The organism is Cypionkella sp. TWP1-2-1b2, assembly GCF_049896245.1.
Classification (GTDB): domain Bacteria; phylum Pseudomonadota; class Alphaproteobacteria; order Rhodobacterales; family Rhodobacteraceae; genus Cypionkella.
In genome coordinates this window covers 56,784-111,835 of the sequence record NZ_JAFCTX010000012.1, presented here as the reverse complement: position 1 = coordinate 111,835, position 55,052 = coordinate 56,784, and the positions used below count along the sequence as shown (strand labels likewise).

The 55,052-nt window shown below is 60.8% G+C and carries 54 protein-coding genes and 1 other RNA gene (2 of these 55 cut by a window edge); 32 read left to right on the top strand and 23 right to left on the bottom strand.

Annotated elements, in window-relative coordinates; translation table 11 throughout:
• The 5 genes from hisD to ACP7AP_RS10250 form a co-directional block, all read right to left on the bottom strand.
• A protein-coding gene (hisD, locus tag ACP7AP_RS10270; RefSeq protein WP_426034116.1) for a histidinol dehydrogenase crosses the window boundary here: on the bottom strand, positions 1-733 show its 5' portion. The gene continues 578 nt to the left of window position 1, outside the view; 733 of the gene's 1,311 nt are visible here — the first part of the coding sequence; it begins with the start codon at positions 731-733; its stop codon lies off the left edge, out of view.
• Positions 734-989: 256 nt separating this feature from the next.
• Positions 990-1,997: a GlxA family transcriptional regulator gene (locus tag ACP7AP_RS10265; protein WP_426034115.1), complete on the bottom strand. Its 1,008-nt coding sequence runs from the start codon at positions 1,995-1,997 to the stop codon at positions 990-992.
• 47 nt (positions 1,998-2,044) lie between these two features.
• The gene (gene metG, locus ACP7AP_RS10260; protein ID WP_426034114.1) at positions 2,045-3,763 is read right to left on the bottom strand and encodes a methionine--tRNA ligase; all 1,719 of its coding nucleotides are present in this window, start codon (positions 3,761-3,763) and stop codon (positions 2,045-2,047) included.
• 82 nt (positions 3,764-3,845) lie between these two features.
• A complete protein-coding gene (locus ACP7AP_RS10255; protein ID WP_426034113.1) occupies positions 3,846-4,385 on the bottom strand; it encodes a cytochrome b in 540 nt (179 codons plus the stop codon).
• A complete protein-coding gene (locus tag ACP7AP_RS10250; protein ID WP_426034112.1) occupies positions 4,386-4,940 on the bottom strand; it encodes a YceI family protein in 555 nt (184 codons plus the stop codon).
• A gap of 157 nt (positions 4,941-5,097) precedes the next feature.
• Between ACP7AP_RS10250 and ACP7AP_RS10245 the strand changes: the two genes are divergently transcribed.
• The 3 genes from ACP7AP_RS10245 to ACP7AP_RS10235 are packed head-to-tail and all read left to right on the top strand — an operon-like array spanning position 5,098 to position 7,154.
• Positions 5,098-6,141 carry an aldo/keto reductase gene (locus tag ACP7AP_RS10245; protein ID WP_426034111.1) on the top strand — a complete coding sequence of 348 codons (1,044 nt, stop codon included), beginning with the start codon at positions 5,098-5,100 and terminating at the stop codon, positions 6,139-6,141.
• Positions 6,142-6,150: 9 nt separating this feature from the next.
• Positions 6,151-6,675 (top strand): hypothetical protein, encoded by a 525-nt coding sequence (locus ACP7AP_RS10240; protein WP_426034110.1) that lies wholly within the window; start codon positions 6,151-6,153, stop codon positions 6,673-6,675.
• Entirely contained in the window at positions 6,663-7,154 is a 492-nt protein-coding gene (locus tag ACP7AP_RS10235; protein ID WP_426034109.1) for a lipocalin family protein, read from the top strand. Before ACP7AP_RS10240 ends, ACP7AP_RS10235 begins: the two co-directional genes overlap by 13 nt.
• Here ACP7AP_RS10235 and ACP7AP_RS10230 read toward each other — a convergent pair.
• Positions 7,148-8,008 (bottom strand): helix-turn-helix domain-containing protein, encoded by an 861-nt coding sequence (locus tag ACP7AP_RS10230; protein ID WP_426034108.1) that lies wholly within the window; start codon positions 8,006-8,008, stop codon positions 7,148-7,150. The two genes, ACP7AP_RS10235 and ACP7AP_RS10230, sit on opposite strands and share 7 nt — an antisense overlap.
• 107 nt (positions 8,009-8,115) lie before the next feature.
• On the opposite strand from ACP7AP_RS10230, the gene ACP7AP_RS10225 reads away from it, so the two are divergent.
• From ACP7AP_RS10225 to recN, 14 genes are all read left to right on the top strand, one after another.
• Positions 8,116-9,033, top strand: coding sequence for a fatty acid desaturase (locus ACP7AP_RS10225; RefSeq protein WP_426034107.1), 918 nt, complete (start codon positions 8,116-8,118; stop codon positions 9,031-9,033).
• 174 nt (positions 9,034-9,207) lie between these two features.
• Positions 9,208-10,371, top strand: coding sequence for a peptidoglycan glycosyltransferase FtsW (locus ACP7AP_RS10220; RefSeq protein WP_426034106.1), 1,164 nt, complete (start codon positions 9,208-9,210; stop codon positions 10,369-10,371).
• A complete protein-coding gene (gene murG / locus ACP7AP_RS10215; protein WP_426034105.1) occupies positions 10,371-11,450 on the top strand; it encodes an undecaprenyldiphospho-muramoylpentapeptide beta-N-acetylglucosaminyltransferase in 1,080 nt (359 codons plus the stop codon). Before ACP7AP_RS10220 ends, murG begins: the two co-directional genes overlap by 1 nt.
• A 9-nt stretch (positions 11,451-11,459) precedes the next feature.
• Positions 11,460-12,884 (top strand): UDP-N-acetylmuramate--L-alanine ligase, encoded by a 1,425-nt coding sequence (gene murC / locus ACP7AP_RS10210; protein WP_426034104.1) that lies wholly within the window; start codon positions 11,460-11,462, stop codon positions 12,882-12,884.
• Complete coding sequence (locus tag ACP7AP_RS10205) at positions 12,881-13,147, top strand: DUF2484 family protein (RefSeq protein ID WP_426034103.1); 267 nt, start codon at positions 12,881-12,883, stop codon at positions 13,145-13,147. The genes murC and ACP7AP_RS10205 overlap by 4 nt, the downstream gene beginning before the upstream one ends.
• Positions 13,144-13,389, top strand: a complete 246-nt coding sequence (locus ACP7AP_RS10200) for a DUF2484 family protein (RefSeq protein ID WP_426034102.1) — start codon at positions 13,144-13,146, stop codon at positions 13,387-13,389. The genes ACP7AP_RS10205 and ACP7AP_RS10200 overlap by 4 nt, the downstream gene beginning before the upstream one ends.
• Positions 13,390-13,436: 47 nt before the next feature.
• Complete coding sequence (murB, locus tag ACP7AP_RS10195; protein ID WP_426034101.1) at positions 13,437-14,360, top strand: UDP-N-acetylmuramate dehydrogenase; 924 nt, start codon at positions 13,437-13,439, stop codon at positions 14,358-14,360.
• A gap of 43 nt (positions 14,361-14,403) precedes the next feature.
• The gene (locus tag ACP7AP_RS10190; protein WP_426034100.1) at positions 14,404-15,324 is read left to right on the top strand and encodes a D-alanine--D-alanine ligase; all 921 of its coding nucleotides are present in this window, start codon (positions 14,404-14,406) and stop codon (positions 15,322-15,324) included.
• A complete protein-coding gene (locus tag ACP7AP_RS10185; RefSeq protein WP_426034099.1) occupies positions 15,312-16,217 on the top strand; it encodes a cell division protein FtsQ/DivIB in 906 nt (301 codons plus the stop codon). Before ACP7AP_RS10190 ends, ACP7AP_RS10185 begins: the two co-directional genes overlap by 13 nt.
• Entirely contained in the window at positions 16,214-17,548 is a 1,335-nt protein-coding gene (gene ftsA, locus ACP7AP_RS10180) for a cell division protein FtsA (protein ID WP_426034098.1), read from the top strand. The genes ACP7AP_RS10185 and ftsA overlap by 4 nt, the downstream gene beginning before the upstream one ends.
• Positions 17,549-17,761: 213 nt before the next feature.
• Entirely contained in the window at positions 17,762-19,384 is a 1,623-nt protein-coding gene (gene ftsZ, locus ACP7AP_RS10175; RefSeq protein ID WP_426034097.1) for a cell division protein FtsZ, read from the top strand.
• A 369-nt stretch (positions 19,385-19,753) separates the two neighbouring features.
• The gene (gene lpxC / locus ACP7AP_RS10170) at positions 19,754-20,671 is read left to right on the top strand and encodes a UDP-3-O-acyl-N-acetylglucosamine deacetylase (RefSeq protein WP_426034096.1); all 918 of its coding nucleotides are present in this window, start codon (positions 19,754-19,756) and stop codon (positions 20,669-20,671) included.
• 126 nt (positions 20,672-20,797) lie between these two features.
• The gene (locus tag ACP7AP_RS10165; protein WP_426034095.1) at positions 20,798-21,652 is read left to right on the top strand and encodes an outer membrane protein assembly factor BamD; all 855 of its coding nucleotides are present in this window, start codon (positions 20,798-20,800) and stop codon (positions 21,650-21,652) included.
• A 50-nt stretch (positions 21,653-21,702) separates the two neighbouring features.
• Positions 21,703-23,340, top strand: coding sequence for a DNA repair protein RecN (gene recN, locus ACP7AP_RS10160; protein ID WP_426034094.1), 1,638 nt, complete (start codon positions 21,703-21,705; stop codon positions 23,338-23,340).
• Positions 23,341-23,441: 101 nt separating this feature from the next.
• Here recN and ACP7AP_RS10155 read toward each other — a convergent pair whose 3' ends face one another.
• The 3 genes from ACP7AP_RS10155 to ACP7AP_RS10145 all read right to left on the bottom strand — a co-directional run bounded on the left by ACP7AP_RS10155 (position 23,442) and on the right by ACP7AP_RS10145 (position 25,010).
• A complete protein-coding gene (locus ACP7AP_RS10155; protein WP_426034093.1) occupies positions 23,442-24,080 on the bottom strand; it encodes a DUF1638 domain-containing protein in 639 nt (212 codons plus the stop codon).
• Positions 24,071-24,226 carry a hypothetical protein gene (locus tag ACP7AP_RS10150; protein ID WP_426034092.1) on the bottom strand — a complete coding sequence of 52 codons (156 nt, stop codon included), beginning with the start codon at positions 24,224-24,226 and terminating at the stop codon, positions 24,071-24,073. The genes ACP7AP_RS10155 and ACP7AP_RS10150 overlap by 10 nt, the downstream gene beginning before the upstream one ends.
• 88 nt (positions 24,227-24,314) lie before the next feature.
• Positions 24,315-25,010 carry a corrinoid protein gene (locus tag ACP7AP_RS10145; RefSeq protein WP_304925809.1) on the bottom strand — a complete coding sequence of 232 codons (696 nt, stop codon included), beginning with the start codon at positions 25,008-25,010 and terminating at the stop codon, positions 24,315-24,317.
• Positions 25,011-25,187: 177 nt separating this feature from the next.
• Between ACP7AP_RS10145 and ACP7AP_RS10140 the strand changes: the two genes are divergently transcribed.
• Positions 25,188-26,249: a PA0069 family radical SAM protein gene (locus ACP7AP_RS10140; protein ID WP_426034091.1), complete on the top strand. Its 1,062-nt coding sequence runs from the start codon at positions 25,188-25,190 to the stop codon at positions 26,247-26,249.
• A 93-nt stretch (positions 26,250-26,342) separates the two neighbouring features.
• Here the strand turns inward: ACP7AP_RS10140 and bmt are convergent, their stop codons facing one another.
• Positions 26,343-27,359: a betaine--homocysteine S-methyltransferase gene (bmt, locus tag ACP7AP_RS10135; protein WP_426034090.1), complete on the bottom strand. Its 1,017-nt coding sequence runs from the start codon at positions 27,357-27,359 to the stop codon at positions 26,343-26,345.
• 220 nt (positions 27,360-27,579) lie between these two features.
• Complete coding sequence (locus tag ACP7AP_RS10130; protein ID WP_426034089.1) at positions 27,580-27,894, bottom strand: DUF1476 domain-containing protein; 315 nt, start codon at positions 27,892-27,894, stop codon at positions 27,580-27,582.
• A 216-nt stretch (positions 27,895-28,110) separates the two neighbouring features.
• Between ACP7AP_RS10130 and ACP7AP_RS10125 the strand changes: the two genes are divergently transcribed.
• The 6 genes from ACP7AP_RS10125 to ACP7AP_RS10100 all read left to right on the top strand — a co-directional run bounded on the left by ACP7AP_RS10125 (position 28,111) and on the right by ACP7AP_RS10100 (position 36,383).
• Complete coding sequence (locus ACP7AP_RS10125; RefSeq protein ID WP_054005076.1) at positions 28,111-28,875, top strand: phosphoribosylaminoimidazolesuccinocarboxamide synthase; 765 nt, start codon at positions 28,111-28,113, stop codon at positions 28,873-28,875.
• Between the two features lie 63 nt (positions 28,876-28,938).
• Positions 28,939-29,178, top strand: a complete 240-nt coding sequence (gene purS, locus ACP7AP_RS10120; protein ID WP_426034088.1) for a phosphoribosylformylglycinamidine synthase subunit PurS — start codon at positions 28,939-28,941, stop codon at positions 29,176-29,178.
• A 147-nt stretch (positions 29,179-29,325) separates the two neighbouring features.
• Positions 29,326-29,994 carry a phosphoribosylformylglycinamidine synthase subunit PurQ gene (gene purQ, locus ACP7AP_RS10115; protein WP_426034087.1) on the top strand — a complete coding sequence of 223 codons (669 nt, stop codon included), beginning with the start codon at positions 29,326-29,328 and terminating at the stop codon, positions 29,992-29,994.
• A 46-nt stretch (positions 29,995-30,040) separates the two neighbouring features.
• Positions 30,041-31,804, top strand: a complete 1,764-nt coding sequence (locus ACP7AP_RS10110) for a sensor histidine kinase (protein ID WP_426034086.1) — start codon at positions 30,041-30,043, stop codon at positions 31,802-31,804.
• 7 nt (positions 31,805-31,811) lie between these two features.
• On the top strand, positions 31,812-33,140 hold the full coding sequence (locus tag ACP7AP_RS10105) for a sigma-54-dependent transcriptional regulator (RefSeq protein ID WP_426034085.1): 1,329 nt from the start codon (positions 31,812-31,814) through the stop codon (positions 33,138-33,140).
• 495 nt (positions 33,141-33,635) lie between these two features.
• Positions 33,636-36,383: an Rne/Rng family ribonuclease gene (locus ACP7AP_RS10100; protein WP_426034084.1), complete on the top strand. Its 2,748-nt coding sequence runs from the start codon at positions 33,636-33,638 to the stop codon at positions 36,381-36,383.
• 47 nt (positions 36,384-36,430) lie between these two features.
• On the opposite strand, the gene ACP7AP_RS10095 is transcribed toward ACP7AP_RS10100, so the two are convergent.
• Positions 36,431-36,658 carry a sulfurtransferase TusA family protein gene (locus ACP7AP_RS10095; protein WP_426034083.1) on the bottom strand — a complete coding sequence of 76 codons (228 nt, stop codon included), beginning with the start codon at positions 36,656-36,658 and terminating at the stop codon, positions 36,431-36,433.
• A gap of 136 nt (positions 36,659-36,794) precedes the next feature.
• Between ACP7AP_RS10095 and ACP7AP_RS10090 the strand changes: the two genes are divergently transcribed.
• From ACP7AP_RS10090 to ACP7AP_RS10080, 3 genes are all read left to right on the top strand, one after another.
• The gene (locus ACP7AP_RS10090; protein ID WP_426034082.1) at positions 36,795-37,535 is read left to right on the top strand and encodes a cytochrome c biogenesis CcdA family protein; all 741 of its coding nucleotides are present in this window, start codon (positions 36,795-36,797) and stop codon (positions 37,533-37,535) included.
• Between the two features lie 63 nt (positions 37,536-37,598).
• Positions 37,599-38,819: a hypothetical protein gene (locus ACP7AP_RS10085; RefSeq protein WP_426034129.1), complete on the top strand. Its 1,221-nt coding sequence runs from the start codon at positions 37,599-37,601 to the stop codon at positions 38,817-38,819.
• Positions 38,816-40,156 (top strand): cytochrome P450, encoded by a 1,341-nt coding sequence (locus tag ACP7AP_RS10080; protein ID WP_426034081.1) that lies wholly within the window; start codon positions 38,816-38,818, stop codon positions 40,154-40,156. The genes ACP7AP_RS10085 and ACP7AP_RS10080 overlap by 4 nt, the downstream gene beginning before the upstream one ends.
• Here the strand turns inward: ACP7AP_RS10080 and ACP7AP_RS10075 are convergent.
• The 9 genes from ACP7AP_RS10075 to ACP7AP_RS10035 form a co-directional block, all read right to left on the bottom strand.
• Complete coding sequence (locus tag ACP7AP_RS10075) at positions 40,153-40,368, bottom strand: ribbon-helix-helix domain-containing protein (protein WP_426034080.1); 216 nt, start codon at positions 40,366-40,368, stop codon at positions 40,153-40,155. The genes ACP7AP_RS10080 and ACP7AP_RS10075 overlap by 4 nt on opposite strands.
• On the bottom strand, positions 40,365-40,553 hold the full coding sequence (locus ACP7AP_RS10070) for a DUF4169 family protein (RefSeq protein WP_426034079.1): 189 nt from the start codon (positions 40,551-40,553) through the stop codon (positions 40,365-40,367). The genes ACP7AP_RS10075 and ACP7AP_RS10070 overlap by 4 nt, the downstream gene beginning before the upstream one ends.
• Positions 40,553-41,947 (bottom strand): class II fumarate hydratase, encoded by a 1,395-nt coding sequence (gene fumC, locus ACP7AP_RS10065; protein ID WP_426034078.1) that lies wholly within the window; start codon positions 41,945-41,947, stop codon positions 40,553-40,555. Before fumC ends, ACP7AP_RS10070 begins: the two co-directional genes overlap by 1 nt.
• 91 nt (positions 41,948-42,038) lie before the next feature.
• Complete coding sequence (locus tag ACP7AP_RS10060) at positions 42,039-42,593, bottom strand: class I SAM-dependent methyltransferase (protein WP_426034077.1); 555 nt, start codon at positions 42,591-42,593, stop codon at positions 42,039-42,041.
• A gap of 26 nt (positions 42,594-42,619) precedes the next feature.
• A complete protein-coding gene (locus tag ACP7AP_RS10055) occupies positions 42,620-43,075 on the bottom strand; it encodes an SspB family protein (RefSeq protein WP_426034076.1) in 456 nt (151 codons plus the stop codon).
• Between the two features lie 62 nt (positions 43,076-43,137).
• A complete protein-coding gene (gene chrA / locus ACP7AP_RS10050; protein WP_426034075.1) occupies positions 43,138-44,379 on the bottom strand; it encodes a chromate efflux transporter in 1,242 nt (413 codons plus the stop codon).
• On the bottom strand, positions 44,376-45,176 hold the full coding sequence (locus ACP7AP_RS10045) for a chromate resistance protein ChrB domain-containing protein (protein WP_426034074.1): 801 nt from the start codon (positions 45,174-45,176) through the stop codon (positions 44,376-44,378). Before ACP7AP_RS10045 ends, chrA begins: the two co-directional genes overlap by 4 nt.
• A gap of 189 nt (positions 45,177-45,365) precedes the next feature.
• Positions 45,366-45,723, bottom strand: a transfer-messenger RNA (tmRNA) gene (ssrA, locus tag ACP7AP_RS10040).
• 165 nt (positions 45,724-45,888) lie between these two features.
• Complete coding sequence (locus ACP7AP_RS10035; RefSeq protein ID WP_426034073.1) at positions 45,889-46,938, bottom strand: extracellular solute-binding protein; 1,050 nt, start codon at positions 46,936-46,938, stop codon at positions 45,889-45,891.
• 425 nt (positions 46,939-47,363) lie between these two features.
• Between ACP7AP_RS10035 and ACP7AP_RS10030 the strand changes: the two genes are divergently transcribed.
• From ACP7AP_RS10030 to ACP7AP_RS10010, 5 genes are all read left to right on the top strand, one after another.
• Positions 47,364-48,596, top strand: a complete 1,233-nt coding sequence (locus tag ACP7AP_RS10030; RefSeq protein ID WP_426034072.1) for an aminotransferase class V-fold PLP-dependent enzyme — start codon at positions 47,364-47,366, stop codon at positions 48,594-48,596.
• A 159-nt stretch (positions 48,597-48,755) separates the two neighbouring features.
• Positions 48,756-50,201: a cryptochrome/photolyase family protein gene (locus ACP7AP_RS10025; protein WP_426034071.1), complete on the top strand. Its 1,446-nt coding sequence runs from the start codon at positions 48,756-48,758 to the stop codon at positions 50,199-50,201.
• Complete coding sequence (locus ACP7AP_RS10020) at positions 50,201-51,415, top strand: class I SAM-dependent methyltransferase (protein WP_426034070.1); 1,215 nt, start codon at positions 50,201-50,203, stop codon at positions 51,413-51,415. Before ACP7AP_RS10025 ends, ACP7AP_RS10020 begins: the two co-directional genes overlap by 1 nt.
• Positions 51,416-51,456: 41 nt before the next feature.
• The gene (locus ACP7AP_RS10015; RefSeq protein ID WP_426034069.1) at positions 51,457-51,897 is read left to right on the top strand and encodes a TrgA family protein; all 441 of its coding nucleotides are present in this window, start codon (positions 51,457-51,459) and stop codon (positions 51,895-51,897) included.
• Positions 51,894-53,018 carry an NUDIX domain-containing protein gene (locus ACP7AP_RS10010; RefSeq protein ID WP_426034068.1) on the top strand — a complete coding sequence of 375 codons (1,125 nt, stop codon included), beginning with the start codon at positions 51,894-51,896 and terminating at the stop codon, positions 53,016-53,018. The genes ACP7AP_RS10015 and ACP7AP_RS10010 overlap by 4 nt, the downstream gene beginning before the upstream one ends.
• Positions 53,019-53,094: 76 nt before the next feature.
• On the opposite strand, the gene ACP7AP_RS10005 is transcribed toward ACP7AP_RS10010, so the two are convergent.
• Together ACP7AP_RS10005 and ACP7AP_RS10000 are read right to left on the bottom strand one after the other, a co-directional pair.
• On the bottom strand, positions 53,095-54,255 hold the full coding sequence (locus ACP7AP_RS10005) for a Gfo/Idh/MocA family protein (RefSeq protein ID WP_426034067.1): 1,161 nt from the start codon (positions 54,253-54,255) through the stop codon (positions 53,095-53,097).
• Positions 54,256-54,258: 3 nt separating this feature from the next.
• A protein-coding gene (locus ACP7AP_RS10000) for a sugar phosphate isomerase/epimerase family protein (RefSeq protein ID WP_426034066.1) crosses the window boundary here: on the bottom strand, positions 54,259-55,052 show its 3' portion. 262 nt of this gene lie beyond the right edge of the window; 794 of the gene's 1,056 nt are visible here — the last part of the coding sequence; its start codon lies off the right edge, out of view; it ends in the stop codon at positions 54,259-54,261.

Below are 55,052 nucleotides of genomic sequence, written 5' to 3'. Positions count from 1 at the left end.
GATCTGCTATCACCAGAATTTCCGATGGCCCGGCGATCATGTCGATGCCAACCCGGCCAAACACCCGGCGCTTGGCGGCGGCCACATAGGCATTGCCCGGACCAGTGATTTTATCAACCGGCGCAATGGTTTGGGTGCCATAGGCCAGCGCCGCCACCGCCTGCGCGCCGCCGATGCGGTAGATGGTGTCAACGCCTGCGATCCGCGCCGCGAGCAGCACCAAAGGATTCACAATACCGCCGGGGGTCGGGCAGGTGATCACCAAGCGCGCAACACCTGCTACTTTGGCGGGGATGGCGTTCATCAGCACCGAGGAAGGATAAGACGCCGTGCCACCGGGGACGTAGAGGCCCGCGGCGGATACCGGGGTCCAGCGCCAGCCCAAAGTTGCCCCTGCGCTGTCGGTCCACATCTCATCTTTCGGCATTTGGCGGGAGTGGTAGGCGCGGATGCGGTCCGCCGCGAGTTCCAACGCGGCGCGATCCTCGGGAGAGACTTTGGCACATTCTGCTTCGATCTCCGAAGGGCTGAAGGCGAGGGTCTGCGCTGTCAGCGTCAGACGGTCGAATTTGGTGGTCAGATCCAGCACCGCAGCATCGCCACGGGCGCGGACATCGGCGATGATGGCGGCTACGGCCTGATCGACATCCTCGGCTTCTTCGCGCTTCATGCCCAGAAGGGCTGTGAAGCGGGCCTCAAAATCGGTGTCATCGGTCGACAGAAAGCTGGGCATGGCGGCCTCCGGGAATTGCTGCGCTTGCATAGCGGCTGGGGCAGGGTGCTGCAAGAAAAACGCTGGGGGCAGGCGTCGATGCCGCATCCCAACCGCGCGTCAGCGCTGAAGAGGCTTGCGGCGTAAGCCGCGCCATCAGATCAGGCCAACAGCCGTGCAGAGCGGTTCAGGTTTACAAGGTATCGGACATCGCTGCCTTTCGTTTCACTCGAACGCGTTTTGCGGTAGGCTAGCTTCCCTGAAAACCTGAATCGCCTTAGCCGCCGAAATGCGAAAAGCGATAGGGCGAGGTGCCGTATTTCTTCCGAAACGACTTCGAGAAATGCGAGGTGGATGCATAGCCGCAGGCCACCGCCACCTCTGTCACCTTCATATCAGTTTCCGCGAGCAAAGACCGCCCGCGCGCCAGCCGCAAATCGTTCATATAGCGCACCGGAGTGATGTTGAGATAGCGGTTGAACAGCCGCTCAATCTGGCGGCGCGACAGCATGAGGTGGGCGGCGCAAGCGTCAAGGTCGAAGTCTTCCTCGATATGCGCCTCAAGATAAGCCGCCGCTTGCAGAAGTTTGTCGTGGCGGGTGCCGAGGCGGGCGGCAAGCGAGGTGGTTTGCAGATCTTCTTCCTGTCTGCGCTGGGTCAGCAGGCACATGTTCATCACCTCTTGCCCCAAAACCGGGCCGAAGCGGTCGTTGATCAGCTTGAGCATTAGATCGGCGGCAGCGACACCGCCGGCGCAGGTCATCACCCGGTCGTCAATGCAGAACACTTGCCGGGCGGGCAAAAGGTCTGGGTGGTTTTCGGCGAAAGCGTCGATATTGTCCCAATGCATCGTGAAACGGTGGCCCTTCAGGATGCCCGCCTGCGCCAGCGCATAAGCCCCTGTACACAACCCGCCGACCACGCGCCCCCGTCGCCATAACCCGCGCAACCAATCGCCCAAGGCTTGGCTGGCTTTGCCTTCGGGCTCCACCCCCGAACAGACCAGCACGATGCCTTCGGGTTTGGCCTGCGCCCAAGCGCCATCGACCATGATCGGCACACCGTTTGAACAAGTCACCGGGCCGCCATCATCCGACAATACCTGCCAGCGAAACAGCACCTGTTGCGTCAGTTGATTGGCCATCCGCAAAGGTTCAATCGCCGAGGAAAACGCCAGCATGGTGAATTTCGGCAGCAGCACAAAGGCCACATCCAGCGGCTCTACCTGCCCCGGCAGAGTGACATGCGCCGAACCTTTGGCGACGTATTTTTGCGCATCGCTCATAACGGCCCCCTCCGGTGCAAGCATAGCAGAACCGCCTGCAGGCTGCATCAGGTGCGGATACCAGCAAATCGTTGCTGCCAATCGGCGCGTTCTTCGTCGGTGATCTTGCGGAACAGGTTTTCCGGCACGCTGAAGGCGTGGCCTGCTGGCAGGGCTGTCATCGCAGCTGCCACGTCATCGGGCCAAGTCCAATCCTGCGATCCCATTGCGGCCATCATGGTGGCAGCCGCATCCGGGATGAAGGGCGCGGATAAGATCGCATAAACCCGGATCAGGTTCAGGCTGAGGCGGATCATCGCTTGCGCGCGCTCGGGGTCGGTTTTCACCACCGTCCAGGGTGCTGCGGCTTGCAGATATTCGTTGCCGATCACCCAGATCGCGCGCAACTCGGCGCTGGCCTTGCGGACCTCCATCGATTCCATACAGGCGGCGTAGTCTTTGATGCGGGTGCCGAGTTCTTCGATCAGCCGGGCCTCTTGTTCGCCAAATTCCCCGGCGCTGGGCACTTCTGTGCCGAATTTCGCGACGCAGAATTTGGTGACGCGGGACACAAGGTTGCCCAGCACATCGGCGAGGTCTTTGTTCACCGAGACCTGGAAATTCTCCCATGTGAACTCGCTGTCCGCCGATTCAGGGGCGTGGCTTAGCAGCCACCAGCGCCAGTAATCCGAGGGCAGGATCGACAAAGCCTGATCCATAAACACGCCGCGCCCACGCGAGGTGCTGAACTGGCCGCCATCATAATTCAGGTAGTTGAACGATTTCAGGTAATCGACCAGCTTCCAAGGCTCACCCGACCCCAAGATCGTGGCAGGGAAGCTAAGGGTATGGAATGGTACGTTATCTTTGCCCATGAACTGATAGTAGGTGACATCCTGCGCACCCATATCAGTGCGCCACCAGCGTTGCCACGCGGCATCTGGCAGGCCTTGCGCGTCGGCCCATTCAGCGGTGCAGGCGATATATTCGATGGGTGCGTCGAACCAGACGTAGAACACCTTGCCCTCCATCCCCGGCCAGATTTGATCGCCTTTTTTGACCGGGATGCCCCAGTGCAAATCGCGTGTGATGCCACGGTCCTGCAAGCCATCGCCGTCGTTCAGCCATTTCTTCGCAATCGAGGTCGTCAGGATTGGCCAGTCTTTTTTGCTGTCAATCCAAGCCTCTAGCTTGTCACGCAACGACCGCTGGCGCAGATAAAGGTGCTTGGTTTTGCGGACCTCAAGATTGGTTGATCCCGAAATCGTCGAATGTGGGTTGATCAGATCGGTGGGGTCCAACTGCTTGGTGCAGTTGTCGCATTGATCGCCACGCGCGCTCTCGTAGCCACAGTTCGGGCAGGTGCCCTCGATATAGCGGTCAGGCAGAAAGCGGTGATCGTCGATGGAATAGATCTGGCTTTCCTCGACCTCGCGGATCAGTCCAGCCTCGGCCAGTTTGCCCGCGAAATGCTGGGTCAGCAGATGGTTACGCTCGCTGGATGAGCGCCCGAAATGGTCAAACGACAACCGAAAGCCGCGCGCAATCTCGGCCTGCACATCATGCATTTCGGCGCAATATGCGGCGACAGGCTTGCCCGCTTTGGCCGCCGCCAGTTCGGCCGGGGTGCCGTGTTCATCGGTGGCGCAGATGAACATCACCTCATGGCCGCGCGCGCGATTGTAGCGCGCGAACAGATCGGCCGGAAGCTGAGAGCCCACCAGATTGCCCAAGTGCTTGATGCCATTGATATAAGGAATGGCGGAGGTGATCAGAATCCGTGCCATGCGATGCCCTTTCCCGTCAGTTGCGCCTCGTTTACCCGATGCGAGGGCCAAGGACCAGACGAGGTTAAAGCCTAGATCGGGATTATGAGCCCTTTGTGATGCGCCGCAGCGTGCCGTCGCCTTTCAAGCCCCGCAGAACTGCGCCTGTGATGTGGGCAAGCAGCAGCGCCATCAGCAGCTTGGTCAGGATGCCATGTATGGCAAAGCCTGCGTTTTCAATCGCTTGCGAAGTGGGGGCGATGGGTGGCAAAGTGATCTGGCCAAAGATCACCACATCCAGACCCGTCGCGGAACTGGCGACCCAACCGGACAGCGGGATCGCCAGCATCAGCAGATATAGCGCCAGATGGGTGGCCCGCGCCGCGCGGTTTTGCCATTGGCTGGGTGGCCCCAGTGGGCGCGGCGGCGGGCTGATCCGGTGCCAGATCAGCCGGATCACGGCGAGGCTAAGGGCTGTCAGCCCTAGCGTCTTGTGCAGCCCGTAAAGCCAAAGCGTTGAAAGATTGGGCTTAATCCAGCCAAGCGCCGTGCCAAGCACCAGTAAAGCCAAGATCAGTCCCGCCATGGTCCAATGCAGCAAGCGCGAAGCCAAGCCAAAACCTGTGGGAGAATTCCGCCACATCTATTCACTGCGCGCAATGCGGGCCAGAATATCCAAGCGCACCTGATCGCCGACCATATCCGACCAGCCCACAGCGCCAAAATCCGAGCGGTTGACTGCCCCTGTCAGCCGAATGGTCAGATGCGACAGATCGCCGGCCTCATGGCCCTTCTGCCGCCAGATCATCGCCTGCATCACCATCGGTTTGGTGACGCCGCGAATGGTCACGCGACCCTTGACCTCGGCACCTTCGCCGTTGGCAGTCACCGAGGTACTCTCAAAACTGATCTGCGGAAAATCAGCCGAATCCAGCACCTTAGGGCCTTTCATCGCCTGCGCCGCAAACGGAAATGACGCCTCGGCATGGGCGGAGTCCAGCGTCACGGCAACATGGCTGGCGCTGACATTTTTGAAATCGAGCGTGAGATCGGCGCGGGTGATCGGCATTTGCCCGGTGATTTTATCGCTGCCAAAATCGGTTTCAAACCCGATCAGCGAGGCATCGGGTTGCAGGGTATATTTGGCAGGGGCCGCGAAGGCGGGGCTGGCGCTAAGCGCCAAAATCAACAGCAGCATGCGCAAGGAAACCTCCTTATCTTAAGGTAATGTAACATTAAACTGGTCAAGGCCGCGCAAATTCGCGTGAGGTCAGACTTCAGTCTGATCTGGCCATGCGCAAGGGCTTTCCTTGTAAGGGCGCGCCGCCTAGTCTGCGCTGAAACAGGAGGGCGCGATGCGGCAAGTGCGATTGGGGCAGACGGGGCTTTCAGTATCGGCGCTCTCGCTGGGCACGATGACTTGGGGCAGCCAAAACTCCGAGGCCGAGGGCCATGCTCAGATGGATGTGGCGTTGGGCCACGGCGTGAATTTCTGGGACACCGCCGAGATGTATCCGGTCAATCCGGTGCGGGCTGAAACCGTGGGGCGTACGGAAGAAATCATCGGCAGTTGGCTTGCGGCGCGCGGCGGGCGCGATCAACTGGTGCTGGCGACCAAAGTGACCGGAGAGGGTCAGGACGCGGTTCGCGGTGGTGCGCCATTGACGGGTGCTGCGATGCGGGCGGCGGTCGAGGCCTCCTTGCTGCGGCTGAAAACCGACTACATTGATCTCTATCAACTGCACTGGCCCAACCGCGCCGCCTATCACTTTCGCGACATTTGGCACTTTGATCCGAGGGGTGGGGATAAGGCAGCTATTGAAGCGCATATGCTTGAAATGCTTCAGCTATCAGCTGATCTGATTGCAGAGGGCAAAATCCGCCATATTGCACTTTCCAATGAATCGGTGTGGGGCGCAGGGCGCTGGCTCGCACTGGCAGACAAACATGGTTTGCCGCGGATGGCGACGGTACAGAATGAATATTCGCTGCTGTGTCGGCAGTTTGACAGCGACTGGGCTGAACTTTCCACGCTGGAAGATATGCCGCTGCTGGCGTTCTCGCCTTTATCCACCGGGCTGCTGACGGGTAAATATGCGGGCGACGTGATCCCGGAGGGCACGCGGCGGGCGCTTAATCCGACGCTGTCGGGGCGGGTGACGCCGCAGGTGTTTCCGGCGGTGGCGGCCTATTTGGGCATCGCCGCGCGGCACGGGTTGAACCCGGCACAGATGGCGATTGCGTTCTGTATGGCGCGGCCATTTCCGTGTATTCCGATCATCGGTGCCACCGATCTGGCGCAGCTTGAGATCGCTTTGGGGGCGGCGGATGTCGCATTGGACGCCGAGGTTTTGGCCGAAATTGATGCAGCACACCGCGCGCATCCGATGCCATATTAGGGGCGCGCGATGCGGTTTTGTATGGTTTTGGCGGTTGTGGTGGCGGGCTGCACCTTGGGTGGTGGCAAGCTGGCGAAGCCCAGCGATAGCGCCAATCCGATCACTGGCGATGCCATTGCGGTGACCTCTCTGGACGCACCTACGGTGGCGGGTGCGGCTGATCCTGCCAAGCCAGCGGCGGAAATCGCAAAGCCTGACCCGGCGGCGCAGGCGGTAGCGCCCCAGCCCAACCCCGCCGCCGTTGATCCCGCCAAGGCCACTTCGCCGCCCGTTGCCGAAGAACCGGCGCGGGTGCTGGGGCCGGAAGAACTGGCTTGCGTTAAAAAGGGCGGGCAGTGGTCTGTCGCAGGCAAAGCGGGCGGGATGAGTTGCGTGCGCAGGATGCGCGACGCGGGCAAATCTTGCCACAAGGAAAGCGATTGCGAGGGCGATTGCCTTGCCAGATCAAATACTTGTGCGCCAATCGCGCCTTTGTTTGGCTGTAATGAAATTTTGCAGGATAATGGCGCGATGGTGACCCTTTGTATCGATTGATTGCGCTTTTGCTGCTGAGCGCTTGCGCAATAGCCCCGAAAACTGTGGCGGTGGGTCGCTACCGCGCGCCTGATGCGCCGATGTATTCCAATGCGGTGATGGACCAAAACCGTCTGGTCGGCACATGGAGTCAGGTGGCAGCTTTCGGCGGGGAAGCTTGCAAACCCGGCGGTGCCGAGATTTCCCAAGGCGCGGGCGAGCTGCAAATCCGCTACCGTTTGTGCGAATCTGGCGTGCAGATGGCGGCGGCAGGGCCGATGGCCTCGGATATTGTGGGGCGGTTTGCGGTGCCGGGGCAGCCGGGGCCGTGGTGGATTTTGTGGGCCGATGGCGATTATCGCACCTTGGTGGTCGGCAGCCCGAATGGGCGGCTGGGCTTCATCCTGAACCGAGGGGCCTTCCCGCCGGATCGGCTGAAAGCGGCGCGGGATATCTTTGAATGGAACGGCTATGATCTTAGGCGGTTGACCGTCTACTGATCCATAACCCGTTGTAATCGTGCCAGATGATCGCGCACGCCGCGCGCACCGAACGGGGCAGCACGGATCAAGCCATCAAAATGTTGCAGAATGGATTGCACCCGGTCAGGGTCGCGAAACACGATGTATTGGCGGCCCAGATAGACGACGGCAAGGTGCGGGCCGAACACCGTGACCGGGCTGGAATAGACCCGATGCGCGTCAAACAGATACAGCCGCAGCGCGGGATAAAGCGTGTCACAGATCGCAATCAAATGATCCATCTGCGCATGGCGGGCGCCAAGGGGCAGGCCAGACCAATAGCCTAAGCCTCGGGCAAAGTTCGATATTTCATGCAGTGGCATAGCGATTTCATAATCGGAATGCGCGGATTTCATCCAATCCAGCTGGTCTTTAAACGCCGCAATCGCCTGATCAGCGGCGCGGCCAAGGTCGTCGGCGTATTCCCAAGCCACCACTTCTGGCGTCTTTAACATATCGGGCAGGCTGGCGGGGACATGGCGGATTTTATAGCCCGCAGCGGCGCGGTGCCAGCCGATCAGCTCTTGGTCAAACAGCGCACGCGGCGCTTCGGAAAAGGTTACGGAACTGGCCAGCAGCGCGTCCACCGGCTCGGGCCGATCGGTCAGGCCCAAAAGCCAGTCGCAAGACACCCCCAAAGCCGTGGCGCAATCGGCGGTCAGTTGCGCATTGGGCAGCCGGATGCCGGGGGCGAGCAGGGCCGATACCGTCGAGCGATCCGCCCCGGTGGCGCGGGCCAAGGCGGCTTGGCTGGTGCCCTGCTGCGCCATCGCCTCGGCCAGACGGATGCGAAACAGGGGGGCGCGGTGGCGTTTGTCGATAAAATCCTGCATCTGTTTTATATTATCCACAATGGTGATGGGATGTTGCATATCCTCTGAGTTCCGCAGCGGTTTGGCAAGTGTTAGCGTACGACGATAACCCCTTGATGAGGAAAGATATGCCGCAGACTCGCGTTATGGAGTGGCCGACTGTGGGGATGTTGCTGGTGACTTATGCCGTCTTTGCGCTGGGCGGTTGGGTTTGGGTTAGCACGGGCGCGGTGTCGATCCTTCTCACCGGGATCGCCTTGGCGCAGTTTTCTTCCTTGCAGCATGAGGTGCTGCATCGGCATCCGTTCCGCGCGCAATGGTTGAACGAGGCGCTGGTGTTTCCGGCATTGATGCCCTTCGCGCCCTATCTGCGCTTCAAGGACTTGCATTTGCAGCACCATTTCGACCCGGCGCTGACAGACCCTTATGATGACCCCGAGTCAAACTATATAGAGCCTGCTGTCTGGGCCAAAACCGCACCGCTGATGCGGGTTTTGTTGCGTTGGAACAACACCTTGGCTGGACGGATGCTGCTTGGCCCCGCATTGGGCACCTGTATATTCCTGCGCGATGAGCTGGCCTTGCTGCGCACCGGCGAGGGCCGGGTTTTGCTGGCCTGGGGGCTGCATCTGATCGGGTTGGTGCCGCTGTTCTTGTGGCTGCAATGGGTGGGTATGCCGATCTGGGCCTATCTGCTGGCGGTCTATCTTGGCACGGCTTTGTTGAAGATCCGCACCTATCTGGAGCACCGCGCGCATGAGGCGTTCCGCGCCCGCACCGTGGTGATCGAGGATCGTGGCCCGCTGAGCTATTTGTTTTTAAACAACAATTTCCACGTCGTGCATCACATGCATCCGGCTGTGCCGTGGTATGAGTTGCCGGCACTTTATACCAGTCGGCGCGAGCATTACCTGCGGCGCAACCAGGCTTACGTCTATCGCAGCTATGGCCAGATCTTCCGGCAGTATTTCTGGCGCGCGAAAGACCCGGTGCCGCATCCGGTCTGGCCGGTTCGGCACGATGCCGCCGGGCAGGATCAGTTGTAGGGGCGGCGCGCGGCTTTTGCGGCGGAGAATCGCCACAGAAGTGATTCGCGACCCCTTGTTTCTGCTGGCCTTTGTGATTCGTTTTAGCTAGTCTTACGGTCAGACCGGGTAAACCCGGCGTGACCGGAGAAACCCGGTATCGGCAGAGCAGACGAAAATACAGGCGGATTTTCCATGACTGAGATGGTCTATGGCTCGATGCCCAGCAGGGTGTCGGAACCGGTGATTCCCCGCTGGTGGCGGACGATTGACAAATGGACGCTGACAGCGGTGTTGGTGCTGTTTGCGATTGGTCTGCTGCTGGGGCTTGCGGCCTCGGTGCCACTGGCCGAGCGCAACGGGCTTGACCCCTATTACTATGTCACGCGGCAGGCGTTTTTCGGCGGCATGGCGCTGGTTGCGATCTTTGGCGTGTCGATGATGTCGCCTGCGATGGTGCGCCGGCTGGGTGTGCTGGGCTTTGCTGTGTCGATGCTGGCGCTGATGCTGTTGCCGATGTTTGGCACCGATTTTGGCAAGGGTGCTATCCGCTGGTTCAGCTTTGGCTTTGCCTCGGTGCAGCCGTCCGAGTTTCTGAAGCCCGGTTTCATGATCGTGATTGCCTGGCTGATGGCGTCTAGCCAAGACCTGAACGGCCCGCCCGGCAGGCTGATTTCCCTCGCTTTGACCGTCACGGTGGTGCTGTTTTTGGCGTTTCAACCGGATTTCGGTCAAGCCATGTTGGTGTTGTTTGGCTGGGGCGTGATCTATTTCGTTTCGGGCGCGCCGATGATCCTGATCGTGACGGCCGTGGGCTTGACAGGGATTGGTGGCTTTAGCGCTTATCATTCGTCGGAACACTTTGCGCGGCGGATTGACGGGTTTTTAGCTTCGGATGTCGATCCGCGCAGCCAGATGGGCTATGCGACCAGCGCCATTCAAGAGGGTGGCTTCTTTGGCGTCGGCGTCGGCGAGGGGCAGGTGAAATGGACCCTGCCCGATGCGCATACTGATTTTATCATCGCTGTCGCGGCAGAGGAATATGGCCTTGTGCTGGTGCTGGTGATCATCGCGCTTTACGCGACGGTGGTGGTGCGCAGTCTGGTGCGGCTGACGCGCGAGCGTGATCCGTTCACCCGTTTGGCGGGCACGGGGCTGGCTTGTATCTTCGGGGTGCAGGCGATGATCAACATGGGGGTGGCGGTGCGATTGCTGCCTGCCAAGGGGATGACTCTGCCCTTCGTGTCCTATGGCGGCAGTTCGGTGATTGCGGCGGGCATCACGGTGGGGATGCTTTTGGCGATGACGCGTAGCCGTCCGCAGGGCCAGATGTCTGATATTTTCAAGCGGGGGCGCTGATGGCTTTGCTGTTGATCGCAGCGGGCGGCACCGGCGGGCATATGTTCCCGGCGCAGGCTTTGGCCGAGGCGTTGATTGCCAAGGGTTGGCGGGTGAAACTGTCAACCGATGCGCGTGGGGCGCGCTATGCCGGGGGCTTTCCGAAGGCGGTTGAGATTGTAGAATTATCGTCGGCGACCTTCGCGCGCGGTGGTTTGGTCGCAAAGCTTGCGGTGCCGTTTCGGATTGCGGGCGGTATTGTCTCGGCGCTGCTGTCGTCTTTGCGCGATAGGCCAGATGTGGTGGTCGGCTTTGGCGGCTATCCCTCGATCCCGGCGCTGACGGCGGCGTGGATGTTGCGCAGGCCGCGGATGATCCATGAGCAGAACGGCGTGTTGGGGCGGGTGAATACGGTTTTCGCGCGCCGCGTCGATAAAGTGGCCTGTGGCACTTGGCCCACGGCTTTGCCTAAGGGCGTTGCGGGTATTCATACCGGCAATCCGGTGCGTGCCTCGGTGTTGGAGCGCGTGGGGGCGGGCTATATTGCGCCCGGCGATTACCCGATGGAGTTGCTGGTGATCGGGGGAAGCCAAGGCGCGCGCATCTTGTCGCAAATGGTGCCTGCGGCGGTGGCGGCTTTGCCGGAAGCCCTGCGCGCGCACCTGCGGGTGGCGCATCAGGCGCGGGCCGAGGATTTGGCGGCGGTGGTGGCGGCCTATGCCGAGGCGGGTGTGCGGGCGGACGTGGAGCCGTTTTTCACCGACATTCCGCGCAGGTTATCCGAGGCGCAACTGGTGATCTCGCGCTCGGGTGCCTCATCGGTGGCGGATATCTCGGTGATCGGGCGGCCCTCGATCCTGATCCCGTTCGCGGCGGCGACGGGCGATCATCAAACCGCCAACGCGCGCGGCCTGGTTGACGCAGGGGCAGCGCTGCTGATCGCCGAGGCTCAGCTTGACGCCGCTGGCTTAAGCGCCCAAATGGCAGCGATTTTGCAAGATCCGCTGCGTGCGGAAGATATGGCGCGCAAAGCGCAAGCGCAGGGCAGGCCGGATGCCACCGACCGACTGGTCGCGCTGGTTGAGGCTTTGGCGGGTTAGGATGACACGATGAACGCGACGAAACTTCCGATGGAACTGGGGCCGATCCACTTTGTGGGCATCGGCGGCATTGGCATGTCGGGCATCGCCGAAGTGCTGATGACGCAAGGCTTCCGGGTGCAGGGTTCGGATGCCAAGGCCAGCAAGATCACCGATCGGCTGGTGTCGTTGGGGGCGGTGTTCTTTGAAGGTCAGGCGGCGTCGAACATTGGCGAAGCGGCGGTGGTGGTGATTTCGTCGGCGATCAAAAAGGGCAACCCGGAGCTGGAGGAAGCCCGCAGGCGTGGCCTTCCGGTGGTGCGGCGGGCCGAAATGCTGGCGGAACTGATGCGGCTGCGCAGCAACATCGCGATTGCAGGCACCCATGGCAAAACCACGACGACGACAATGGTGGCGACCCTGCTGGACAAGGGCGGCTTTGATCCGACCGTGATCAACGGCGGGGTGATCCATGCCTACGGATCAAACGCCCGCGCCGGGGCGGGTGAATGGATGGTGGTTGAGGCCGACGAGTCGGATGGCTCGTTCAACCGCCTGCCCGCGACGATTGCGATTGTGACCAACATCGACCCCGAGCATATGGAGCATTGGCACACCTTCGACGCTTTGCGGAAGGGCTTCTACGATTTTGTCACCAACGTGCCGTTTTATGGGCTCGCGGTCTGCTGCACCGACCACCCCGAAGTGCAGGCCTTGGTGGGTAAAGTCACCGACCGCCGTGTGGTGACCTTTGGGTTTAATGCCCAAGCCGATGTGCGGGCGATCAATCTGACCTATGACAATGGCGTCGCGCATTTCGATGTGGCGTTGCAGGGCGAAGGGCCCGATGAAAATGGACGAGGCGCGGTGATTGAGAATTGCATCCTCCCGATGCCGGGCGATCACAACGTCTCGAACGCCCTGTCGGCGATTGCGGTGGCGCGGCACTTAGGCATGAAGAAAGACGAAATTCGTGAGGCTTTGGCGGGGTTTGCCGGGGTGAACCGCCGCTTTACCAAGGTGGCAGAAGTGAACGGTGTGACGATCATCGACGATTACGGTCATCATCCGGTGGAAATCGCCGCCGTGCTGAAAGCCGCACGGCAAGCGACCAAAGGCCGAGTCATCGCCGTGCATCAGCCGCACCGTTATTCACGGCTGTCGAACCTGTTCGATGAATTCTGCACCTGTTTCAATGAGGCCGATGTGGTGGCGATTGCCGAGGTTTATGCCGCAGGCGAGGAACCGATTCCGGGGGCCTCGCGCGATGATCTCGTTGCAGGTTTGATCGCCCACGGCCACCGCCACGCCCGCGCCATCACCGATGAGGCCGATCTGGCGCGGCTGGTGCGCGAGCAGGCGCAACCGGGCGATATGGTGGTCTGTCTGGGTGCCGGGTCAATCTCGGCTTGGGCGAATGGCTTGCCCGCGCGGCTGACGGGCAAAGTCGCATGAGTCTGCCCTTGATCATGGGCTGCCTTTGGGTGATCGCGGCGACGATCACCGCACTGCTGCCGATGAAGCAGCAAATGGTGCCGGGGATGACATTGCTGGTGCTGGCCCCGGTTTTGCTGCTGTGGATCGGTCTTGCGCATGGTTGGTTGTGGGTTGTGGTGGGGCTTTTCGCGTTCCTGTCGATGTTCCGCCGCCCGCTATTGTATTTCGCGCGGCGGGGTTTGGGATTGCCCGTCGAACTGCCGCCGGATTTGCGCAAATGACCGCGCTGGTCGCCGGGCTGATGTGGCTGGTTGCGGCCAATCTGATCGGGATGCTGCCCAGCAAAGATTACCACTGGCGCAACGCCTATTGCCTGATCGCGGTGGGGATGCCGCTGTTGATTTGGCTGATCTACGAAAATGGCCCATGGTGGGGGCTGGCGTTTCTAATCGCTGCAGGATCGGTGCTGCGTTGGCCGCTAAGGTATCTGTGGCGTTGGCTTCGGGCGCGCGTGGGGGCTTGAGGCCCGTTCGGGCTTGAGGCTGGCCGCAAATCGCCTAAAAGGTGGGCATGACATATCCCATTCCCCCGGTGCGCGGCACCTTGACACCGCATCGCTCTTTGGCGGATCTGACTTGGCTGCGCGTCGGCGGTCCTGCGGATTGGCTGTTTCAGCCTGCGGACGAGGCGGATTTATGTGAATTCCTTGCTGCATTAGACCCAACCATTCCGGTGTTCCCGATGGGCGTGGGCAGCAATCTGATCGTGCGGGATGGCGGGTTACGCGCCGTGGTGATCCGGCTGGGCCGGGGGTTTAATGGTATTGCTTGCGCGGGCACCGTCACGGCGGGGGCTGCGGCCTTGGATGCCCATGTCGCGCGCAAGGCGGCGGAGGCTGGCCTTGATCTGACCTTCCTGCGCACCATTCCGGGCTCGATCGGCGGCGCGGTCAAGATGAATGCGGGCTGCTATGGCTCTTATGTGGCGGATCATCTGATCTCGGTGCGCTGCGTGACGCGGCAGGGCGAAATAGTCGAACTCCCCGCCGCCGATCTGCACCTCGCCTACCGTCAAAGCCAGTTGCCCGAGGGCTGGGTGATCACCCAAGCCAGCTTTCGCGCGGCTCAGGGTGATCCAGCGGCGCTAGAGGCGCGGATGCTGGATCAGATCGCCAAACGCGATGCCAGCCAGCCCACGAAAGACCGCTCGGCGGGGTCCACTTTCCGCAACCCGGTCGGCCATTCCAGCACAGGCCGCGCTGATGACAGCCATGATCTGAAGGCGTGGAAAGTCATCGACGATGCGGGGATGCGCGGCTTTACGCTGGGCGGGGCCCAAATGTCGCCGATGCACTCTAACTTCCTGATCAATATAGGCGGGGCCACCGCCGCCGACCTCGAAGATTTAGGCGAGGAAGTGCGAAAAAGGGTTTTCCAACAGAGCGGTATCACGCTAGAGTGGGAAATTATGCGGGTCGGTGAACGCACCGCATAAATAACAATATCATGGACCAACAAAGGTCTGGATGAGGCAGTACATGGCGGGCGGCTTATCAAAAGCGGCTTCCAAAGTGGCGGTATTGATGGGTGGGCCTTCCGCAGAGCGGGAAGTCTCATTGGTCTCGGGTCGTGCTTGCGCGGCCGCGTTGCGGGAAGCTGGGTATCAGGTGGTTGAGGTCGATTGCGACCGCGATCTGCCCGCACGGCTGGCTGAAATCAAACCCGATGTCTGTTTCAACGCCTTGCATGGCCGCTGGGGCGAGGATGGCTGCGTCCAGGGTATCTTGGAATGGCTGAAAATCCCGTACACCCATTCCGGCGTGCTGGCCTCGGCCTTGGCGATGGACAAGGCGAAGGCTAAGGAGGTCTTTGCCAGCGCAGGTCTGCCGACCGTACGGTCGGTGATCGCGGCGCGGGAAGATGTCAGCAAAGGCCATATCCTGCCGCCGCCCTATGTGGTGAAACCGAACAACGAAGGCTCGTCGGTTGGGGTTTACATCGTCCGCGAAGGCAGCAACGCGCCGCGTCTGGCGGAAACCATGCCGGAACGAGTGATGGTGGAAACCTATGCGCCAGGACGCGAGTTGACCTGTGCGGTGATGGGGGACCGGGCGTTGTGCGTCACCGACATCATCACCAACGGCTGGTATGACTTTGATGCGAAATACAAAGCCGGCGGCTCGCGGCATGTTTTGCCCGCTGACGTACCGCAGGAAATCACCGCCGCTTGCCTTGATTACGCCCTGCGCGCCCACAATGCGTTGGGCTGTCGTGGCGTCAGCCGCACCGATTTTCGCTGGGATGAAGCGCGCGGGCTGGCGGGGTTGATTCTGCTGGAAACCAACACCCAACCGGGGATGACCTCGACCTCTTTGGCCCCGGAACAGGCGGGTCATCTGGGCATCTCTTTCCCTGCGTTCTGTGCTTGGATCGTGGAGGACGCCTCATGCAATCGCTAGGCCGCAGTCGTGCGCTTCCCGCCAACGGCATCCGCCGCGATCCCGCGCCAAGTCGCTGGCAATACCGCATGCAGCGGCTGTGGCTGACGCCGCTGTTCCGCGTGGTCTGCCGTCTGGGTCTGCCGCTGACCGTGGTGGCGCTGATTACCGCTGGAGTGCTGTACAGCGACGCCCGCCGCGCGGCGATTGTGCAAAGCTTTGTCGATCTGCGCAGCAAATTTGAACAGCGGCCCGAGTTTCGGGTTGGGCTTTTGTCGATTGAGGGGGCTTCGCGCGATCTGACCGATGCGGTACGTGCCAAGCTGGCACTGAAGCTGCCGCAATCCTCATTTGATCTGGATATGACCGCGTTGCGCGCCCGCGCCGAGGCTTTGGATGCCGTGGCCTCTGCGGAATTGCGCGTGCGCTCGGGCGGCGTGCTGCAAGTGATCGTGACCGAGCGCGTGCCGGTGGTGGTGTGGCGCGGCCCTGTGGGTTTGCAGCTGCTCGATGCCACCGGCCACCGCGTCGCGGGGCTGTCGGCGCGTGCGGATCGAGGCGATTTGCCGCTGGTGGCGGGGATCGGCGCGGATGCGGCGTTGCCAGAGGCTTTGGCGATTTTCGACACCGCTCAGCCGATCGCGTCCCGCGTGCGTGGGCTGATCCGGGTTGGTGCGCGCCGCTGGGATCTGATCCTTGATCGCGATCAGCGCATCATGCTGCCATCGGTGAACCCGGTGGCTGCAGTGGAACATCTGCTGGCCCTGAACGCCGCCGACAAACTGTTAGAGCGTGACATTCTTTCGATAGACCTAAGAAATCAAGACCGCCCGGCGATCCGGCTGGCTCCGTTCGCGATGAACGAAGTCCGCCGCGCGCAAGGGCTGGCACCGGTAACGGAGAGCGGATTATGACAGACCTTTACCAATCCCAACGCGCGATGCGCCATATGCGGCGCGCGGCAATGCAGCGCGGTGTGGTGGCGATTTTGGATGTCGGCACCTCGAAGATCGCCTGTCTGGTGCTGCGGTTTGACGGCATTGAAGATGAGCGCGATCAGGATGGCGTCGGCCCGATGGCCGGGCAATCCAGCTTCCGGGTGATTGGCGCTGCCACCACCCGTTCGCGCGGCGTGCGGTTTGGCGAAATCGCGGTGATGAATGAAACCGAGCGTGCCATTCGTACGGCGGTTCAGGCTGCGCAGAAGATGGCGAATGTGCGGGTTGATCATGTGATCGCCTGTTTCTCGGGGGCAGAGCCGCGCAGCTATGGCCTTGCGGGCGAATGGGAATTGCAGGATTCGGTGGTGACCGAGCAAGACGTGGCCCGCGTTCTGGCCGCCTGCGATGTGCCGGATTTCGGCGACGGCCGCGAGATTTTGCACGCGCAGCCGGTGAATTTCGCCTTGGATCACCGCTCGGGTCTGGGCGATCCGCGTGGGCAGATCGGCAACCGTCTGGCCTGCGATCTGCATATGCTGTCGGTCGATGCGAGCGTGGTGCAGAACCTGCTGTATTGTATCAAGCGCTGCGATCTGGAATTGGCGGGGATTGCGTCTTCGGCTTATGTTTCAGGAATTTCTTCCTTGGTTGAGGATGAGCAGGAACTGGGCGCTGCCTGTGTTGATATGGGCGGCGGTGCCACGGGCATCTCGATCTTCATGAAAAAGCACATGATCTACGCCGATAGCGTGCGGATGGGCGGCGATCACGTCTCGTCGGATATCTCCAAAGGCCTGCAAGTGCCGCTGGTGGTGGCCGAGCGGATCAAGACCAAACACGGCGGCGTGCATGCCACGGGCATGGACGACCGCGAGATGATCGAGATGGGCGGCGATTCGGGCGATTGGGAGAAAGACCGTCGCCAGATTTCGCGCACGGAGTTGATCGGCATCATGCGGCCTCGGGTCGAGGAAATTCTTGAGGAAGTCCGCGCGCGTCTGGATGCGGCGGGTTTTGACAGCCTGCCCAGCCAGCAGATCGTGTTGACGGGTGGTGCCAGCCAGATCCCCGGTTTGGATGGGTTGGCCAGCCGAATCCTTGGCCAGCGTGTTCGCATGGGTCGCCCTTTGCGGGTGCAGGGGCTGCCGCAAGCGGCGACCGGACCGGCGTTTTCCAGCGCCGTGGGGCTGTGTTTGTTCGCAGCCCATCCGCAAGACGAATGGTGGGATTTCGACATTCCGACCGAACGTTACCCGGCGCGATCGCTGAAACGCGCCTTCCGGTGGTTTAAGGACAACTGGTAATCCGCTAAATGCGGTAACATTGGCGAAATACCGCTAATATCAGCAACACTGGCCCCATATTTTGTGGGGCTTGTGTGTTTTTTGCGTGACCTTCGGGCTATCTGTGGATAGAATTGAGGATAATTCGGCACACTCTGCCTCGGGACAGGTAGGGGAAGACCGATACAGCAAACCGGCGGCGGCAGCCCGCGTAATAAGAACAGGCGGATAAAAATGGCATTGAATCTGATCATGGCCTCGGCGCGCGATGAGCTTAAGCCGCGTATCACGGTGTTTGGCGTCGGGGGTGCTGGCGGCAATGCCGTCAACAACATGATCGAGAAGAACCTTGAGGGGGTCGAGTTTGTTGTCGCCAACACCGACGCGCAGGCGCTTCAACAATCGAACGCGCCGGTGAAGATCCAGATGGGCCTGCGGGTGACCGAGGGTCTTGGGGCAGGCGCGCGTCCGACCGTTGGAGCTGCTGCGGCTGAGGAAACCATCGAAGAAATCGTTGATCATCTGGCGGGCGCGCATATGTGCTTTATCACCGCCGGCATGGGTGGCGGCACTGGCACCGGGGCTGCGCCGATCATCGCGCAAGCGGCGCGCGAATTGGGTGTGCTGACGGTGGGTGTTGTCACCAAGCCGTTCCAGTTTGAGGGCAACAAGCGGATGAAGCAGGCCGAAGACGGCATCATCGCGCTGCAAAAAGTTGTCGATACGCTGATCATCATCCCGAACCAGAACCTGTTCCGTCTGGCGAATGAGCGCACCACCTTTACCGACGCGTTCGCGATGGCAGATGATGTGCTGTATCAAGGTGTTAAGGGTGTGACCGACCTGATGGTGCGCCCCGGCCTGATCAACCTCGACTTCGCCGATGTGCGCGCGGTGATGGATGAGATGGGCAAGGCGATGATGGGCACCGGTGAGGCTACCGGCGACAACCGCGCTGTGGAAGCCGCCGAGAAAGCCATCGCCAACCCATTGCTGGATGAGATTTCGTTGCATGGTGCCAAGGGTGTTCTGATCAACATCACCGGCGGCTATGATCTGACGCTGTTTGAACTTGATGAGGCCGCCAACATCATCCGCGAAAAGGTCGATCCTGACGCCAATATCATCGTCGGCTCCACCTTGGATACCTCGATGGAAGGCACGCTGCGGGTTTCCGTGGTTGCCACTGGCATCGACGTTGGCCAAAACCGGGCTGAGATGCCCGCCACCCGCCGCTCGATGGCGCAGCCGCTGACGCCAGTTGTTCCGGCACCCGAGCCGAAAGCGGCAGCGCCTGCTCCGGTGCAACAGCCTGTTGCGGCGCAGCAATACCAAGCCCCTGCGCAGGATCTGTTCCACGCCCCGCAGCCCAGCTTCCATGATCGCGCCGAAGAGATGACGGAAGACGAAATGCCCGCTCCGGCTTACCGCCCGGCACAACAAGCCCCGGTGCAACAGCCGCGTGCGCAGGCTCCGGCGCCGTTGTCGCTGGACAATGACGCGGGCAGCTTTGTCGCCCCGCGTCCGCGCGGCGCTGGCACCCCATCGCCCGAAGCTTTGGCCCGTCTGCAAGCTGCCGTGTCGAAATCGCCGTCGCAAGCCGGTGCCGCCCGTCAGCCCGGACCGCAACAGCGGATGGCGGCCCCGGCGCCCGCACCGAAACCCGCAGAGCGTCCGCGTTTTGGCATCGGCAGCCTGATCAACCGCATGGCAGGCGGGGCGGCTGAACAGCCGCAAGAACGCCCGCAATCAGCGCGCCAACAGCCTCCGGTCACCGCCTATGATGACGAGCAGGAACTGTCGGCAGATCAAGAGCGGATCGAGATTCCGGCCTTCCTGCGCCGTCAGGCCAACTAAATCGGGTTGGCACTCGGTTGACCCGCTGTGGAAGGCCCGGATCTTTCCGGGCCTTTTGGATTTAGCGGGGCATCGGTGGCCGGTTATCATTCTTCCCCGCTGGGAACGACTTGTGTTTGCTGGCCTGATTTACACAATATGTTGTGACTGTTTGACAGCCAGAAGTGGAGTTCTGGCGTTTGCGGAAATGATGCGACATCGCAGCGCTTCGCGGCGGCAATGATAAAACACATTAATTTCAACAAGTTGCGCCATTATTTTTCTGTTACACTCCGTTACAATCTGTGAGTTGAGATCATGCGTCTTCCGCCTTAAATCACTGTTGCGGTCACAGGTCTGGCCAGATGATGAAGGTCTCGGAGAACTCCGTTGCAGAATACGCTGAAAACCACGGCTGTCTTTACCGGCTTCGGCTTGCACTCGGGTGCTGCCGTTACGATGAAGGTGCATCCGGCGGCGGCGGATCACGGCATCTGGTTCCTGCGCTTGGATGTGGACGGCGATGAGATGATCCCGGCGCGCTGGGACGCGGTTGTGCCGTCGAAACTTTGCACATTGGTGGCCAATGCAGCGGGTGCCAGCGTCTCGACCATCGAGCATGTGATGGCGGCCTTGGCAGGTTCAGCTGTCAGCAACGCTTTGATCGAGATTGACGGGCCGGAAGTGCCGATTCTTGACGGGTCGGCTGCGCCTTTCGTCGAAGGTTTCCTGAACGCGGGTATCACTGAGCAGGCGGCCCCGGTGGTCGCCATCCGTATTCTACGGACGGTCGAAGTGCGCGATGGCGCGGCTTTCGCCCGTCTGGAACCGTCAGACATGCTGGAGATCGACTTCAAGATTGATTTCGAGGATGCCGCGATTGGCAAGCAATCGAAAGTGCTGAACATGTCGAACGGTGCCTTCGTGCGCGAATTGTCCGACAGCCGCACCTTTTGCCGCAACGCCGATGTGATCGCGATGCAGGCGCGCGGGCTGGCCTTGGGCGGCACGCTGGAAAACGCTGTGGTGTTTGACGGTGGACGCGTGCTTTCCCCCGGTGGCCTGCGCCATTCGGATGAACCGGTGCGCCACAAGATGTTGGATGCTTTGGGCGATCTGGCTTTGGCGGGTGCGCCGATCCTTGGCCGCTATACGGCTGAGCGGGCTGGACACGCGATGACCAACCGCCTGTTGCGCGTGCTTTTTGCCACGCCCGGCGCTTGGACCCCGCAAGATTGTGAAGGCCTTGCGGGCGGAAAGCTGCCCGGCGTTGGCGTTCATCGTGGTGATCTGCCCCTGCGCGGATAAAACCATTCGGCAAAGCGTGAAAGCCGTTTTGCGCCTGCGATTTTTCTGTGCTACGAGAGGCAAAAGCGCGGTGAACGCGGCCCCATATTTGGGGCCCTCGGCGCGGGTTATTGGGGTAGGCGGAAGATGGCAGGCGGACAGTTGGGCAAAGCTCTGCGGATGCTGGGTATGGTGGTGCTTGTGGCCAGTTTGGCCGCCTGTTCACAGAAAAAGCAGAATGATACTGCGGCGTTAGACAGCCTGACGGCTGAGCAGCTTTACAAACGTGGAGAGCTGGCGCTGGAAGTGCGCAAGGGCAAGAACGAAGATGCTCTGGCGGACTTTGAGGCGGTCGAGCGGTTGTATCCCTATTCGGAATGGGCCAAACGCGCGCTGATCATGCAGGCGTTCACCCAGCACAAGAACAAGAAATACGAAGAAGCCCGCATTGCGGCGCAGCGCTACCTTGATTTCTACCCCGGTGATGAAGATGCGGCCTATGCGTCTTATCTGCTGGCACTGTCATATTACGATCAGATCGACGAGGTGGGCCGCGATCAGGGCCTGACCTATCAGGCGCTGCAAGCCCTGCGCGTGGTGATCGAAGAATATCCCGACAGTGAATATGCCAAATCGGCAACGCTGAAGTTCGACCTCGCCTTCGACCATTTGGCGGCGAAGGATATGGAGATCGGGCGCTATTACCTGAAGCGCGGCAATTATACTTCTGCGATCAACCGCTTCCGCTCGGTCGTGCAGGATTTCCAGACCACCACCCATACGGCGGAAGCGTTGGAGCGGCTGGTCGAGGCTTATCTTGCGCTGGGTCTGACCGATGAGGCGCAGACCGCAGGCGCGATCCTGGGCTATAACTACCAATCTTCGCCGTTCTACCAGGATGCGTTCAACCTGTTGAAAAAGCAGGGTCTGGCACCGGAAGCCAAGGGCACCAGCTGGCTGTCGCAGATTTACCGCCAAACGATCAAGGGCGAGTGGTTGTGACGCCGCTGCGCTGCGGCGCAGGTGGCCTGTTGCTCTGCAAAGGGTAGGGGATGCTGCGCAGCCTTGATATCCGCGATGTGCTGATCATTGATCGGTTGAGCCTGGAGTTTGCTCCGGGCCTGAACGTGCTGACCGGCGAAACCGGGGCAGGCAAGTCGATTTTGCTCGATGCTTTGGGCTTTGTGCTGGGCTGGCGGGGCAGAGCGGAACTGGTGCGGGCAGGGGCGGCACAGGGCGAAGTGGTGGCGGAGTTTGATCTGCCCCCCGGTCATGCAGCGCGCGCGGTGCTGCTGGAGGCTGGCTTTGACGACCCCGATGAGCTGATCCTGCGCCGGGTTAACACCGCCGATGGCCGCAAAACCGCCTTCGTCAATGATCGCCGGGTGTCTGGTGACGTGCTGCGCGATCTGTCCGACACTCTGGTCGAGTTGCATGGCCAGAACGATGACCGGGGCCTGCTGAACCCGCGCGGCCACCGCAATCTTCTGGACAGCTTCGCAGGTCTTGATACCACAGCCGCCCGCAGTGCCTGGCGGGCGCAGGCGCAAGCGCGCGAGGCTTTGGCGGTGGCGCGCGCGGCGCTGGAGCGCGCGCAGGTCGAAGAAGATTTCCTGCGCCATGCTGTGGCCGAGTTAGACAAGCTGAACCCCGAACCCGGCGAGGAAGCCAGCTTGGATACCCGCCGTCGCGCCATGCAGGGGGCCGAGCGTATCCGTACCGACGTCCAGCGCGCCCATTCGGCATTGAGTGAGGGGGCCGAGGGGGCGATCAGCGATGCTTTGCGCTGGCTGGAGGCGGCTGCGGACAAAGCCGAAGGCCGCCTCGATACCGCGCTCGCCGCTTTGGGCCGGGCTTTGGTCGAACTGGGCGAAGCGCAAGACGGGATTGAGTCCTGCCTGCGCGGGCTCGATTTCCGCCCCGGTGATCTGGAGAATTTAGAGGAACGCCTGTTCGCGATCCGCGCTTTGGCGCGCAAGCATGGTGTGCAGGCGGATGATCTGGGTGGCTTTGCCGACAATGCCCGTGCGCGCTTGGCCGCGATTGATGGCGGCGCGGCAGGACTTGCCAAGCTGGAGAAGGCTGTGGCTGAAGCGGAATTGAGCTATCAACGTGAGGCAATGGGCTTAAGCAAAGCCCGCAAATCAGCCGCGATCCGGCTGGACAAAGCCATGGCCGCAGAACTCGCGCCCTTGAAAATGGAACGCGCGGTGTTCACCACCGAAATCTCGGGCGGCGATCCGGGGCCAGACGGTACAGATGCCGTGCAATTCACCGTCGCCACCAACCCCGGAGCGCCTGCGGGGGCGCTGAACAAGATTGCCTCGGGCGGCGAGTTGTCGCGTTTCCTGCTGGCGCTGAAGGTGTGTCTGACCGCCAATACCCCCGGCCTGACGATGATTTTTGACGAGATCGACCGCGGCGTGGGCGGTGCCACCGCTGACGCCGTAGGTCGCCGCCTGAAAGCCCTCGCCAGTACGGCGCAGGTGCTGGTCGTCACCCACAGCCCGCAGGTCGCGGCCTTGGGTGGCCATCATTGGCGGGTGGAAAAGAGTGTGAGCAAAGGCCAAACTCTGTCAACGGTGGTAGCCTTGGGCGATGACGCCCGCATCGAGGAAATCGCCCGGATGCTGGCAGGCGACCGCGTGACTGAGGCCGCGCGCGAGGCCGCCCGCGCTTTGTTGGAATAATCCGAACCCCGCCGGCAAACCGGAATTTTCAAAAATTCCGTACACGATTTCTGTCGCAGAAATCGGTTTCGCCTTATTCTGTCGCAGAAATCGGTTTCGCCTTAGCCCGCCGCGTGGGTCATCACAACGGCCAGATCGCCATAGCCAGTGAACCGTCGCTCGTAGGCCAGCCCCAGCCGTCGGGCGCAGTCTTCGGCCTTGGCGTCCAAGCCTGGATCATTGGTCTGCGCCTGATACACCAGCTTGGTGTAATTGCCGAAATACATGTCGCGCAGTTGCGGGTGGCGATCAAGGCCCATCGGCCGCCAGACAAAGGCATCAAACTGCCGCACCAGAAAATCGGTGAGATAAAATGCGGTGAACTCGTCGGGGTGGGCTGCGAACACCGCATTGCCTTCAAAGAACGAATAGCAATGCGGGCCCTCAATCATCTCAACGCCCAATTCGGCGCATTTCGCCTGCAACTGTCCACCGGTGCCACAATCGGCATAGAGGACGTACACACTGTCATAGTCCGACTGGTGCGCCAGCACGGCTTTCTCGACAGCTTCAGTGATCCGGTCAGGATACAAATGCAGGTTGGCAGGCAGGCACTGCAAATCGAGATGTTGCCAATCATTCAAGCGCTTTAGCGCCAGAACTTCATGCGCCAGCGCGCCGCAACCGATCAACAGGACCCGGCCTTGCCGGGCAGGTTCGAAACCTTCGACGGTCAGCAGATCATCGCTGATCAGTGCCATTTCAAGGTGCGAACGAACAATGCGAGGCACAGGGCCAGCAGCCCCAGCCAGACAAACGACAGGCCCGCGACTTGCAGCACGGCTATAGAGGCTCCGGCGGCAAGGATCACCCCGAAGATCAGGGCCAGAAAGGTTGGGAGCGGCATTGGCATCCTCCTTATTGTCCTCTCAAGGTGGCAATTAAAAAGCCCCGGGGCAAGACCCCGAGGCTATATCTTTGGGCTTTAAGCCGAATTAAGCGGTCAACTGATTGTGCTTGCGCAAAACCAAAGCCTTGGCGGTTTCCACAGCCACGGCCGCGTCACGGCAATAGGCATCCGCGCCGATCGCCTTGCTGAATTCTTCGTTCAGCGGCGCACCGCCGACCAGAACGATGTAATCCTCGCGCATGCCCTTTTCTTTCATCGTGTCGATCACGACTTTCATATAAGGCATCGTGGTGGTCAACAGCGCCGACATGCCAAGGATATCGGGCTTTTCTTCTTCCAAAGCCGCGAGATATTTCTCAACCGAGTTGTTGATGCCAAGGTCGCGCACCTCAAAGCCAGCGCCTTCCATCATCATGCCGACAAGGTTCTTGCCGATGTCGTGGATGTCGCCTTTGACGGTGCCGATGACCATTTTGCCCATACGCGGCGCACCGGTGGCGATCAGCAACGGCTTGAGGATGAACATGCCACCCTTCATCGCATTGGCGGCCAGCAGCACTTCTGGCACGAACAGGATGCCGTCACGGAAGTCGGCGCCGACAATGGTCATACCCGCGACCAAAGCCTTGGTCAGCGTGTCATAAGGTGTCCAGCCACGGCTGATCAGCAGGTTGACGCCTTCTTCGATCTCTTCCTTCAGACCATCGTAGAGGTCGTCATGCATTTGCATAACCAGTTCGTCATCGGAAAGATCAGCAAGGATGATTTCGTCGTCGGCCATCTGGGAACTCCTTGGGCGGTTGTCAGTGTGATGGGGCCAAAGCCCAGGCGACACTATTCGAATAGCGACATGCGCCAACAGAAAGCCGACTTTGTAGGGCGGGACAAGCAAAAAGCGCTTGGGTTTGTTCCTGATGTGTTCTAGTTTCGCGAAATGGATGGGCCTGAAAGCACAATTATGCCGGGGGTGCGTGCGCGGGGCCGGGGCGCTTTGGGCAACGCGGTGGGGCGGTTTGAAGGTGCCGCGCGGCTGGCGTTTGAGGATGGCTGGGAGCCGCCGGAAGAACGAGTGTTGCGCACTGAGGTGCGGGTTGAGGTGCCACGGTCAGCGATCAGCTATAACACTTCGCCGGACCTGCCGTTTGACCGTTCGATCAACCCCTATCGCGGCTGTGAGCATGGCTGCATCTATTGCTTTGCCCGCCCGAGCCATGCGTTTTTGAACCTGTCACCGGGGCTTGATTTTGAAACCAAGCTGATCGCGAGGCCGGGGATTGGCGTGGTGTTGGAAAAGGAACTGCGGGCAAAATCCTACAAGGTCGCGGTGATGGCTTTGGGCACCAATACCGATCCTTATCAACCCATCGAGAGTGAATATGGCGTGATGCGCGAAGTGCTTGAGGTTTTGCGCGCGTTCAAACATCCGCTGGCGATCACCACCAAAGGCACGTTGATCGAGCGCGACATTGATCTGTTGGCCGAAATGGCCGGGCAGGGGCTGTGTCGGGTGGGGGTTTCGGTGACCACGCTGGACGCCGATCTGTCGCGCAAGATGGAACCTCGGGCGGCGGCACCCAAGCGACGGTTGCTGACGATCTCTCGCTTGGCACAGGCGGGGATTCCGGTGAGGGCGATGGTGTCGCCGATGATCCCCGGCCTGACCGATCACGAGTTGGAGCCGATCATGGCGGCTTGCCACGATGCCGGGGCGACGGCGGCGAGTTATATCTCGCTGCGGCTGCCGCGTGAGGTGTCGCAACTGTTCCAAGATTGGCTGGCCGAGCATGTGCAGGACCGCGCTGCAAAGGTGATGGCACGGGTGCGTGAGTTGCACGGCGGGATGGATTACGATCCGGCCTTTGGCAAAAGGATGCGGGGTGAGGGGCCGTGGGCCGACCTGATGGCGCGGCGGTTCCGGGTGGCGGTGGATCGGTTGGGGCTGGCGGTGAAGCTGCCACCGATGCGCTGCGATCTGTTTGCAGCCCCGGCGCGGGCGGGCGATCAGCTGAGCCTGTTCTGACGGCCATCTCCCCGCGCATCCGATTTCCGATGCGGAAATCGTGACGGAATTTCTCAAATTCCGGGGCGCTTGGGTCAAGCGCCCCGCATCACATCAGCCGCGCCGATTGCGCCGCTCGCGTTTCGGGTCATTCGACGTATCGCCGGTGCCGTCTGAGGTCGAAGAAAACGCCCCCAGCTTGGCGGTGATATCCTCGGGCGAAGGCATCGGGCCTTTCGGCGTGTTCTCCAACGCTTTCCGCATCGCCGCCAAATGCTCTGGCATCGTGCCACAGCAGCCGCCGATGATCCGCACCCCGGCATCGCGTGCGAGCACCGCATATTCGCCCATCAGTTCCGGCGTGCCATCATAGTGGATATGGCCGTCGTGATATTTTGGGATGCCAGCATTGCCCTTGGCGATCAAAGGCCGCGCCGAACCAATGGCGGCAAACCCCAGCACAGTGCGCATCAGATCGGATGCCCCCACGCCGCAATTCGCGCCAAAGGCGATCGGCGGGTTCGCCAGTTTCTCGACCATTTCCGCCATCGCCGACGAGGTCATCCCCATCATCGTGCGGCCCGCAGTGTCAAAACTCATCGTGCCGCACCATGGCATGCCTGCCAAAGCCGCGGCCTCTGCCGCCGCCGCGTATTCTTCCGGCGCCGACATGGTCTCGACCCACAGCACATCCGCGCCGCCTTCTTTCAAGCCCTCGGCCTGCTCGTGAAACATCTCAACCGCGACGCGGTGGGTCAGCGTGCCCATCGGCTCAAAAATCTCACCCGTAGGCCCGACCGAGCCTGCAACCACCACCACACGCCCCGAGGCATCGGCGATCTCGCGGCCCAAGGCGGCCCCCACACGGTTCAATTCACGCACACGCCCCTGAGCGCCATGCAGCTTCAAGCGGCTGGCATTGCCGCCAAAGGTGTTGGTCAGGAAAATATCCGAGCCCGCATTGACTGCATTGCGATACAAGCTGCGGATGTTGTCGGGCTTGTCGGTGTTCCAAAACTCTGGCGGCTCGCCTGATTCCAAACCCATGTTAAAGAGGTTGGTTCCAGTGGCCCCGTCGGCCATCAGCCATTCGCGGTTGGCGAGCAATTTGGAAAGCGCATCGTGGGACATCGGCAGACCTCATCTGGTTCAGAGCGAACCTGTGTTTCACGTTTACCCTGTGTTTGCCATGTGCGGCAGAGCGAGGCAAATCCATATTCCTCATAACACTATGCGCCGCCGCACATCATCCGCCGCACAGTCTGTCGCGTCAGCAAACGCCGCACCAAAAAAAAAGGCCGCGCACCAAACCCGGCGGCGGCCTCTTGAAACGCTGCTGTCGCAGGGGCGCTTAAAATTCGTTCATCAGCTGTGCTTTGGCGACCGGCAAAAGTTCGGCCATCTTGGCGCGCACGGCATCTGCGCTGGACAAGCTGCCCAGATCGCCCGCGACCTTGCGCACCACGTCTTCAATGCCGGCTTCCTCGAAATCGGCGCTGACCACGGCCATCGCGTATTCCGCAGCCTCATCGCCGGATTTGCCCAGCAATTCCGCCGCCCAAAGCCCGGTCAGCTTGTTGCGCCGCGCCTCGGCGCGAAACTGCATATCGGCATCATGCGCGTATTTGGATTCAAAAGCATTTTTGCGGTCGTCAAATGTGGTCATGGCTGGCCCTCTGGGTCATGGAACATTCCTTTCCATATGCCCATGCTGCGCCCGCCGTTCAAGATAAAAAGCCGTTCGCATGGCGTTGTCTTCCAACCAAAGCAGCACTGCCAAAGCCTCCTATGCCTTGCCCCTTGCGCGGGCTTGGCATATAGCCGGGAAAAAGGGCAGGGGTGGCGTTGGCCGCCCCCGTGCCCGTATGGCATCGGAGCATTCATGGCGCGCAGGAAGAAGGTTTACGAGGGCAAGGCGAAGATCCTGTATGAAGGACCGGAACCGGGCACTCTGATCCAATATTTCAAGGACGACAGCGCGCCGACCGCAGCCGAGGCCACCCCGGCTGCGGTCGAAGGCAAAGGCGTGCTGAACAACCGCCTGTCGGAGTTTTTCATGTCGGGGCTGAATGCCATCGGCGTGCCCACCCATTTCATCCGCCGTGTCAACATGCGCGAACAACTGGTGCGGATGGCCGAGATCATCCCGCTGGAAGTCGTGGTGCGCAACTTCGCAGCGGGCGAGATTTCTGAACGCCTCGGGATTCCCGAAGGCACGCCGCTGCCGCGCCCGATTGTGGAATATTACCTGAAAGATGACCGTTTGTCGCTGCCGATGGTCGCCGAAGAACATATCGTCGCTTTCGGCTGGGCCACCCAGCAAGACCTGGATGACGTGATCGCATTGGCGTTGCGGGTGAATGATTTCATGTCTGGCGTGATGCTGGGCGTCGGCATCCGACTGGTGGATTTCCGCATCGAAGTCGGGCGGATTTGGGAAGGCGATTACATGCGCCTGATCGTCGCCGATGAAATCAGCCCTGACAGTTGCCGCTTGTGGGATCTGCGCGGTCTGGTGGATCGTGGTGATGGCCAACCGATCCCCGAGCCGGGACCGCTGCCCGATGTCTACACCGAACTCGCGCGGCGCTTGGGCGTGTTGCCCTCGAACGTCACGCATACAGTGAAGCCGACGCTGATCAACTGACGTCTTGCCCGAGCGGGCAAGCGGGGGTATCGGGCGGCACACCGGCCTCTATAGGAGATTGCTATGAAAGCGCGCGTCACAGTCATGTTGAAATCTGGCGTCCTGGATGTGCAGGGCGAGGCGGTGCGCCACGCGCTTGGCACGCTCGGCTTTGCCGGGGTGAACGGTGTGCGTCAGGGCAAGGTGATTGAGCTTGATCTGGCCGAGAGCGATGCGGCGGCGGCAGAGGTTGCGGTGAAGACCATGTGTGACAAGCTGCTGGCAAATACGGTGATCGAAAGCTACCGGGTCGAGTTGATTTAGGCCTGACGCTTGAACAAGGCGATTTCCGCGCGGAAATCGTAGCCGGAATTCGCGCGAATTCCGCCCTCAGCCACGGGTGTTTTTGGCTGGAAGCACCGCGTGGATTGCGCTATCCGCAAGCCATCCCAATTTTTCGGAGTGCTGCCCATGAAAGCCGCCGTCGTCACCTTTCCCGGATCAAATTGCGACCGTGATCTTGCCGTGGCGTTTGAGCGCGCGGGGTTTGAGGTCGCGCGGGTCTGGCACAAGGACACCAGCTTGCCTGCTGGCACCGATGTGGTGGGGGTTCCGGGCGGGTTTTCGTTTGGCGATTATCTGCGGTGTGGGGCGATTGCGGCGCAATCGCCGATTGCGGCGGCCATTCGAAGCCATGCAGACCGCGGTGGCTATGTGCTGGGGATTTGCAACGGCTTTCAGGTGCTGACCGAGATGCAACTGCTGCCGGGGGCGTTGATGCGCAATGCGGGGCTGAAATTCATCTGCAAGAGCATTGGTTTGCAAGTGACCAGCACGGACAGCGCTTTCACCAATGCCTACGTCAAAGGTCAGCAGATTGCGGTGCCGGTGGCGCATCACGATGGCAACTATACGATTGATACCGATGGTTTGGCGGCTTTGCGCGCCGAAGATCGCATCGCTTTCACCTACACGCAAAACCCCAACGGTGCCGCCGCTGACATCGCAGGCGTGCTTTCGGCCAACCGCCGCGTGCTGGGGATGATGCCGCACCCGGAGCGGGTGGTGGATGCCCGCACAGGTGGTACCGATGGTGCTGCGCTGTTTGCCAGCCTGATGGGCGGGATGGCGCTGGCCTGAGTGCCTTCGGCTTGAGGCCGGGCTTGGGCAGGCCTAAACTTGACCGATGCAAAGCCGCAGCCGATCCAAACGTATTTCAGATGCAGCGCCGGGGAAATCCTGGCGGATCAGGCTGGCTGCCACCCTATTGATCTTGCTGGCCATTGGCGTGGTGCTGATCACCAACCGCTGGCTGTCAGAACGCTTTACCGAGACCACCCGCAACCGGGCCGAACTGCGGCTCGCACTCTATTCCGGCAATATGCTGTCGGAAGTGCAGCGCACGGCGGTGGTGCCGTTGCTGCTGGCCGATGATCCGGCGATTCGCGACTCGTTGAAGAAGAATTCGTTTTCCCGCACCACCTTGCGGCTGATCGAGGTGCAAAAGGAAATCGGCGTTGCCTCGATCCTGCTGCTCGATAAAGACGGCTGGACGGTGGGGGCGACCAATCGCAACCTGCTGGGCACCGCGCACCGCAATGACAGCTATTTCGTCGATGCCAAGCGCACCAAGGACACGGTGTTCTCGGTCACGCCGCAGGCTGGTGGGGCCTATGATTTCACCTATGCGCGGGTGATTGAGGCGGATGGGCAGGTGTTGGGCGTGATCGTGGTTGCGGTCGATATGATGAAGCATGAACGCGCTTGGGCGGGGCTTCAGGATGCGGTTTTGGTGGCAAATTCCGAAGCCACCGTGATCCTTGCGACCGAGCCGTCATGGCGCAGCAAACCGGTGGCCGAGGCGCTGTCGCCGACCGACAAACCCTCGGCCCTGGACCGCGCTTTGAAGGGGGCTACGGATTGGGCGCAGAATCCGCCGGATGCTTATGTGTCCGGTGAGGCGGTGTTGCGCACCGAAGCGCGGGTGCCGTTTCAGGGTTGGAAGATGGTCACTTTCACCGCCTACGATTCGGTGCGCGAGCGGGTGAACGGCGTGATTGCCTTGGAAATCATGGGCTTTGCGATTTTCACCGCTTTGACGTTTTACGTGCTGTCGCGCCGGGCTTGGTCGCAGTCGGTGTCGTTCCAGCGCGAATCGGCGGAATTGCGGTTGTTGAACGCGCGGCTGTCCCGCGAGATTGCCGAACGGGAAAAGGTGCAGAAAACGCTGGAAGTGGCAGAGCTGACCTTGGCGCAATCGTCAAAGCTGGCGGCTTTGGGCGAGATGTCGGCGGCGGTCAGCCATGAGTTGAACCAGCCTTTGGCCGCGATGAAAACTTATCTCGCGGGCGCGCGACTGTTGTTGCAGCGCAAGCGGCCGGATGAGGCTTTGTCAAGCTTCCAGCGCATTGACGATCTGATCGACCGCATGGGAGCGATCACGCGGCAGTTGAAATCTTACGCGCGCAAGGGCGGTGAGGCGTTTGAGCCTGTCGATCTGCGGGCCTGTATTTCCTCGGCTTTGGCGATGATGGAACCACAGTTGAAGCAGCGCGTTGTGAAGATAACCCGCACTGTGCCGCGTCAACCGGTCACGATACTGGCGGATCGTTTGCGATTGGAACAGGTCATTATCAATTTATTGCGAAACGCGCTGGATGCCACGAAAGACATGCTTGATCCACAGATCGACCTGTTATTGACGGTAGGTGAGAGCGCCACTTTGGCGGTGCGCGACAACGGCACCGGCATTGGCGATATCGGCTCGATCTTTGAGCCGTTCTACACGACGAAAAAACCGGGTGAGGGCGTGGGCCTGGGTCTGGCGATCTCCTCGGGCATTGTCACCGATTTGGGCGGGCGCTTGACGGCGCATAATGCCGAAAACGGTGGTGCTGTGTTCGAGGTGCAACTGCCCCTGATGGGCAAAGAAGCAAAAGCAGCGGAATGAGGACGGCATGGCACGGGCGATGAAAGTGGCGATTGTGGACGACGAGGCCGATATGCGCGCCTCGATCAGCCAGTGGCTGGCCCTGTCGGGGTTTGACACCGAAACCTATGCAAGCGCCGAGGAAGCGTTAAAGGCGTTGGGGCCGGAATGGCCGGGGGTTGTGGTCTCGGATATTAAGATGCCGGGCATGGACGGGATGGCGTTTTTGAAGCGGCTGATGGGGATGGATTCGGGCCTGCCGGTCATTTTGATCACTGGCCACGGAGATGTGCCGATGGCCGTTGAGGCGATGCAGGTCGGCGCCTATGACTTTCTGGAAAAGCCGTTCAACCCGGACCGGATGACTGAACTTGCCAAACGCGCGACGATGGCGCGTCGTTTGACCTTGGACAATCGCGCTTTGCGGCGTGAATTGTCGGATGGCTCGATCCTGATGAAGAAACTGGTCGGGGCTAGTCCTGCGATGGAGCGGCTGCGCGAGGATATTCTTGATCTGGGGCAAGCCGACAGCCATGTGCTGATTGATGGCGAGACGGGGACGGGTAAGACCTTGGTGGCGCATGCTTTGCACGCGGTTGGCCCGCGTGGGTCGAAGAAATTCGTCACTGTGTCGTGCGCGGCGTGGAGTGAGGATCAACTGGCGGCCAAGCTGTTTGGCCCGTCGGATGATGGCAATCTGCCTTTGGTCGAGGAGGCCCGCGGTGGCACGTTATGTCTTGAGGATATCGAGGCGCTGAGCCACCCGTTGCAATCGCGGCTGCTGACGCTGATCAACGAGCAGGGCATGCCGCCAGAAACCCGGATCATTGCGATCTGCAACGAGCACGCGCCGGATAAGACGCTGGAAGACGTGCTGCGCTCGGATCTGTTCTACCGCTTGGGTGCTATGACCATCATCTGTCCGCCGTTGCGGGCGCGGGGTGAAGATATTTTGACGCTGTTCACCCGGTCGTCCGAGCAATTCGCCGAGGAATATGGCTGTGATGCGCCGCAGGTGACAGCGCAGGAAGCGGCGCAGTTGCTGCAAGCACCTTGGCCGGGCAATGTGCGGCAGTTGGTGAATATTGCCGAACGCGCGGTGTTGCAGAATAGGCGCGGCTCGGGCTCGATTGCCTCGCTGCTGATGGCGGATAACGAGGCTTCGGGGCCGGCGCTGACCACCGAGGGCAAGCCGCTGAAGGACTATGTCGAAGCGTTTGAGCGCATGCTGATCGACAACACCATGCGGCGGCATAAGGGGTCGATCACCGGCGTGATGGATGAGTTGTGCCTGCCGCGCCGGACGCTGAACGAGAAGATGGCGAAGTATGGCTTGCAGCGGCAGGATTATGTGTAGGGTGGGCGGCTCATTGGCCCTGACGGGCCGCTTCGCTGCACCTCACGCGGTCGAAGCGAGGACCGCCCGGCAGGAAGGGACGAGCGATGTTTGCGACGCATCCGGCGCAAATCACCCATTGTCATCGCCGCCGGTTTCCCGTTAGGTTACAGTCAGGTGACATTCTGTCGCCAAAGAATTCTCTGCCCTGTTGATCTGGCGCGCTTATCGTGCCGAAAACCGGGGTGGTCGGATCGGCTGCAAGGCCGGATTATTGCTCGTAAGTGACTGATAACACAGGATCAAACCGGGCCTTTTTAGGTGGGCCGCGCAAGCAGCTCAAACGTGAACCGCGATGATGTGCGCGACATTGGCAATTCAAGGCGAGGGGTGCCCACCGGGCACGGCCCGTCTATTTGCGTTGCGCGCAGCCGCCCGAACAAGCCGCCTCTTTATGTCAAACATCCGCTTTGGTAGCCCAAGCGGGTGTTTGCATGACAGGCGCAATGGATTGATATGTCAAAGAAAATGCTTATCGACGCCACCCATGCCGAGGAAACTCGGGTTGTTGTGGTCGATGGAAACAAGGTCGAAGAATTCGATTTTGAAACCGTAAACAAGCGCCAGCTTGCCGGAAATATATACCTTGCCAAAGTGACAAGGGTAGAGCCTTCGCTACAGGCGGCGTTTGTCGAATATGGCGGCAACCGTCACGGCTTCTTGGCTTTTGCCGAGATTCACCCGGATTATTACCAGATCCCGGTGGCTGATCGCAAAGCTTTGCTGGACGAAGAACGCGCCTTCAACCGCGCGCAGGATGAAGAAGACAATCGCCGCTCGCGCCCGCGCCCGAAGCCGCAACAACAACAACGCCCGCGCGCTGAGGCGGTTGAGGGCGATGCCGTACAGTCGTCCGAGATCAGCAGCATGGATGTGGTGGATCTTGGCGAAGAAACGGGTGCCGATGCGCTGGTGCAATCCGCACCCGCCGATGTGATTGAGCAGCCGCACCACGACCACGATCATCACGACCACAGCCATACCCACAACGTCGCCTCGCTGGATGTCGAGGAAGGCGATGAGGTCTATCGCGCGATTGATCACGCCTCTGATACCGATGATGAGATCGAATCCATCGCCGAAGAAGACGTGTCAGAAGAAATTTCCGCGCCGCGCAAGCCTCGTGCGCGGCGCTATAAAATCCAGGAAGTGATCAAGGTTCGGCAGATCATGCTGGTGCAGGTGGTCAAGGAAGAACGCGGCAACAAGGGTGCTGCACTTACCACTTACCTGTCGCTCGCAGGTCGCTATTGCGTGCTGATGCCAAATACGGCGCGCGGCGGCGGGATTTCCCGCAAGATCACCCAAGCCGCTGACCGCAAGAAACTGAAAGAGATCGCCACCGAGATTGAAGTGCCGGAAGGCGCTGGCCTGATCATTCGGACGGCTGGGGCCAAGCGCACCAAGCCCGAGATCAAGCGCGATTACGAATATCTGATGCGGTTGTGGGAACAGATTCGCGAGCTGACCCTCAAATCCATCGCGCCCGCCGCGATCTACGAGGAAGGCAACCTGATCAAACGCACGATCCGCGATCTCTACAGCCGCGAGATTGATGAAATTCTGGTGGAAGGCGAGGCGGGCTACCGCACCGCGAAAGACTTCATGCGGATGATCATGCCAAGCCACGCCAAAGCGGTGGTGCGGTATGATGAGCAAACACCGCTGTTCGCGAAATATCAGGTCGAAAGCTATCTCGGCGGCATGTTCAACCCGACCGTGCAGCTGAAATCCGGCGGCTATATCGTGATCGGCATCACCGAAGCGCTGGTGGCGGTTGACGTGAACTCGGGGCGCGCCACCAAAGAGGGGTCCATTGAGGACACCGCTTTGAAGACCAATCTTGAGGCCGCCGAAGAAGTCGCACGCCAGTTGCGTCTGCGCGATTTGGCGGGCCTGATCGTGATCGACTTCATCGACATGGAAGAGCGTCGCAACAACGCCGCCGTCGAGAAGAAGCTGAAAGACAAGCTGAAAACCGACCGTGCGCGGATTCAGGTAGGCCGGATTTCCGGCTTTGGCCTGATGGAAATGTCGCGTCAGCGCTTGCGTCCGGGGATGCTGGAATCGACCACGCAGCCGTGTTCACATTGCCATGGCACCGGGTTGATCCGCTCGGATGACAGTTTGGGTCTGCAAGTTTTGCGCGCGCTGGAAGAAGAAGGCACGCGCAAACGCAGCAAAGAAGTGCTGTTGCGCGCCCCGATTGGCATCGTCAACTTCCTGATCAACGGCAAGCGCGAGCATATCGCGCTGATCGAGGCGCGTTATGGCATGGCGGTGCGGATTGAATGTGATCCGGCGATGATCAGCCCGGATTTCTCGATTGAAAAGTTCAAAACCGCGACCCGCTTGGTGCCGGAAGTGTCTTCGGTGATCTCGGGCAATGCCTCGCTGATGGGTGCGCCGGTGGCGGAAGAAGACGATGAAGATATCATCGACGATGTGGATGACGTCGAAGACGCCGAAGTGGTTGAGGCTGCCCCGGTTGCCGCAGTTGCGACCGCACCTTCGGTGGCGAATGGCGATGGCGGCACCGGCAAGAAGCGCCGCCGTCGGCGTCGTCGCAAGAAGCCCGGTCAGCCGGGTGAGGCTATTGCTGGCGCGGATGCCGAAGGCGACGACGGCGATGATGAGGGTGATGACGAGGCGGGCGATGATGCGCCTTTGGCCGTCACCGAAACCGTAGCCGAGGCCCCGACAGAGGCCACCGCTGAGGTTGAAGTGAAAAAGCCAACCCGCACCCGCGCGCCGCGTGGCAGCAAATCGGTGGCGGCGGTAGCAGCGGAAGCGCCGGTGGCCGAGGCGGTGAAGCCCGCCCGCAGCCGCTCGCGCAGCAGTGCCGTGAAAGCGGAAACTGTGGTGGAGGTCGCGGTGCAAGCTGCGGTCGCGGAAGTCCCCGTGGCAGCTGAAGAAAAGCCGAAAGCCACGCGCAGCCGCACCAGCCGCGCCAAGCCTAAGGCTGATACGGTGGTTGAAGCTGTTGTATCTGAGGCGCATACCTCGGTCGCTGTCGAAGCGGTCGCAGAAGCCGCTCCGGTGGCAAGCGCGCCGGTACTGCAAGCCGATCCGGGTTTGGTTGAGGCGGCCCCGATGGCCAGCCTGCAGGTCGATCCCGGCCTTGCCGACACTGCGGTAGAGCCCGCCGAAGACGATGGCTCGGCCAAGCCGAAAAAGCGCGGCTGGTGGTCTTTGGGTCGCTAAAGCTTAGAATGTGAATGGGGGCGGTGGGGAAACCTGCCGCCCTTTCGCTATCCGCACTGGATCAAATAAGCGCTGCCGCCGTCCACGTCGCTGGCCCCCAGATAATGATGCCCAGCCTCGGCGCAGAAATGCGGCAGATCAATCGCCGCCATCTTGTCACTGGCCAGCACCCGCAACACCTGTCCCGCAGCCATGCCGATCAACCGCTTGCGCGCCTTGAGCACGGGAAGGGGGCAGAGCAGCCCCAGACAATCCAACTCCACATCCCAATCCATGCCAAGCCCATCCTCTGCGCCCCAATATCCCCGCCGGAGGCAGCGACGCCAGCCCAAAATGCCGCACGCAGACGTGAGGCAGCCGCGCGTGACCTTTGCCGCCAACTGCGCTAGACCCGTGCAAAACGGAGGCCCCATGTTCGGCATCGACATCTTTGACGCAAGCCTGATCCCGGCGATGCTGGTGGCCCTTACCGCAGGCATCCTGTCGTTCCTGTCGCCTTGCGTGCTGCCGATCGTGCCGCCTTATCTGGCCTATATGTCAGGCATTTCAGTCACCGAGATGAAAACCGGGCGCTCACCGCTGCTCGCTGCGCTGTTCTTCGTGCTTGGCCTGTCGACGGTTTTCCTGCTGCTCGGCCTCGCCGCCTCGGCCTTTGGCGCATTTTTCCTTGGCAATGCCAGCACTTTTGCCACCGTCGCAGGCGTGGTGGTGATGATCTTCGGGGCGCATTTCATCGGCATCTACCGCATCGGATTTCTGGATCGTGAAATGCGCTTGGATGCAGGCGACCAAGGCGGCTCGGCCTTCGGCGCTTATGTTCTGGGCCTCGCCTTTGCCTTCGGCTGGACGCCGTGTATCGGCCCACAACTGGGCGCGATCCTGTCCCTCGCCGCACAAGAGGGTAATGTCGCGCGCGGTATGACCCTGCTGGGCGTCTATGCCGCAGGCCTAGGCATCCCGTTCCTGCTGGTCGCCGCCTTCTTCACCCGCCTTGCGCCCTTCGTGGCTTTCATGAAGCGCCACGCCGAACGGATCGAGAAGATCATGGGTCTGCTGCTGTGGACCATCGGCCTGTTGATGCTGACGGGCGGCTTTTCGTCGTTCTCCTATTGGCTGTTGGAGAATGTGCCGTTCCTCGCCAATCTGGGCTAGAATTCTCCCCCTTAAAATCGCCCAATTCCTCTGCCATGATGCCGTCAACTGGACAGAGGCATGATGGAACCGATCACCCCGCAAGCATTTCCCGATCAGCGCGTGCAGCGCAGGCGGGTGTTTTATATCCCCGGCTATGATCCGATCCACCCGCGCCGCTACCGTGAGCTTTACCGTAAGGAAGGCCAAGCGCAGGCGCAGATCTCGGGCTATCAGCTTGCTTTGAAACCGAAAAAGACTGGCGGGCCTTATGGCTGGCATGTGACGGGCACGATGGAAGGTGCTGTGACCGAGGCGGATGTCGAGGTGCTGGTATGGTCGGATATCGTCAAAACCTCGATGGCGCGCGGGATTTTGGCGACCTATCTGCAATTGATCCGCACCGCTTACGCCTATATCGGCTCGGGGGCTTTGTTCCGGCTGGCGGGTCTGCGCAAAGGCCCGATGATCGCGGCACTTTATCCGGTTGCATTTTTGCTGGTGCAACTGTTGCTGGCCTGTCTGGCGGGCTGGGGCGTGGGCGAACTGGTGGCTTATGTGCATCCGGCCTTGGGCTGGGCGGCGGGTCTGGGGGTGATTTGGGCGCTGCTGCGGGCGTTTAAGCGCTGGGATAACAAGGTCTTCGCCTATTACCTGATGCATGATTACGCCTATTCGGCGCAGGCAGGTGGGGCCAATCCTCCCGAGCTCGAAGCCCGGATGACCGCGTTTCGGCTATCGATCCGCGACGCTATGACGGCGGGTTTTGATGAGGTTCTGGTGGTGGGTCATTCCTCGGGGGCACATCTGGCGGTGTCTATTCTGGCCGATCTGTTGCGCGAAGGCCTGCCCGCAGGGGCCGCCCGGCTGGCGTTTTTGTCGCTGGGGCAGGTGGTGCCGATGGTGTCGTTCCTGCCGAAAGCCAAGCGTCTGCGCGCCGATCTGCACTATCTCTCTGCGCGGGATGAATTGGTCTGGGTCGATGTTACCGCCCCCGGCGATGGCTGCGCTTTTGCACTGTGTGATCCGGTGGCGGTGACGGGGGTGGCCCCGCCGGACAAACGCTGGCCCTTGGTGATCTCTGCCGCCTTCAGCCAAACCCTGTCGCCGGAGCGCTGGAAAGAACTGCGCTGGAAGTTTTTCCGCCTGCATTTTCAATACCTTTGCGCCTTTGATCGCCCCGGCGACTACGATTATTTTCAGATCACTGCCGGGCCGCTCAGCCTGGCCGACCGCTACCGCGACCGAGCCCCGTCAAAAAGCCGCATTGAACGCCCCGCCTCTGGCTATCGGGATATGGCATGATACCGCCCAAACCGCGCCCACGCGCCGATAAGGTATCCTTGCTGCAATATCTGCGGCTGTTTCGCGCCGATCTCTTGTCGGCACAGCCCGCGCGGCTTTATCGTGGCTGGATGGCCGAGTTTCGCACGCCGTTTTTCCGCAGCTATATGTGCAATGATCCGGCGTTGGTGACCCGTGTTCTAATTGAGCGCCCGGATGATTTCCCGAAATCCAACCGCATCCGCGAGGGGTTGAACCCGCTGCTTGGCAATTCGGTGTTCGTGACGAATGGTGCGGTCTGGAAGCGCCAGCGCCGCATCATTGACCCGGCGTTTGAGGGCGGGCGGTTGCGCGATACCTTTCCCGCCATGGTCGCGGCGGGGCAGGCGGCGGTGGCGCGGATGCCACTGGGCGAGGTTGAGGTTGAGCAAGAGATGAGCCATGCGGCGGCAGATGTGATTTTCCGCACGCTGTTCTCGATCCCGATTGAGCACGAAGTGGCTGCGGCGGTTTTCGCCGAATTCCGCAGCTATCAACGTACGCAACCCCTTCTGAACCTTGCGGCTTTTCTACCTTTGCCGAAATGGGTGCCGCGGTTTCACCGCCGTGACACCAAGCGTTCGGCGGCGGTGATCCGCGGGCTGATCACGCGTCTGACCGAGGGGCGCGCGGCTGAAATTGCCGCTGGCACCGCACCCGATGATCTGGCGACCAAGATCATGACAACCGCCGATCCGCTGACCGGAGAACGGTTTGAAACCGCCGAGATGGTCGATCAGGTGGCGATTTTCTTTCTGGCCGGGCATGAAACCAGCGCCTCGGCTTTGTCTTGGGCGCTGTTGATGCTGGCGATGGACGCCGAGACACAGGAAAAGGTCGCGGCCGAGGCGCAAGGTTTGGGGGATCAGCCGGAATTTTCTGCGCTGTCCAAGTTGCGCTTCACGCGCGATGTGTTTCGCGAGGTGCTGCGGCTGTATCCTCCGGTGCCGATGATGGTGCGCGAAAACGCCTGCCCGGAGGAGATGCGGGGGCGTAAGGTGGCTCCGGGGGCGCAAATTGTGCTGAGCCCTTGGCATTTGCACCGCCACGAACGCATCTGGGACAGGCCCGATGAGTTTGACCCAAGCCGTTGGCAAACCGAGGAAAATCGTGTCTGCGCCCGCGATGCCTATATGCCGTTTTCAGCGGGGCCAAGGGTTTGTACCGGCGCGGGTTTTGCCATGGTCGAAGGCACACTGCTGTTGGCGCTTTTGGCGCGGGCGTTCCGGTTTGAGGTCGCGGGGGCGTTGCCTGTGCCCGTGGCGCATCTGACGGTGCGCGCGAAGGATGGCATCTGGCTGCGCATCACCCGGCGCTAACGCCGAAGCGTTTCCAGCACAAACACCCGGATCGCCGAGGCGAGGCCGATGTCACCGGCGCGGCCCGCGTCAATTTCGGCGGCCAAGGCGTTCAGGGTTTGGCCGCGCGCATGGGCGATTTCGCAAAAGCCGTCCCAAAATGCGGCTTCGAGTGAGATTGAGGTGCGATGGCCCTTCAGCGTCACCGAATGTTTGACGGGCCTGCCGCTCATTCCGGGTCTTTCGGGGTGATCTTATGCCCCTCAAGATCGCGTTTTTCTTTGTCTAGCCGCGCCGCTTCCAGCGCCTTTTCAGCCTTTCGGCGGCCAAATTTCACCGCATTGGCATCCGCCTGCGCGCGGGCGGTGGCCTTGTCTTTGGCCTTCCGCACGCTGCGCAGGTTGATGAGTTCGGCCATTAGCCTTTGGGCCCAATCATATCCTCTGGCCGCACCACGCGGTCAAAGGTTTCACCGTCAACATAGCCCAAAGCGATGGCTTCTTCGCGCAACGTCGTGCCGTTTTTATGCGCGGTTTTAGCGACTTTGGTTGCCGCATCATAGCCGATGGTCGGGGCCAAAGCCGTCACCAGCATCAGCGATTCCTTCATCAGCTTGTCAATACGGGGGATGTTGGCTTGGGTGCCGACCACCATATTGTCGGTGAAAGAGCCTGCGGCGTCGCCCAAAAGTTGCATAGATTGCAAGACGTTATAGGACATCATCGGGTTGTAGACGTTCAACTCGAAATGCCCCTGCGAGCCCGCAAAGCCCACCGCCGCATCATTGCCCATCACCTGCGCGCAGACCATGGTCAGTGCTTCGGCTTGGGTCGGGTTGACCTTGCCCGGCATGATGGAAGAACCCGGCTCATTTTCCGGCAAAATCAACTCGCCCAGACCCGAACGTGGGCCGGAACCCAAAAGGCGCAGGTCGTTGGCGATTTTGAACAGGCTGGCGGCGACGGTTTTCAAAGCGCCCGAGAACATAACCATGGCGTCGTGGGCCGCGAGAGCTTCGAACTTATTGGGTGCTGTCACAAACGGTAGGTCGGTGATCTCGGCAATCGCCGCAGCAACCCGCACATCCCAGCCGACGCGGGTGTTCAGGCCGGTGCCGACAGCGGTGCCGCCTTGCGCCAATTCATAGATATCGGGCAGGCACATCTTGACGCGGGCGATGCCTTTTTCAACTTGCTTGGCATAGCCGGAGAATTCTTGGCCCAAGGTCAAGGGCGTTGCATCCTGCGTATGGGTGCGTCCGATCTTGATAATGTCTTTGAATTCAATGGCTTTGGCGTGCAAAGCGGCGTGCAGTTTCACCAGCCCCGGCAACAGCACATCGCGCGCCATCATGCCAATGGCGACATGCATCGCGGTGGGGAAGGTGTCGTTCGACGATTGCCCCATGTTGACGTGATCGTTCGGATGCACAGGTTTTTTCGACCCCATCACCCCACCCAGCATCTGGATCGCGCGGTTCGAGATCACTTCATTGGCGTTCATATTCGATTGCGTGCCAGACCCGGTCTGCCAGACCACCAGCGGGAAGTTGTCATCAAACTTGCCGTCGATGACTTCCTGCGCGGCTTTGGCAATCGTCTCACCAAGCCCCAAATCAATGTCGCCCTGCGCGATGTTGACCAGCGCACAGGCCTTTTTGATCACGCCCAAAGCGCGGACGATGGCAATCGGCTGACGCTCCCACCCGATGGGGAAGTTCTGGATCGAGCGCTGAGTTTGCGCGCCCCAGTATTTATCGGCAGGAACTTCCAGCGGGCCAAAGCTGTCGGTTTCGGTACGGGTGGCGGACATCTGCAAGCCTCCTAAATCAGATGCCTGCGGCTTAGCGTGGCAGGCTCAAAAATTCAATCGGTATGCAGAGGTATACCGCAATTATCCCAATTCAGGCGCGTTGGAAGATGAAAATCCGGGCGGGCGGGATGTTCAGCCAGACTTTCGGTCCCGCGACAACCTTCAGACCCAGTCGGCTGAGTTGTTCGGCCGATAGGGCGGGCTTGGCACCATAGGTGAACTGGACATAACGTCCATTGGGGCCGAGGATTTCAAATGCCGCTTTTACGATGGATTCGCGCACCGCCATCGGCATCGACAGCAGCGGCAGGCCGGAAATCACCGCCTCAACGCCGGGTTCAACGTTGCCGACGACCGATTGTGCCGGGGCATTGTGGACGGCGATATTGGGGAATTTCTGCCGCAGCAGCGTGGAGAAGCTTGGGCTCATCTCATACAGCGACAGGTTTTCCGGCGGCAGGCCGGTTTCGAGAATACCGCTGGTCAGAACGCCGGTGCCGGGGCCAAATTCAACCACGCGACCCGACTTAGGGCCCAAACCTTGCGCCATGGCGCGGGCCAGAAAACGCGAGGATGGCACGACGGAGGCCACTTGCAGCGGATTGCTGAGAAATTGACGCAAGAACAGTGTGGTTTCTTTGGGCATTGCAGCCTCCTGTAAAACAGCCAAGCCTATTGCTTGCGGAATTTATCCAGCCGGACGATCTGCGCCTCGCCCTGCGGCGGCGGTGGATCATCTTCGGGGTCTTCATCTTCGTCATCTTCGTCATCATCTTCATGGGTTTCAAACCGCAGACCAAACTCGACCGAGGGGTCAACAAAGGTGCGCACGGCGTCGAAGGGGATAACAAGATGCTCGGGTTGATTGCCGAAATTCAGCGTGATTTCAAAGCCCTCGTCGGTGACGATCAGATCTTCAAACCAATGCTGCACCACAATCGTCATCTCACCGGGGTAGCGCGAACGCAGCCAGTCGGCCATCACAACCCGCTCAACCGTGGTGTCAAAGGTGATGAAGAAATGATGCGCGCCGGGGAGACCATTGGCGCCCACATCTTTGAGAACGGTTTGAATCAGACCCCGCATGGCGCGGTGCATGAGATTTCCGTAATCAATCGACTTCGCCATGCGCCACCTCTTGGTAATGCTGCCACCATAGGGGATTCGGGCCTAAAGGGAAGGGGGGCGGCTTAGAATGCTGCAACTGCAGCGGAAGTTATCGCGCAGAGGGCGAGCACCCCTGGCAGCGGCCAGTGGCGGCGCAGCAGCAGGTAGGCGGCTATGCCTGCGAGGGCGGTGGGTAGGGCTTTGAGGCTGGTGGGGTCGGGCCAGATCAGCTGCAGCGGGCCATAGCTGAGCGGGGTGACGCTGGCGAAGATCACATGGGCTGCAAACCACAGTGACAGGTTGGCGATCACCCCAACCACGGCGGCGGTGATGGCTTTCAGGGCTTGGCTGAGGCGCGGGGCGTGGATCAGGCGGGCGATCCACGGCGCGCCTGCGAAGATCCACAGGAAGCAGGGGGCGAAGGTCATCCAGAGGGTGATTATCGCGCCTGCAAGGCCCATGGCGATGCCCTGTTTGGCGGCGGCGAGGTAGCCGACAAACTCGGTCACAAGGATCAGCGGACCGGGCGTGGTTTCAGCAAGGCCCAAACCGTCGATCATCTGCGGCTGGGTCAGCCATTGTTTTTGCTGCACCACATCCTGCGCCATCCATGTCAACACGGCATAAGCGCCGCCGAAGGTGAGCATGGCGAGTTTGGAGAAGAACAAAGCGATGTCGCCTAGGATTGGCGGGGCGAGCAGGAGCGTTAGGGCGAGGGGAATCAGCCAGACTGCGCCCCAGATCGCAGTGGCACGCAGGGATTGCGCCCAAGGGGATGGCAGGGTGCTGGTGGAGGGGTTCGATTTCGCGGTGAAAAATCCATAGAGGCCAGCGGCGAGGATCACGGCGGGGAACGGGGCTGCGAAGAAAAATAGGGCTGCGAAGGCGAGGGCGGCGATGATCCATTGCGCGCGGGATTTCAGCGCGCGTTTGGAGACGCGCAGCAGGGCCTCGACCACTACGGCGAGGACGGCGGCTTGCACGCCTGTGAACAAAGCGGCGACGAGGGGCAGGGTGCCCCATGCGGCGTAGATCATCGAGAGAGCGAGGACGATAATTGCGCCGGGGAGCACGAACAGGCCGCCTGCGATCAAGCCCCCAAGCGTGCCATGTTTGCGCCAGCCGATCCATGTCGCCAGCTGCATCGCCTCGGGTCCGGGCAGCAACATGCAGAACGACAGGGCCGAGAGGTATTCTTCCTCGGTCACCCATTGTTGTTCATCGACGAGTTCGCGGTGCATCAGGGCGATTTGGGCGGCGGGGCCGCCAAAGGACAGGACGCCGATGCGGGTGAAGGCGCGGGTAAGTTCGGGGAGCGTGGTCATGCGTTGCGGCCTGCGGGCCAGTCGTGACCTTCGTCATGACCATCGCGGGCCCAGCGGTATAGCGCGTCATACAGGGTCATTCCGACGGCCAGTTGTTCCAGGTCGTCACGGTATTGCCGGGATAGACCAACAGAAATCGCAAGCAGGCCAGCGGCTTGCGGCGAGAGGTCGTGACGGTCGGTGTCGGCGGCGCGCACCACTTGGGCAAGGCGTTGCAGCGGGTCGGAGTGCAGAGCAAATTCGGTGATCAGGGTATCAAAAGTGCAGGTGTCGCCGCGGTGGCTGTAAAAGCAGTCTTCAATGTCGAACGGGGTGGCATTGAAACGCTCGGCGACGGCTTGCACCTCGGCGGGCGCTGTGAACAGGAAGCGGGCGGTGGGGTCGATGAAGCGGCGGATCAGCCACGGGCAGGCGATGCGGTCGATTTTGGGACGGTGGCGGGTGACCCAAAGGTTGGTTGGCGGTAGGGCTTTGAGCGGGATCATCGGCAGCGCGGCCTCAGCCCAAGCGATTGTGCCGCCTTCCAAAACCTGCGCGTCAACGGATTGGCTGCGCAGCAGGGCTGCGACACCCTCAGAAAGTTTGCGCCCCCGTTGGCAGACCACGATGACCTTTTGGCCCAGCAGAGTGGCCGGGGCGGGATCGAAGCGATCATGCGGCAGCACGAAGCTGCCGGGGATCAGGCGGGGATCGGCGGCGAGGTCTTCGGCAATACGCACATCAACGATTGCGGGGGCATCGGGCAGGCCGATCAGGCGCATCAGTTGGGCGGGGGTGATCATGTTGGGTCCGGGCATGGGGCATCCTGTGCGGTGACATGGGATGCGAGCCTTGGGCCTGAGCCTCACGGGGTGTTCGCGGACCCCATGAGTTTGGATAGGAAATTCGGGGGGATGCGTCAAGCGGGGATGCGGAGGGGCGTTGGAAAATCTGCGCAGATTGATACGTCAAATCAGCGCGCAATATTTTGAAAATAAAGAGGTAAAAGTGCCGGATTCTGTTGCCAGGTTCCGGCGGACCCCGCCTTACGCGGCTAAGCGCAAGGACTTAGTTTCGGCGACTCGAACTGCTTACGCAGCCAAAGCCATTGCCGGAGCACGGTTGTCATTTGCAACTGTACGTTTGGACCGATAACGGTAGTACCTCACCGAGCAAAAGCTGGCCCCTTTAGACGTTCGTCGATCCTATTTCGACCCCACACGCCCCAAATGAAAGGGTGAAATGGTGGAGTCGCCGGGTACCGCCCCCGGGTCCGAGCCGTTTATTATGGGTGCGTTTATCGCCATATTCCGAGTTGCCCCGGACAGGCTTAATATAGGGGCAGGGCGCAGGGCGCGCAAGGTGGTGTGCGGTCCCAACGCGGGACCTTTTTTATCTGTTTTAGATCAATGGGTTGGCGGTGCGGATTTAAGGATTTGTTAACGATTGCGGGGTTTCTGGGGCAGCGGGTGCAGCGCAAAGCAGAACGCCCGCAACGGATTGCGGGCGTTTTGTGGTTTCAGCGGCGGCTCAGAAGCCGGATTTGATCATCTCAAACTCTTGCGTCATGCGGTCGCGCATCGCGGGATCAATCGGCACCTGCGACAGCAGGATGCCATCGACGGGATCAACGTCATGGGCTTTGAGTTCTTCCAGCGGGATGTCTTTCATCGCCACATCATTGGCGTGGACATAGCCGAAGTTCGCAAGCAGGCCTTTGGCCGAGCCATGATCCAGCCACGCATTGATGAAATCATAGGCTTTTTCTTCTTTGCCGGGGCCGTCCTTGAAGTTGACATAGCCGCAGAACCAGTTCGCCACCCCCTCTTTCGGGGTGCGTTGGAAGGCGACCGGGACGCCTTCGCGTTTCAAGTTGGCAACGCCGTCGTTCCATGTCCATGCGATCACCACTTCGCCGGTTTTCATCAGTTGCGCCAGTTCCGACGGATCGGCCCAATAGGTGCGGACATTGGCATGCGCCAGACGCAACCAAGCGGCGGCGGCGGCAAATTGTTCATCCGTCACATTGGTCCAATCCGAAACGCCTGTGGCAAGCAATGCCAGCGACCAGGTGTCATCGGTGTTGTCGGGCAGCGAGATTTTGCCCGCGAAGGCCGGATCGGTGAACACTTGCAGCGAGGCGACTTGCTCGGGCTTCACCAGATCGGTGTTATAAGCGATGGCGGTATAGGCGCCGTCGGTGGGGATATACCAAACCCCGGTGTCGTCGGCGAAGATTTTGGAGTTCTTGTAGCGCTCGCCGATTTCACCGTAGAGCGGGATTTTGCTGATATCCCACGGCTCGATCAGGCCCGCGTCACGGTATTTCTGCACCATTTGCGCGCAGGGGTGGGCGACATCGGCTTTGAAGCCGTTGGAAACTTTCTGGAACGCTTCGTCATCGTCGCCGAAGAAGGAATAGGTCGGCATATCGCCGTTTTTGGCAACGTAAGCCTCGATCAGCGTTTGATTTTCAAAGCCCGCCCAGTCGAACACCGTGAGGTCTGGGTCGGCGGCATGGGCAAGGCTGGCGAAGCTGAGGGCGACGGCGGTGCTGGCGAAAAGTTTTGTAAGGCGCATGAAGTTCCTTCCGGCTGTTGGGGTGCCACTTATGTCGGATGCGGCTTGGATGTGCTTTGAAGCTAGAGCGGGCGTCGCCTTGGCTCAAGCGGTTATTGTGGGATTGGCGGGCGAGGGTGGGGATTGGTGGAATTTTGATCAAAGTTTGGCAGCTTTGCTGGCCGGGGAAGCGGGGGTTTCACACCCCCTGCACCCCCGTGGAGTATTTGCGCCAAGATGAAAGCAAATTTTAGACAAGTTTTAGGGGATTGAGAGGGGGTTTACGCCTTGTCAATCCTTGGCTAAGTTTGCTTCGTGCCTGCGTCATGCGGGTTCTGCCACAGCGCCTGTGCGGGGCTGCGGCTTGGCTGGAAGACCTGCCACGGCCTTTGCTTATCCGTGGAACCAGCCTGGGCCGTTGTCTTTAACCGCAAAAGGGATGTCTGATGACCCAACTTGATCTGAATTTCGTGCGCAGCCAGTTTCCGGCTTTTGACAGTGCTGTGCTGGGCAGCCATGCGTTTTTTGAGAATGCTGGCGGGTCTTATCCCTGCCGTCAGGTGGTGGACCGGCTGCATCGGTTTTATCTGGATCGCAAAGTGCAACCTTACGGCCCTTATCCGGGGGCGCAGGCGGGCGGGGCTGAGATGGATGAGGCACGGGATCGGTTGGCTGGGCTGATGGGGGTGAAGGCGGAGCAGGTGTCGTTTGGGCCTTCAACCTCGGCCAATACCTATGTGCTCGCACAGGCGGTGCGGGTTTGGCTGCGCGGGGCGAAAGCCGCGATTGTGGTGACAAATCAGGACCATGAGGCGAATTCTGGCGTGTGGCGGCGGCTGGCGGACGAGGGCATCGAGGTGCGCGAGTGGCAGATTGATCCGCAGACGGGGAGTTTGGACCCGGCGGATTTAAGCGGGCTGTTGGCGGATGGCAAAGTGCGGTTGGTATGTTTGCCGCATTGCTCGAACGTGGTGGCCGAGATCAATGATGTGGCGGCGATTTCGGCACTTGCAAAGGCGGCTGGTGCGCGGGTGGTGGTGGATGGGGTGTCTTATGCGCCACATGGGTTGCCGGATTTTGCAAGCTTGGGCTGCGATGTGTATTTGTTCTCGGCCTACAAAACTTACGGACCGCATCAGGGGATCATGCTGATCTCCGAGGAGTTTGGGGCTGAATTGCCGGCGCAGGGGCATTATTTCAATGCCGGGTCGCTTTATAAGCGGTTCACCCCTGCCGGGCCGGATCATGCGCAGATCGCGGCTTGTGCGGGGATGGCGGATTACATTGACGCGTTGCATGGGCATCATTTTGCGGCCGAGGCGGATGCGGCGGTGCGGAACCGGGCGGTGCATGATCTGATGCGCAGTCATGAGGTGGCGGTGGTGGCACCGCTGCTGGACTATCTTGCGGCGCGCAATGATTTGCGGCTGATCGGGCCAAGGGCGGCTGAGGCGCGCGCGCCGACGGTGGCGGTGGTGCTGGACCGCGCGGCGGAGCCTGTGTCAGAGGCTTTGGGGCGTGAGGGCATTGCCTGTTGGGCGGGCGATTTTTATGCGGTGCGGCCGTTGACGGCGATGGGGGTTGATCTGGAGCAGGGGGTGCTGCGGATGTCGCTGGTGCATTATACCTCGGCGTCGGAGGTTACGCAGTTGATCGCTGCGCTGGACCGGGTGCTGTAGCGATTTTTGAGAAAAATCGTGGACGATTTCCGTTGCGGAAATCGGGGGGGCTTTGCGCCCCCCGCTCCGCTTCCCCCGCAGGATATTTGTGCACAGAGGATGAACTTGTGATCTGATCAGGGCTTGGCTGCGTAAGAGTTTGAAATAGTGTGGGATGTGATGGCAGATCAGCCTTTGATTTTGTGGTTTCGGCGGGATTTGCGGCTTTCAGATCACCCGATGTTGGCGGCGGCTGTGGCGACGGGGCGGCCATTGCTGCCGGTATTTGTGCTGGATGCACAGGCCGAGGCTTTGGGGGCGGCTGCGAAATGGCGGTTGGGGCTGGGGCTTGCGCGGTTTGCGGAAGCGCTGGCTGCCATTGGGCAGCGGTTGATTTTGCGGCGCGGCGATGCGCTCGCTGTTTTGCAAGGGCTGGTTGCGGAAACCGGGGCTGCTGGTGTGATGTGGCAGCGGATGTATGATCCGCAGGCGGTTGCACGCGATACAAGCGTGAAGGCGGATTTGCGCGGTAAGGGGCTGGTGGCGGATAGTTTTCCGGGGGCTTTGCTGATTGAGCCTTGGGAGGTGGCGACCGGGCAGGGCGGCTATTACAAGGTGTATTCGCCGTTCTGGCGGGCGGTGTCGGCGCGGGGTTTTGCAGCGCCCGTGCCTGCGGTGACGGCGATGCGTGCGCCGCAGGTTTGGCCTGAGTCCGACGATTTGGCCGACTGGCAGATGGGCGCGGCAATGCGGCGCGGGGCGGCGGTGTGTTTGCCGCATCAGCGGGTGGGCGAGGCGGCGGCGCTGGCGCGGTTGGACGCGTTTATCGACACGGCGGTGGACCGCTACAAGGCGGCGCGGGATTTTCCGGGGGTGATCGGCGCGACCTCGGGGCTGTCGGAGAACCTCGCTTGGGGCGAGATCGGGCCGCGGACAATTTGGGCGGCAGGGCAGCGGGCTTTACATCAGGGTGATGCGGGGGCGGAGCATTTTTGCAAGGAGTTGGTGTGGCGCGAGTTTGCGTATCATCTGATGCATCATTCGCCGCATATCCTGACGCAAAGCTGGCGCGAGGGCTGGGACGCCTTTCCGTGGCGCGGTGACAACCGCGACGCCGAGGCTTGGCGACGGGGCATGACCGGCGAGCCGTTTGTCGATGCCGCGATGCGTGAGATGTATGTGACTGGGCGGATGCATAACCGCGCACGGATGGTGGTGGCGTCGTACCTGACCAAGCATCTGCTGACGGATTGGCGGATCGGGCAGGCGTGGTTTGCCGAATGTCTGACTGATTGGGATGAGGCATCCAATGCGATGGGCTGGCAATGGGTTGCAGGCTCTGGCCCCGATGCGGCACCGTATTTCCGGGTGTTTAACCCGACAGGTCAGGCCGAAAAATTTGACAGCGATGCGGCATATCGGCGACGCTGGATTGCAGAGATCTCGGCCAAGCCGGGGGCTGATGCGTTGAGTTATTTTGCCGCTGTGCCAAAGGCGTGGCAGTCGCGCACCGGGGCTTATCCGGCCCCGATTGTGACATTGGCTGAGGGGCGTGCGCGCGCGCTTGCGGCCTATGCCGCGCGCGGAGATGGCGCTGCGCAAACAGATACAGATGCGAGGGAATGATGACCGTGTTGACGACAACCAAAGGCCAAAAGCGGTTGCCGCGCTACTTCGCAACCGTATTTGACATGGCGAAAAAGCTGCAACGCGGAAGGTTGGAGTTTGGCTTGCCCGATGGGCGGCAGTTTCGCATTGAAGGCGCTGCTCCGGGGCCTGTGGCGCGGATCGACATCCACGATGCTGACCTGTTCGCGCGGCTGATCCGTGAGGGTGATCTGGGGTTTTGTGAGGCTTATGTCGAAGGCGGCTGGTCCAGCCCCGATCTGATGGCGTTCATGGATCTGATGCATGAGGGCAATAGCGCGGTTTATGATGCCTTTCCCGGCATGGCTTTGGTGCGTGCGTTTGAGCGGTTTCGGTTTTGGCTGCAATCGAATTCGAAAACCCAAGCCAAGAAGAACATCGCGCATCATTACGATCTGGGCAATGATTTCTACAAGTTGTGGCTGGATGACAGCATGACTTATTCGGCGGCGATTTATCGCACCGGGCAAGAGAGTTTGGAAACCGCGCAGGCGCAAAAATATGCTTCGATGGTCGATCAGATGGGGGCGAAACCCGGCGATCATGTGCTGGAGATCGGCTGCGGCTGGGGTGGTTTTGCCGAATATGCCGCGAAAGAACGCGGGCTGCGGGTGACGGCTTTGACGATCAGTCAGGCGCAGCACGATTATGCCGTGGCGCGGATGCAACGGTTGGGGCTGCAGGATAAGGTGGAAATCAAGCTGCAAGACTACCGCGACGAGACCGGGGTTTATGACGGGGTTGCCAGTATCGAGATGTTTGAGGCGGTGGGTGAGAAGTATTGGCCGGTGTATTTTGACACCGTGCGGGATCGTTTGAAGCCCGGCGGTCATGCCACGTTGCAGATCATCACCGTGCAGGAAGCGCGGTTTGAGACTTATCGTAAGGCTGTTGATTTCATTCAGAAATACATCTTCCCCGGCGGTATGTTGCCCAGCCCTTCGGTGCTGAAACGCGAGGCGGAACGCGCTGGGCTGAAGGTGAAAGGCTCGATTGAGTTTGGCAAAAGCTACAGCCAGACTTTGCGGCGCTGGTACGACAGTTTCAACGCGCGCTGGGCCGAAGCGGCTGGGCTTGGCTTTGATGAGAGATTCCGGCGGATGTGGAACTTTTATCTCGCCTCTTGTGCTGGCACGTTTGAGGGCGGAAACTGCGATGTAACGCAGATCACCCTGACGCGGCCGATTGGCTAGACGCGGCAGGGCGGTCTGGCTTGTACAGATGAAGGATCGCCATGCCCACTGCCTCAAAACTTGTCGCTGCGGTTGCCTATGCGCTTCTGGGTTTTCTCGCAGCGCAGACGTTTGTGAAATATCTGCCCGAGGGCACACCTTTGGGCTATTTCCGCGAGATCACGGCAGCGATTGGCTTTATCACCGGTTGGCTGGTGATGGGCAAGCTGACGCGCAAAGGCTACCGCGAGGCGATCAACGCCGGGCTGGTGACGGCGCTGATTCTGGTGTTTTGGGCGCTGTTGGCGTTTTCGCTGTACTTCATGCTGAAGAAATCCATGCGGATGATGTATGACGGCCCGATGGAAGCGGTTTTGGGGGTTTTCCAGCTGATGTTTGATTACGGCAAAATGCTGGTGGTGCCGGATATGCTGGGGGTGATCCTGATCGGCGGCGTTGTCGCAGGGCTGGCCAGCGAATGGGCCGGGAAGCGCTGGTCTTGAGCAGGCGTTACTTTTTCTGCGGCACGTTGCGGCATTTGCCGCTGTTGGAAGCGGTGCTGGGGCATGCTTTCGAAGTTCAATCTGCGGCGCTTGCCGATCATGCGTTGTTTTGGGCTAAGGACAGCAGCTTTCCGATCCTCGCGCCCCTGATGGGCGCGCAGGCAGAGGGGATATTGTTGCACGCAGACTCTGATCTCGATGTGGCGCGACTGGATTTCTTTGAGGGCGGCTTTGGCTTTCGCGCGCATCCCATGCAGGTGATCCATGCCGAGGGTGCAATCGAGGCTTTTGTATATATTGCGGACGTATCAGATTGCCCGCGCAGCCGTGGCGCGCCTTGGCTTTTGGCCGATTGGCAGCGCATTTATGGCGCGGAGTTTGTGGCGATGGCCAAGGATTATCTGGCGCTGTTCGGGGTGAAGCCGCCGCGTGCAGTGGCGGCGCGGTTTGAGCAGATGTTGGCGCGGGGGGCGTCTCGGGTGCGGGCATCACGCGGTGCGCCGACCGCGTTGCGCCATCATGCCGAGGCGGGGGATGTGGCGGTTGCGGCGCTGCGCGAACCCTACGCGCGGTTTTTCGCGATGGAGGAGATCGACGTCAGTTTCCGGCGCTTTGACGGCAGCATGAGCCCGCAGGTGACGCGGGCCGGGTTCATCGCCTGCGATGCGGTGACGGTGCTGCCTTATGACCCCGTGCGTGACCGGGTTTTGGTGATTGATCAGTTCCGCGCTGGCCCCTATCTGCGCGGCGATCCGCAACCTTGGCAGATCGAGGCGATAGCGGGGCGGATTGATCCGGGGGAAACGCCTGTTGCGGCGGCAAAGCGCGAGGCGGTGGAGGAGGCGGGCTTGGTGCTGACGGATCTGCTGCCGGTCGCGCGCTATTATCCGACGCCGGGGTGTTCTGCCGAGTTCCTGTATTCGTTTGTCGCGCTGACCGATCTGCCGGACACGGCGGCGGGGGTGTTTGGGGTGGATGGTGAGGCGGAAGATATTCGCGGCCATTTGATCAGCTTTGAGCGGCTGATGGCGCTGGTGGGGTCGGGCGAGATTTCCAATGCGCCGACGGTGCTGACGGCGTTTTGGCTGGCTCAGAACCGGGATCGGTTGCGCAACGTTTGAGCCCCGCGCAGCCGATTTTTGAGAAAAATCGTGCCGGAATTTTCGAAAATTCCGGTTGCGCGGGGGGCAGGCGGTGTTACAGCGCCAGTTTCGTCCAAGCGCCATTCTTACCCGAAGACCGCACGCAGGCATCGACAAAGGCGACGCCTTCAAGGCCCTCTTTCAGCCCCGGAAAGCTGACCGCGCTATCCAGTAGGCTGCCGTCGCGCCGCGCGATAATGGCGCGTCCGGCCTCGGCGTAGATATTGGCGAAGCCTTCCAGATAGCCTTCGGGATGGCCGGGTGGGATGCGGGTGACGCGGGCTGCGGCATCGCCGGTGCCAGCGCCGCCACGGGTCAGGCGGTAGCGCGGCGCCCCGATGGGCGTGACCCAGAGGTAGTTGGGGTTTTCTTGCTCCCACTCGATCCCGGCTTTGGTGCCGTAAATCCGCAAGCGCAGGCCGTTTTCTTGCCCCGCAGCCACTTGTGAACACCACAGCATGCCACGCGCACCTGAGGTGTAGCGCAGCAGGACATGGGCGTTGTCATCGACACGGCGGCCCGGAACGAAGCTTTGCAGGTCGGCTGCGAGTTCGGAGAGGCTCAGGCCGGAGACGAAATTTGCAAGATTGAACGCATGGGTGCCAATATCCCCCGTCGATCCACCCGCGCCGGACCGGGCCGGATCGGTGCGCCAATCGGCCTGCTTGTTGTCCACCTCGTGCGCCAGCCAGTCTTGCGCGTATTCGACCTGCACAAGGCGAATGTCGCCCAGATCGCCCGCCTGCACCATGGCTTTGGCTTGGCGGATCATCGGGTAGCCGGTGTAGTTGTGGGTGAGGGCGAAGACCACGCCAGAGGCTTCGGCGGCTTTCGCCAGTTTCTTGGCCTCGGGCAAGGTGGCGGTCAGCGGTTTGTCGCAGATCACATGAATGCCGCGCTTCAGAAACTCCAAAGCGACGGGGGCGTGCATGTGGTTGGGGGTGACGATGGCGACAGCCTCGATGCCGTCTTTGCGGCGGGCTTCTTTTTGCGCCATTTCGGTGAATGACCCATAGCTGCGCGGAACCCCAAGATCGGCGGCAGAGGCGGCGGAGCGTTCGGGGTCTGACGAAAACGCGCCTGCGACCAGTTCGTATTGATCGTCAATGCGCGAGGCGATGCGGTGGACGGCACCGATGAAAGCGCCGCGCCCGCCGCCCACCATACCAAGGCGGATGCGGGGGGCGCGTGCGGTGTGGGCTGCGGTGATGGCCATGATCTACTCCAATCCCAACATGCGGCGGTTGGCGGCGCGGTCGGTGCCCGCGTCGGCGAAATCGTCAAACGCCTTCTCGGTGACGCGGATGATCTGTTTGGCGACATAAGCAGCACCTTCGCGCGCGCCGTCTTCGGGATGCTTGATGCAACATTCCCATTCCACTACTGCCCAGCCGTCAAAGCCGTATTGCGTCAGTTTTGAGAAGATGCCGCCGAAATCGACCTGACCATCGCCCACCGAACGGAAGCGGCCCGCGCGGTTGATCCAGGATTGAAAGCCACCATAGACACCTTGGCGGCCTGTGGGGTTGAGTTCAGCATCCTTGACGTGGAACATCTTGATCCGCTCGTGGTAGATGTCGATATGCTCAAGGTAATCAAGGTGTTGCAGCACATAGTGGCTGGGATCGTATAGCATGTTGGCGCGGGGGTGGTTGTTGACACGCTCCAGAAACATCTCAAACGAGATGCCATCATGCAGGTCTTCGCCGGGGTGAATCTCATAACATAGATCAATACCGCAGGCATCGGCGTGATCCAGCAGCGGCGTCCAGCGGCGGGCGAGTTCATTGAAGGCTTCCTCGACCAGACCTGCGGGACGCTGCGGCCATGGGTAGAGGTAGGGCCAAGCCAGCGCGCCCGAGAAGGTGGCATGCGCGGTGAGACCAAGGTTTTTGGAGGCGGTCAGGGCTTTGGTGACTTGATCCACCGCCCATTCCTGCCGGGCTTGCGGGTTGCCGCGCACTTCTGGGGCGGCGAAGCCATCAAACTGGGTGTCATAGGCGGGATGCACCG

What these genes read in the sequence shown, in the direction of transcription:
- murC (WP_426034104.1), top strand. Translation starts at nt 11,460, where the DNA reads ATGAACGCGACGAAACTTCCGATGGAACTGGGGCCGATCCACTTTGTG.
- ACP7AP_RS10030 (WP_426034072.1), top strand. Translation starts at nt 47,364, where the DNA reads ATGACCCAACTTGATCTGAATTTCGTGCGCAGCCAGTTTCCGGCTTTT.
- ACP7AP_RS10020 (WP_426034070.1), top strand. Translation starts at nt 50,201, where the DNA reads ATGACCGTGTTGACGACAACCAAAGGCCAAAAGCGGTTGCCGCGCTAC.
- ACP7AP_RS10255 (WP_426034113.1), bottom strand. Translation starts at nt 4,385, where the DNA reads ATGTGGCGGAATTCTCCCACAGGTTTTGGCTTGGCTTCGCGCTTGCTG.
- ACP7AP_RS10015 (WP_426034069.1), top strand. Translation starts at nt 51,457, where the DNA reads ATGCCCACTGCCTCAAAACTTGTCGCTGCGGTTGCCTATGCGCTTCTG.
- ftsA (WP_426034098.1), top strand. Translation starts at nt 16,214, where the DNA reads ATGACAGACCTTTACCAATCCCAACGCGCGATGCGCCATATGCGGCGC.
- ACP7AP_RS10035 (WP_426034073.1), bottom strand. Translation starts at nt 46,938, where the DNA reads ATGCGCCTTACAAAACTTTTCGCCAGCACCGCCGTCGCCCTCAGCTTC.
- ACP7AP_RS10185 (WP_426034099.1), top strand. Translation starts at nt 15,312, where the DNA reads ATGCAATCGCTAGGCCGCAGTCGTGCGCTTCCCGCCAACGGCATCCGC.
- ACP7AP_RS10095 (WP_426034083.1), bottom strand. Translation starts at nt 36,658, where the DNA reads ATGGATTGGGATGTGGAGTTGGATTGTCTGGGGCTGCTCTGCCCCCTT.
- ftsZ (WP_426034097.1), top strand. Translation starts at nt 17,762, where the DNA reads ATGGCATTGAATCTGATCATGGCCTCGGCGCGCGATGAGCTTAAGCCG.
- chrA (WP_426034075.1), bottom strand. Translation starts at nt 44,379, where the DNA reads ATGACCACGCTCCCCGAACTTACCCGCGCCTTCACCCGCATCGGCGTC.
- ACP7AP_RS10110 (WP_426034086.1), top strand. Translation starts at nt 30,041, where the DNA reads ATGCAAAGCCGCAGCCGATCCAAACGTATTTCAGATGCAGCGCCGGGG.
- murG (WP_426034105.1), top strand. Translation starts at nt 10,371, where the DNA reads ATGGCTTTGCTGTTGATCGCAGCGGGCGGCACCGGCGGGCATATGTTC.
- ACP7AP_RS10190 (WP_426034100.1), top strand. Translation starts at nt 14,404, where the DNA reads ATGGCGGGCGGCTTATCAAAAGCGGCTTCCAAAGTGGCGGTATTGATG.
- ACP7AP_RS10205 (WP_426034103.1), top strand. Translation starts at nt 12,881, where the DNA reads ATGAGTCTGCCCTTGATCATGGGCTGCCTTTGGGTGATCGCGGCGACG.
- ACP7AP_RS10025 (WP_426034071.1), top strand. Translation starts at nt 48,756, where the DNA reads ATGGCAGATCAGCCTTTGATTTTGTGGTTTCGGCGGGATTTGCGGCTT.
- ACP7AP_RS10080 (WP_426034081.1), top strand. Translation starts at nt 38,816, where the DNA reads ATGATACCGCCCAAACCGCGCCCACGCGCCGATAAGGTATCCTTGCTG.
- murB (WP_426034101.1), top strand. Translation starts at nt 13,437, where the DNA reads ATGACATATCCCATTCCCCCGGTGCGCGGCACCTTGACACCGCATCGC.
- ACP7AP_RS10265 (WP_426034115.1), bottom strand. Translation starts at nt 1,997, where the DNA reads ATGAGCGATGCGCAAAAATACGTCGCCAAAGGTTCGGCGCATGTCACT.
- recN (WP_426034094.1), top strand. Translation starts at nt 21,703, where the DNA reads ATGCTGCGCAGCCTTGATATCCGCGATGTGCTGATCATTGATCGGTTG.
- ACP7AP_RS10140 (WP_426034091.1), top strand. Translation starts at nt 25,188, where the DNA reads ATGCCGGGGGTGCGTGCGCGGGGCCGGGGCGCTTTGGGCAACGCGGTG.
- purQ (WP_426034087.1), top strand. Translation starts at nt 29,326, where the DNA reads ATGAAAGCCGCCGTCGTCACCTTTCCCGGATCAAATTGCGACCGTGAT.
- ACP7AP_RS10045 (WP_426034074.1), bottom strand. Translation starts at nt 45,176, where the DNA reads ATGCCCGGACCCAACATGATCACCCCCGCCCAACTGATGCGCCTGATC.
- ACP7AP_RS10155 (WP_426034093.1), bottom strand. Translation starts at nt 24,080, where the DNA reads ATGGCACTGATCAGCGATGATCTGCTGACCGTCGAAGGTTTCGAACCT.
- ACP7AP_RS10165 (WP_426034095.1), top strand. Translation starts at nt 20,798, where the DNA reads ATGGCAGGCGGACAGTTGGGCAAAGCTCTGCGGATGCTGGGTATGGTG.
- ACP7AP_RS10225 (WP_426034107.1), top strand. Translation starts at nt 8,116, where the DNA reads ATGCCGCAGACTCGCGTTATGGAGTGGCCGACTGTGGGGATGTTGCTG.
- purS (WP_426034088.1), top strand. Translation starts at nt 28,939, where the DNA reads ATGAAAGCGCGCGTCACAGTCATGTTGAAATCTGGCGTCCTGGATGTG.
- fumC (WP_426034078.1), bottom strand. Translation starts at nt 41,947, where the DNA reads ATGTCCGCCACCCGTACCGAAACCGACAGCTTTGGCCCGCTGGAAGTT.
- ACP7AP_RS10070 (WP_426034079.1), bottom strand. Translation starts at nt 40,553, where the DNA reads ATGGCCGAACTCATCAACCTGCGCAGCGTGCGGAAGGCCAAAGACAAG.
- ACP7AP_RS10055 (WP_426034076.1), bottom strand. Translation starts at nt 43,075, where the DNA reads ATGGCGAAGTCGATTGATTACGGAAATCTCATGCACCGCGCCATGCGG.
- ACP7AP_RS10200 (WP_426034102.1), top strand. Translation starts at nt 13,144, where the DNA reads ATGACCGCGCTGGTCGCCGGGCTGATGTGGCTGGTTGCGGCCAATCTG.
- ACP7AP_RS10220 (WP_426034106.1), top strand. Translation starts at nt 9,208, where the DNA reads ATGACTGAGATGGTCTATGGCTCGATGCCCAGCAGGGTGTCGGAACCG.
- ACP7AP_RS10250 (WP_426034112.1), bottom strand. Translation starts at nt 4,940, where the DNA reads ATGCTGCTGTTGATTTTGGCGCTTAGCGCCAGCCCCGCCTTCGCGGCC.
- ACP7AP_RS10005 (WP_426034067.1), bottom strand. Translation starts at nt 54,255, where the DNA reads ATGGCCATCACCGCAGCCCACACCGCACGCGCCCCCCGCATCCGCCTT.
- ACP7AP_RS10105 (WP_426034085.1), top strand. Translation starts at nt 31,812, where the DNA reads ATGGCACGGGCGATGAAAGTGGCGATTGTGGACGACGAGGCCGATATG.
- ACP7AP_RS10090 (WP_426034082.1), top strand. Translation starts at nt 36,795, where the DNA reads ATGTTCGGCATCGACATCTTTGACGCAAGCCTGATCCCGGCGATGCTG.
- ACP7AP_RS10075 (WP_426034080.1), bottom strand. Translation starts at nt 40,368, where the DNA reads ATGAGCGGCAGGCCCGTCAAACATTCGGTGACGCTGAAGGGCCATCGC.
- ACP7AP_RS10150 (WP_426034092.1), bottom strand. Translation starts at nt 24,226, where the DNA reads ATGCCGCTCCCAACCTTTCTGGCCCTGATCTTCGGGGTGATCCTTGCC.
- ACP7AP_RS10230 (WP_426034108.1), bottom strand. Translation starts at nt 8,008, where the DNA reads ATGCAGGATTTTATCGACAAACGCCACCGCGCCCCCCTGTTTCGCATC.
- ACP7AP_RS10240 (WP_426034110.1), top strand. Translation starts at nt 6,151, where the DNA reads ATGCGGTTTTGTATGGTTTTGGCGGTTGTGGTGGCGGGCTGCACCTTG.
- ACP7AP_RS10130 (WP_426034089.1), bottom strand. Translation starts at nt 27,894, where the DNA reads ATGACCACATTTGACGACCGCAAAAATGCTTTTGAATCCAAATACGCG.
- ACP7AP_RS10145 (WP_304925809.1), bottom strand. Translation starts at nt 25,010, where the DNA reads ATGGCCGACGACGAAATCATCCTTGCTGATCTTTCCGATGACGAACTG.
- bmt (WP_426034090.1), bottom strand. Translation starts at nt 27,359, where the DNA reads ATGTCCCACGATGCGCTTTCCAAATTGCTCGCCAACCGCGAATGGCTG.
- ACP7AP_RS10085 (WP_426034129.1), top strand. Translation starts at nt 37,599, where the DNA reads ATGGAACCGATCACCCCGCAAGCATTTCCCGATCAGCGCGTGCAGCGC.
- ACP7AP_RS10060 (WP_426034077.1), bottom strand. Translation starts at nt 42,593, where the DNA reads ATGCCCAAAGAAACCACACTGTTCTTGCGTCAATTTCTCAGCAATCCG.
- ACP7AP_RS10125 (WP_054005076.1), top strand. Translation starts at nt 28,111, where the DNA reads ATGGCGCGCAGGAAGAAGGTTTACGAGGGCAAGGCGAAGATCCTGTAT.
- metG (WP_426034114.1), bottom strand. Translation starts at nt 3,763, where the DNA reads ATGGCACGGATTCTGATCACCTCCGCCATTCCTTATATCAATGGCATC.
- ACP7AP_RS10245 (WP_426034111.1), top strand. Translation starts at nt 5,098, where the DNA reads ATGCGGCAAGTGCGATTGGGGCAGACGGGGCTTTCAGTATCGGCGCTC.
- ACP7AP_RS10100 (WP_426034084.1), top strand. Translation starts at nt 33,636, where the DNA reads ATGTCAAAGAAAATGCTTATCGACGCCACCCATGCCGAGGAAACTCGG.